The organism is Bradyrhizobium agreste, from assembly GCF_016031625.1.
Taxonomy (GTDB): domain Bacteria; phylum Pseudomonadota; class Alphaproteobacteria; order Rhizobiales; family Xanthobacteraceae; genus Bradyrhizobium; species Bradyrhizobium agreste.
The window spans coordinates 1-54,524 of the sequence record NZ_JACCHP010000028.1; the positions used below are offsets into that span (position 1 = coordinate 1).

Consider the following 54,524-nt stretch of genomic DNA (forward strand, 5'->3'; position numbering starts at 1 on the left):
CCGCCTCCCCGACCTCCTCCTTCCCAACCTCCGCCTCGTCTTCGTCGGCACCGCCGCCTCGACGCGTTCGGCCGAGCTTGGGCACTATTACGCCCATCCCGGCAACCGGTTCTGGCGCGCGCTCCATGAGGCCGGGATCACACCGCGACGCTATCAGCCGGGCGAGTTCGCTTCGCTGATCGCGCTCGGGATCGGCTTCACCGATCTCTGCAAGACCGGCGCCGGGATGGACCGCCAGATCGCGGCGGAGACGATCGACGTGCCGGGCTTTCGGGCGAAGATGGACAAGTATCGGCCGCGGACGATTGCGTTCACGAGCAAGAAGGCGGCGAGCCTGTTTTACGGCAGGCCGTCGGCTGCGATTGCGCTGGGGCGGCAGGTGCGCGATCAAAGCCTGCCGGAGATCTTCGTGCTGCCGTCGCCCTCAGGCGCGGCGTCGGGGAGTTGGGCGCTGGAGCCGTGGCGCGAGCTTGCGGCGTGGATTAGCCGCACACGCTGAACGGCCGCTCTCGGATCTGCTCTCGTGTCCCGGGCAAGCGTAGCGCAGACCCGGGACGCGAGAAGCTCCGGTACGCGTTCGTCATGGGCCCCGGCTCTGCAGCGCATCACGCCGCAAGCGGCGGCGCGCTGCACTGCGTCCGGGGCACGCCACTGCCGATATTTCGTGCGCAGCTGCGTAGGGTGGGTTACGCCTCGCGCTGCTCCGTGATGTTCGACCGCGCTCGTGAACGGCTAACCCACCCTACGCGATGACGCACGACGTCATTCCTCGAACAATTCCTCGAACAGCGTCTTCGCGCGTTCGAGTCCTTCTTCCGTGAACACCACCGACTTCACCTTGCCGACGGGATCGTGAATCATGCCCTTGTCGTGAAGGCGGCCGAGCACATCCCAGTCGAAACCTTTCCAGGCCCGATAGCCGTCGTGCAGGGTGAGATAGAGCAAGGCCAGCGCCGCGTCGTCAATCTTGTCTGTGTTGATGGCCATGGTGGGCTCCTGCAATGCAGTTTGCACCCATCCTATTGCGCGACCGGCAATCCGCAAGTTGCGGCCCGACGTCGCGCGGCCGCGGCTCGTCCGCCGTCGCTCGAACTTCGTAAGGTGGGCAAAGCGACTTGTCCGCCGTAGCTCGAAGAGCGAAGGCGGAAGCGTGCCCACCAACCAATTCGCTATTATGCTGATACTGATGGTGGGCACGGCGCCTGTGCGCCTTTGCCCGCCCTACGCGACCTGCCCCTACCGCATCGTGATCGCAAGCCCGCTCAAGTCCGCATTCGCCATCAACCCCACCTGCGTTCCCGTCAGCTCCAGCACCGCGCCCTTCTGGTTGGTCAGCACGATGGCGCGGGCGCCGGAGCCGACCGCGAGGCCCGCGCCGGCGGCACCGTAGACGCCAGCGACGTCCGAAGGACGGTTGATGTTGGAGACGCGGCCGCGCAGCACGGTCTTGGAGCCCCCGAACACGAGGCCGTAGTCGAGGCCGCCGGTGGAGAGGGCGTAAGTGCGGCCGCGGAAGTTGAGCACGCCCGAGCCGCCCGAGCCGCCAATGATCCAGCCGGCCTTGTAGATCGTCAGCGTCACGAAGCCGCTGTCGGCCTGCGCGGTCGTCGAGAGGCCAGCCAGGGCGGCAATGGCGAGGCACGCGGCGCGGAGGGTGGATGCGAGCTTCATGGGGGTCTCCGGGGGCTCAAGGGAGGGATCGAATCAGACGCAGCGAATCTATCCGATCGATCGCGGCGGCAACATGATGGGGCGCGAGACAACCGCACATGACCTGAGCGTTGGGGCGTTTTAAAGCCTCCACAACGTCATGGCCGGGCCTGTCCCGGCCATCCACGCCTTCCCCTCGGCATGAAGAACGTGGATGCCCGGGACAAGCCCGGGCATGACGACGGAATTTGGTGCAGCGAACGACCGACCATCGCCATCATGCCATACTTACCCCTGTTTTGCCCGACGAACCAAACGGATTATTTCGTAATTCCGAATTCGAAAAATCCCAACGATTTCCGCACCATCCCTACTGTGCATGGGGTTGTTTTCGCACTTTTTGTTTTGAGCAGCCTCAGCCAGCCGCTACGCTCACCCCTTCCGCGACCATACCTGAGGTGATCCCATGCCGATCCAGCATTTCGCGCCCCCGCCGCACGTCAAGGCGCCGCCGCTGTCCTTTGCGACGCGCATCAGTGACCTCCTGTTCGTCTCCGGCATTCCCGGCTTCGATGCGACCGGCGCGCTGCCCGATGGCTTCGAGGCGCAGTTCGCCAACGTCGTCGTCAACATCAAGCGCGTGCTGGGCGAGGTCGGCGCGGGCATGCACGATCTCGTCAAGGTCAACGTGCTGCTGACCCGCGCCTCGGACGTCGCCGCCATGAACGCACTCTATGCCGGCGCCTTCGGCCCGCCGCCCTACCCGGCGCGCACCACGTGCGTGGTGCAGGCGCTGCCCGATCCGAAGATGCTGATCGAGATCGAGGCGGTCGCCTCGCTCGCCAAGTAAGAGGCCGAGCAAGCTGCCTGTGGCCTGCCGGGCACGCGGTCCAACCAAATGCCTGGGGCACGGCTGACATGTCCGTGAATGGCGGCTCACCCGCTTGCAAAGGACCGGCTTTTACCGCACGAATTTTTCTGATCCCATGTCCACAAGGAGATACTTCATGCGTCGCCTTCTCGCGCTCTGTGCCGTTGCCGGCATCACCTCTTCCGTGTTCGCCGTGCCCGCCTCCGCGAAGGTCGGCTATTACGTGATCCGCTGGGACAACACCGGCATCTGCCAGGTCTGGAACGAGGACCTGCAGGTCAAACCGTTCCAGTTCGGTGTCTCGACCTACAAGGTCGTCAGCAAGCCGCTCCCGACCTTCCAGCAGGCCTCGGACCTGCAGATCAAGATGCGCGCCGAGCGGAAGTGCACGCTCTGAGCCGGACGCGAGAACAGCGTTTGAAGGGCGGGTCGCGCGGGCGATCCGCCCTTTTGCTTTGCGCTGCCCTGAAGCGTTTCCCCGCCGAAATCGCGCACGTCCCCGCGCACTTTCTTTGAACCTCGGCGGCGGGTGGAGCTACTCACATCTTGTCCGGGGCGCATGCCAAGCGCGTCCCGCACCACCCCTCCCCGTCATTGTCGGGAGGCGCATCACATCATTCATTTGAGGAGCTGATCATGCGTCGTATTTCCATGCTGTGCGCTGCCGCCGGTCTTGCCGTCACCGCGTTCGTCGCAGCGAGCCCTGCCGAAGCCAGCTATCATCTGATCCGCTGGCAGGACACCGGCTTCTGCCAGATCTGGGACGAGAGCATCCCGACCACGCCGTGGCCGGCCGGCTATCATCGCGCCAGCGCCACCGTGCCAACCTTCATCGACGCCCTCGCGATGAAGGATGCCGCGCTCAAGAGCGGTAGCTGCACTTGGTAACAGTTCGATCGGCGGACGAAGAGCCGGGCAAGGACGCCAGCGTCCTTGCCCGATTTGCTTTTCGAAGGCCTGAAACGCTCAAGCGTCCTTGTGCGCGCCGGGATGGATCAGGACGTCGCGCGCAGCGGCGAGGTCGATGAAGGCTTGCGCGCTGCCGCCCTGGTCGGGATGCATGCCCTTGGCCGCGCGGCGATAGGCCTGGTTGATGTCCTCGCAGGTGAGCTGCACCGCGAGCGGCAGGCCGAGCATCTTGCGGGCGCGATCCTCGCTGGAGAGCTGCTTCGGCGCGGCGTTGCGGCGGCCGAAGCGTGGCGCGGTCAGATCGTGCACGACCTCGAGCACCACGCCGAGACGGCGTTGGGCCGCCAGCGTCACGCTGTGATCGTCATTGTCGACGGCCTGGCGCAGCACCGGCAGCGCCTGCTCGGCGGCCTGGCGCAGCGTGACGTCGCCGCTCATCCGCGCGATCTCGGCGACCAGCCGGCCGGCCTCGGCCCAATCCGGCGCATGCGCCGACCGCAGCCGTTCCAGAGCGAGTTTCCAGGTTTCGAGCCGTTCCATCATGCGCGCAACGTTTAGCAATCAGGATCAGTATGCCAAGGCCGCCGTTTCCGACCCCTTAATTTCGCGTTAGCTTTTCGTGAAACTTCGAAACGAAAACGGGAGGATATGCCATGGCGTTGCTCGCAAACCACATCGCCGTCGTCACCGGCGCCGGCTCGGGGATCGGCCGGGCGATCGCCGCCGGCTATGCGCGGGAGGGCGCGCAGGTCGTGCTGCTCGACGTCAACGCCGAGACGGTTAAGGAGGCGGCGCAGGAGATCCGAGCATCGGGCGGCAGGGCCGAGAGCTTTGCGCTCGACGTCACCAGACGCGAGGATTGCTTTGCGCTCGCCAAGCAAATCGCGGACAAGATCGGGCAGGTCTCGATCCTGGTCAACAATGCCGGCATCACCCGCCGCAACGCCTTCACCGCGGAGACCGAGACGGTGGCGAAGGACTGGAACGACATCATCTCGCTCAACCTCAACGGCGTCTTCAACATGACGCAGGCGTTCCTGGCGCCCTTGCGTGCGAGCAAAGGCCGCATCGTCAATATCGGCTCGATCCAGTCCTTCGTGCATCTGCGCACGCCGAGCTCGGCGGCCTACACCACCTCGAAACACGGCGTGCTCGGCTTCACCAAGGCGCTCGCGGTCGAGCTCGGCAAGGAAGGCGTGCGCGTCAACGCGATCGGCCCCGGCTTCATCGAGACCAACATCAACGCCAATGTGCGCGCGACCAATCCGGCGCTGGTGCAGGCCTTCATCGATCACACCCCGCTGGCGCGCACCGGCAAGCCCGAGGACATCGTCGGCCCCGCGGTGTTCCTCGCCTCCGATCTGTCGGCCTATGTCACCGGAACCATCGTGATGGTGGACGGCGGCTATCGCACGGTGTGAGAGGGAGCCTCCCGCCAATCGCGGCGGCATCTGGGCATTCTCAAGATCAATCTGGTGCAGCACCCCCAATTAACCCTTCATTAACCAAACCCGACCACCGTAGACCTACGGCTTGGGGGTCGTTGGTTCTCGATCCGCTTCCGACGATGGAAGCGGGCGTTGATCGGGAGGTGTGTTGATGACCACTGTTCATGTCGCCGCGTCCGAGCCGGACGCACAATTGCTTGCCCCGAACCAGATCGTTCCGCTTCTGATCGGCGCCACCGTCGACGAGGTCGAGCGTGAGCTCGTGCTCCAGACGCTGGCGCGCTGCGACGGCAACCGCACGCGCGCATCGCGCGTGCTCGGCCTGTCGGTGCGCACCCTGCGCAACAAGATCAGGCTCTACGCCGCCTCCGGCATCGACGTGCCTGCCTATCAAGACTAGCGCGCGAGAACGCGCCGCTGGATCAGTCCGCCGACGATGACCGCAAGCGCGATCATCGCGACCGAGCCGGCAATCAGTTCGACGGCGCGGAGGAAGAAGGCCGTCATGACAGCCCATGACGGTTGCGGCTCCTCGGCGAATGCGACCGGGACGATGTCGGGCACCAGCAGGTGATCGAGGCCGAGCGAGGCCACGAGAATGACGGCGAACAGGCAGAAGGTCGTCCACGCTGCGCGCATCGCTCGCTCCTCGCAAGGACTATGGCTGCGCGATCGATGACACGGCCGCTCACGCCGCCGATTGATGTTGATCAAGCCTGGCACGATGCGCGGGCAGAATTGCTGCTGTCGTCAAACGCCGCTAAGTAGCTTGCTCCAGGTGAAAGGGAGCAATGGCGTGGCAGACGACCAGGGACGACGGCCGGGGCCTCAGGGGCCTCGCGGGCGGCAAGGCGAGCCGGGACGGCCGGGGCCACAGGGTCATCCGGGCCGGCGCGGCCCCGATGGCGCACGCGGCAAGCCCGGGCCGCAGGGCAAGCCGGGCCCGGTCGGAAAGGCCGGACCGCCCGGCAAGCCCGGTCCGCAAGGTAAGCAGGGCGAAGCCGGTCCGCGTGGGCCAGCTGGCGCGCCCGGACCTGCCGGACCGCAGGGGCCGCAAGGCCCGCGCGGCGAGCCGGGTCCGCCCGGCCAATTGCCGTCAATCGAGCAGGTGCTGCCGTGGCTCGACCAGCTCTTCGACGCCTGGGACGAACGCCGCCGCCAGCGCGAGCGCGAAGCCGCTGAGCGCGAAGCGCTCGAGGCCGCCGTCCAGGAGACCGACGCGGCAATCGCCGGTGACGAGAACGATGACGGCGATGATCCCAAGAAAAAGAAGAAGAAGAAGAAGCACGGCAAGGCTTAGCCGACGAGTCTAGTCGGGCCGATCCTCGCGCCGCGGCAGCATGCCCATGCGCTCGAATTGCCAGCGCATGGCGCGATACCAGAGATAGCCGACCGCCGCGCCGCACAGGGCGAGGATGACCACGTTCGCGCTCGAGAACGAGCCGCTCCACCACATCATCCACGCGGTCCATAGCAGCGTGAAGACGATGGCACCTGCTTTCAAGGGAAGAAGGGGGCGGCTCATGTCGTGCTCCGGGCGATCAAAACCCCGGCCGCCACCATCGCAAGCCGAGGCAGCAGATACCGTGAGCCAGATCACGGAGCACGCTGAGGCTCACGTACCGAAGCGCAGTCGCGAACGTTCTTTCGCCTTTTCCGCCTCAACCTCGCGGTCGCGCGCCGGCGCGTTTGTATGCAGCGAGATCAGGAGTTTTCGCGCCGCCTCGGAGACCTCGACCACCGCACGCTCGAACGCCGCCTCGTTGACCTGCGACGGCTTGTTGAAACCGGACAGCTTTCGCACGAATTGCAGCGCACTGGCGTGGATCTCATCCTCCGTCGCCGGCGGCTCGAAATTGAACAGCGTCTTGATGTTGCGGCACATGCGGTCTCTCCCGAATTTCCATAAAGACGATCGGCCGAGGCGAAATCCTACAACCTTCCCCATACTTCTGCTAAGTTCCGCCCCAACGTGGCCGCTAACGACGAGCCGCAATGGGGAGGAAAACATGAAGCTGTTTTGCACGGCGCTGTCGGCCGTCCTGCTGTCGTTTTCGATGTCGGCGATGGCTGCCGACTACCCCACCCCCAAGCAGGGCGACTGGATCGCCCGGGATTTCAAGTTCCACACCGGCGAGACCATGCCGGAACTGAAGCTGCACTACACCACGGTCGGCGAACCCTCGGGCCAGCCGGTGCTGGTGCTGCACGGGACGGGTGGGTCGGGCGCGAGCATGCTGTCGCCAGCCTTTGCCGGCGAGCTGTTCGGCCCGGGGCAGCCGCTCGACGCCGCCAAATATTACATCATCATTCCCGACAATATCGGCCACGGCAAATCGTCGAAGCCCTCCGACGGCATGAAGACGAGCTTTCCGAAATACAATTACGAGGACATGGTCGAGGCGCAATATCGCCTGGTGACGGAAGGCCTCGGCGTCAAGCATCTGCGGCTCGTGATCGGCAATTCGATGGGCGGCATGCACACCTGGCTGTGGGGCGAGAAATATCCGAAGGCGATGGACGTGCTGATCCCGATGGCCTCGCAGCCGACCGAGATGGCCTCGCGCAATTGGATGATGCGGCGGATCATGCTCGACACCATCCGCAACGATCCCGACTACAATGGCGGCAATTACACCAGCCAGCCGCGCATGATGAAATACGCCATCACGGCCTACGGCATCGCCAGCATCGGCGGGACGCTCGCCTATCAATCGCAGGCGCCGACCGCGGCGAAGGCCGACAAGATCGTCGACGACCGGCTGGCGACGCCGATCACGGCGGACGCCAACGACTTCGTCTATCAATGGGAAGCCTCGCACGACTACAATGCGAGCGAGAAGCTGGAGGCGATCGAGGCCTCGTTGCTGCTGATCAATTCCGCCGACGACGAGCGCAATCCGCCCGAGACCGGCCTCACGGACGCCGCGATGAAGCGGGTCAAGAACGGCCGCCTTTATTTGATCCCGGCGAGCACCGAGACGCGCGGCCACGGCACCACCGGCAATGCTAAGTTCTACAGCGAGCAGGTCAGGCAATTGCTACAGACCGCGCCGCAGCGGACGATGTAGTAGCAGCAGCAAGACGATATGTCGAAAGCCCGTTTTCGTAAGGCTGCACTCGCGCTTCCCGGTGTTATCGAGGGCGCGCATCACGGCCATGCCGACTTCCGCGTCGGCAAGCGCGTGTTCGCGACGATAGGCTATCCCGATGACACATGGGGTATGGTGAAGCTGACGCCGGACCAGCAGGCCATGATTATCGATGCGGAGCCGGCGATGTTTCGGCCCGTGCCCGGCGCCTGGGGCAAGAACGGCAGCACGAATGTGAAGCTGGCGAAAGTCGATCAGGTAACACTGCGAAGCGCGCTCGAGATGGCTTGGCGCAATGTCGCGCCAAAATCGCTGCTCGCGTCGATCGAGATGCCATAGTGAAGATCATGCCGCAACGCATCATGCGCCGCGCCTCTCGCGCGCATATTATTTGAGCATGCAATGCGCCGACAGCTCGGGCTTAATCGCATCAACGATACGAATCGGAATGCGGCGGAGGATCGCATGCGAAGGCTCGCACTGTGCGTTTGGCTGATTGCGACGACGGCGCTGACGAGCGCCGCGTTCGCATTCGACAACGGGCAATACGATCACGTCCCGCCCGACATCCGCGCCTGGTTCAAGAGCGTGATCGCGCCGAACGGCGTGCCCTGCTGCGACATCTCCGACGGCCGTCGCACCGAATACGACGTGCGCAATGGCGCCTATTGGGTGCCGATCGAGGGACAATGGATGGAGGTGCCCGAACGCGCCATCATCCGCGACCAGGGCAATCCGGTCGGCCAAGCCGTGGTGTGGTACGTCCACCACCGCGGCGCCATCATCATCAGCTGCTTCGTGCCCGCGGATGCAGTGTAGCGCGTCTTGATGAATTCCATTGGCTGGAGATGGCCCGATCGGGTAGCTTGGAGCCAAGCTTGAAGCGGAGGCACGCTTGACCGATCTTAGCGCCGAAGACCTCGCCACCATCTATGCCAAGCCGAGCCCGCGCGTGATCGCGAAGGCACGGCCCGCGATCGATGCGCATGCGAAGAAATTCATCGAGATGTCGCCGTTCTGCGTGCTCGCGACATCGGGAGCGGACGGCAGCGTCGACGCTTCGCCGCGCGGCGGCGGCATCGGCTTCGTCCGCGTCGGCGGCCCCAACCAGCTGCTGATGCCCGACCGCTCCGGCAACAACCGCATCGACAGTTTCCGCAACGTGGTCGAAGGCTCAGGCTTCGTGCATTTGCTGTTCTTCGTGCCGGGCATCGACGAGACGCTGCGCGTCGGCGGACGCGGCACGCTGTCGGCCGACCCGGATCTGCTCGCCTCGATGGTGGAATTCGGCAAGCCGCCGCGCGCGGTGCTGAATGTCGCGGTCAGCGAGGTCTATTTCCATTGCGGCAAGGCGCTGATGCGCTCGAAGCTGTGGTCGTCGGAGAAGGTGCCGCGCTCGGTGATGCCGAGCATCGTCACGGTCGTTCACGAGCAGACCGGCCTCGGCGAGCCGGCGAGCCAGGAGGCCGTGGAAGAGCTCTACAAGACGCAACTGTAGCTGGGGCGCTGTTCCGAAAACGAACCGTCATGCGGCCATACCGTCGATGGCCGGGCCTTCGCCTCGCAGAAGCGGCTTCGGCCGCGCAGGCGGGACAAGCCCGGGCATGACGAATGGAGAGAGCGGAACCTTAAAGCTTAGTGCCCGTCGCCCTCGAGCCCGCCGACATGCTTCTGGGTATAGAGCTCGAGGCCGATGCGGCCGATCAGATCGAGCTGGGTTTCGAGGAAGTCGATGTGGTGCTCCTCGTCGCTCATCAGCTTCTCGAACAGGTCGCGTGTGACATAGTCCTTGACGCTGTGGCAGTAGGTCGCCGCTTCCTGATAGAGCGCCCGCGCGCTCATCTCGGCGGCGAGATCGCACTCGATGATCTCCTTGACGTTCTGGCCGATGCGCAGGGGGTCGAGCACCTGCATGTTCGGGAAGCCGTCGAGGAACAAGATGCGCGCCGTGAGCTTGTCGGCATGCTCCATCTCCTCGATGGACTCCTTGCGCCAGACCTTGGCCATGTCCAGCAGACCCCAATTGTCGAGAAAGCGGTAGTGCAGCCAATACTGGTTGATCGCAGTCAGCTCGTGACGCAGCGCCTTGTTGAGATAGTCGATGACTTTTGGGTCGGCCTGCATGGTTCACTCCAGCTCTTGCAGTCCAAATCGGTCCTAACCGAACTTAGAACGCTTCTAAGTCAGTTTGCAGGCGAGGGCAACCGGCCACTCAGACGCAGCCGGGGAAAAGCTCAGCCGACCTTGCGGAAGTTTTTAGCAGGCAGCGAGGGCGAACTGGGCTGGTTCGGCCGTCTCGTCATTGGCCGCCACGGTGTGGCTGTGGGGACAGCCGGCGCAGCAGGACTTGGCACAGGGGCCGAGCGCTTCGTCGATGATGGACTTGATGGTCCGGGCACAGCGACCGCATTCAGCACTACAGCCAAGACATCCATAGACCTGCTTGGCGTGACGCACGGCATCGTCGGACTCGGCGACGGCAGCGCGGATGTCGTCATCGCTCAGCACGTTACAGGAACAAACGATCATGGAAGCGGCAGGCCCTTTCGGTGATGCGCCATCATCGATATTTAACAGGCCCGCCGGATGCAAAAGGAAAAACCGATATTTGAAGCTATTCCAAACTGGCCTGATCAAAGCCTAGAACGGCTCTAAAACAAGCCGTTGCGCTGGATCAAGGTTGTGGCCGGACTAGTCGCCGCCCCCTCCGCCGTCGCCACCGCCTCCGCAATCGCCCCCGCTACTGCTGCCGCTATCGTTGCTCGAACAGCTGCCGTCCTCGCTAGAGCTCCCCGAACTACCGCCGGAGAACCAGCTTCCCAGCGAGAAGCCGTCACTCGTCCCGGAATAGCTGTCCCCGCCGCTTCCGTCGCTGCCAGCAGTAGCGCGGGAACGCCGCGCGCGGTTCTGGAGATGTGCGATCCAGCCGTAGCCGATCGCAAAAACGATTCCGGCCGCAATCAAAGCATTGACCATCGCGTTGCCCATCATCGTCTCCGGGTGAGGCTGGGACCCATACCAATGGGTCGTCTCTGGCAAAGGTGCCGTTCATTGATCATTCTAGCGAAATGTGGAACCTTGCGACCCAAAGGGTTCCCGCGTGTTCGTCTGAAAGGTCAACAATGAAGAAGTCGCTCCTGGCGGTCGCCGCCGTTTCCACCCTGGTCCTGACGGCCGGAACGCCGGCCCATGCCCAGCGCGGTGTCGCCGCAGGCGTGGCGGCCGGGATCATCGGCGGCGCCATTGTCGGCGGCGCGCTGGCATCTCCGTATTATTACGGACCCGGCTATGGCTACTATGAGCCGGGCTACTACCCGCCGCGCTACTACGCCCCCGGTCCAGGTTACGTTGCCGACGACTATTACGGCGGCTGTGTCTGGCAGAAGCAGCGATTCTGGGATGGTTATGCCTGGCGCGTCCGTCGCGTCCGAGTCTGCGGCTGAGGCGCGCCAAACCGGTTGACTACGGATGCGCCGTTCATCTCAGGGCCTGAAAAAGACCGCTTTTTCTCGTCACAGCTCCGTGTGCGTTTACCGTGGATTGACCATTTGCGCGCTTCCTAGCTGCAAGGCCGATTCCATCAGAGTGTGCGTGAACCTTTGAAACCCGGGCGCCTCTTATAGGAGGACCCATCTCCCAGGAGAGCCAAGAGCATGAACAAGACTTTAGTTGCCGCCCTGACGGTTGCAACGGTCGCCGGTTCGCTGGTGACCGCAACCCCGCCTGCCAAGGCTGATAACGGCGTCGGCGCCGGCATCGCGGCCGGCCTGATCGGCGGCGCCATCGTCGGCGGCGCCATCGCCTCGAGCCGTCCCGCCTATGGCGGCCCCGTCTACGTTGCGGAGCCCCCGCCGCCTGCGCCCTGCTACTGGCGCCGCGAGCGCTATTGGGACGGCTACGGCTGGGTCATCCGCCCGGTTCGCGTCTGCTACTGATCTGATCGCCTTGGCGCATGTGCGCCGCAATCAAGTGCCCGGTCGAGACCATCGGCCGGGCTTTTTCTTTGGCGACATACTAAAGCGCGATGAGATTTGGACGAATCGTCATCGCGCTTTAGGTCTTTGTTTGAGCATGATCTTTTCGGAAAACCGCTTCACACTTTTCCGGATCATGCTCTAGCGCGCAGCCTGGATCGAGCGCAGCACCTCTTCACTCGGCCAGCAATCGACCTTGATGCCCGCCGACTTCTGATAGGCGCCCAGCGCGGCGCGCGTCTGCATGCCGGCCTTGCCGTCGATCTTGTCCTTGTAAAGTCCGATGCGCGTCAGCGCTCGCTGCATGGTCTCGACGTCCTTGGTGCGCAACTGCTTCGAGGCCGACCAGGGGGTTGCGAACGGCAGCGGGCTCGTCATGCGGTCGCTGAGATGGCCGACGAACAGCACATAGAGATCGGAGAAATTGTATTCCTTGATGACGAAGTAGTTCTTCGTGGTCAGGAACGATGGGCCGTAGATGCCTTCGGGCTGTAGCAGCGAGGCCGGCTGTGCCTGCTCGGCGGCGCTGAGCTTTTGGCCGCGCACCGGGACAAAACCCTCGCGCAGCCATTGCCCGATCGGCTTCGTCACCTCCGGCACGCCCGTCGTGCAATCGACCTTCGCCGGCGCCTGCACCTCGTAGGCCCAGCGCAGCCCGCCCTGCCAGCCTTTGTTGACGAGCTGCTGGGCAGCCGAGGCCAGCGCATCCGGCACGGAGTGCCAGATATCGATGCGGCCATCACCGTCGAAATCGACGCCATGCTTGTAATATTCGGACGGCAGGAATTGCGTCAGCCCGGTGGCACCCGCCCAGGACGAGCGCATGTCCTTGCGCGTCACGACGCCTTCGCCGAGGATCTTCAGCGCGAGGATGAACTCGTTGCGGTACTGATCCTTGCGCCGCCCGACATAGGCCTGCGTCGCGAGCACGCGGACGAGATCGTAGGGCAGCGCGTAGCGACCATAGTCGGTCTCACGGCCCCAGATCGCGAGCATGACGGTGGCAGGCACGCCGGAGCTCTTCTCGATCTCGGTCAGCGCCGTGCGGTATTTCTGCAGCAGCCGCTGCCCCTCGCCCGCCAGCCGCGCGATCGAGGCTTCCTTGACGTAGTCCGCCGGCACTTGCACGAACTCGGCCTGCGACGGCGCGCCAGTCGCAGGCCGTCCCGGCAGGATCAGGTCGGGCAGCTTGTAATCGGGTTCGAGCCCGCGCGTCTCCCGCTCGAACGTCTCACGCGAGACGCCCGCCTGTTGAGCTTCCGGCCACAGCGAGGCGATGAACTGCGTGAAGGCAGCGTCGGCGGCGTGGGCGGACGTCCAACCGCAGGCGATGACAATTACCGCAGCGATAAGCGTCCGCCGCGTCATGCAGGCATCACCGCGTCAGCTTCTTGTACTTCACGCGGTGCGGGATGATGCTGTCCTGGCCGAGCCGGCGCATCTTGTCCTTCTCGTAGTCCTGGAAGTTGCCTTCGAACCATTCGACGTGGCTCTCGCCCTCGAAGGCGAGGATGTGGGTCGCGATGCGGTCGAGGAACCAGCGATCATGGCTGATGATGACGGCGCAACCGGCAAAGTCCTCCAGCGCCTCCTCGAGCGCGCGCAGCGTGTCGACGTCGAGGTCGTTGGTCGGTTCGTCAAGCAGCAGGACGTTGGCGCCGGACTTCAGCATTTTCGCCAGATGCACGCGGTTGCGTTCACCGCCCGAGAGCGCGCCGACCTTCTTCTGCTGGTCGGCGCCCTTGAAGTTGAACGCCGAGCAATAGCCGCGCGAGTTCACTTCCTTCTTGCCGAGCAGGATCAATTCGTTACCGCCGGAGATCTCCTCCCACACCGTCTTCTTGCCGTCGAGCGCGTCGCGCGACTGGTCGACATAGCCGAGATGCACGGTCTCGCCGACCGTGATCGTGCCGGAGTCCGGCTTCTCCTGGCCGGTGATCATCCTGAACAGCGTGGTTTTGCCGGCACCGTTGGGACCGATCACGCCGACGATGCCGCCGGGCGGCAGCTTGAAGGTGAGATTGTCGATCAGGAGACGATCGCCAAAGCCTTTGCTGAGCCCCTCGAAATCGACCACGTTGGCGCCGAGCCGCTCGGCCACCGGGATGATGATCTGCGCGGTCTGGGTCTGCTTCTCGCTCGCCTTCTTGAGCAGCTCCTCATAGCGCTGATAGCGCGCCTTCGACTTGGCTTGGCGAGCCTTGGGCGAGGACGCGACCCATTCCTGCTCGCGCGCGAGCGTCTTCTGGTGCGCGGCATCCTCGCGCCCCTCCTGCTCCAGACGCTTCTGCTTCTGCACCAGCCAGGACGAGTAATTGCCCTCGTAGGGAATGCCGCGGCCGCGATCGAGCTCGAGGATCCAGCCCGTGACGTTGTCGAGGAAGTAGCGGTCGTGGGTGACGATCAGGATCGCGCCGGGATAGTTACGCAGGTGACCTTCCAGCCACGACACGGATTCAGCGTCGAGATGGTTGGTCGGTTCGTCCAGCAGCAAGAGTTCGGGCTGGTCAAGCAGCAGGCGGCACAGCGCGACGCGGCGGCGCTCGCCGCCCGAGAGTTTTGTCACGTCGGCATCGTCGGGGGGGCAGCGCAGCGCGTCCATGGCCTGGTCGACCTTGCTGTCGAGATCCCACAGGCCCTGGGCCTCGATCTCGTCCTGCAGCTTGGTCATCTCGTCGGCGGTCTCGTCCGAATAGTTGACCGCGAGCTCGTTGTAACGGTCGAGGATCGCCTTCTGCTTGGCGACACCCTGCATCACGTTCTCGCGCACGGTCAGCTTGGGATCGAGCTGCGGCTCCTGCTCGAGATAGCCGACGCGGGCACCCTCGGCGACCCAGGCCTCGCCGGTATATTCCTTGTCGAGGCCGGCCATGATCCTGAGCAGGGTCGACTTGCCCGAGCCGTTGACGCCGAGCACGCCGATCTTGGCATCCGGGTAGAAGCTCAGATGGATATTATCGAGCACCTTCCGGGTCGGGTAGCTCTTGGTCAGGCCCTGCATGAAATAGATGAACTGGCGCGCCATCGGTCCCGTGAAACCTTCGATTTGAGGAAATTTGCTTCGCCGCCGATGTAGCGATCCCGCCCCCAAAGGGCAACGTTTTCCGTCCGTTCACCACGGTTGAATACGGAGCCGACACCATCTGGCCACCGATCCAGACAATTGAAACCATTTTTTAATAAAGCAGGCCAAAGCTCGGTTTCGCGCGGAAACAGCGCCACCCGCTCAGAACGAACGGGGAGCACAGCGAGGCCGCATCATGGCTCTGATCGAGACCAATTCTCTGCCCGTTCCGGCGGGAGCCGGGCGCGTCTCCGGCTTCGCCTCGGAGATCAAGGCCTTCTGGAAGCGCTTCTTCGCCACCGCCTTCAATCCCTACCGGCCCGAGCTGCACTACATGCGCGGCCCCGGCCCCGCCTGGCGCGCCAAGCACGGCATGGATGCGCCGTTCCGCTTGAAGCCCCGCGACCTCTGAGCGACCTTCTATCGGATTTTTGAAGACGCAGGCTGCTTGCGCGCTGGCGCGATTGCGCGCAACCATGGCCAGGTTCCCGACGACGGCGCCCGCCCGGCGCCCCTCACCTCTCGCCATGGATGAACGCTGATGAGCCGGCTGCGCTGCGCAATCCTCGACGACTATTTCAATCTCGCCCTCGACGTCGCCGACTGGCCGAAACTGTCAGACCGCATCGACGTCACCGTGTTCAGCCATCCCTTCGCCTCCGAGCAGGCGGCAGCCAGTGCGCTCGCCGACTTCGAGATCATCTGCGCGATGCGCGAGCGCACGGCGTTTCCCAACAGCCTGTTCGATCGTCTGCCGAAGCTGAAGCTGCTGCTGACGTCGGGCATGCGCAACGCCGCCATCGACATCGAGGCCGCGAAAGCGCGCGGCATCGCCATCGGCGGCACGCAATATTCCCGCGATCCGACGGCGCCGCTCGCCATGGGCCTGATCCTGGAATTGACCCGCGGCATCGGCCGCGAGAATGCACGCATGCATGCCGGCGAGCCCTGGCAGACATTTGCCGGCGTCGAGATCGACGGCCTGACGCTCGGCATCGTCGGGCTCGGCAAGCTCGGCAGCAAGATGGCTGGGATCGCGAAAGCGTTCGGCATGAACGTGATCGCCTGGAGCCCGAACCTGACGCCCGAGAAGTGCGCTTCTGTTGGCGTCGGCTGCGCCACCAAGGAGGAGCTGTTCGCCAAAGCCGACATCGTCACCATCCACGTGGTCTTGAGCGAGCGCTCGCGTGGCCTGGTGAGCCGCGCGGATCTTGCGCGGATGAAGCCGACGGCCTTCCTGATCAACACCGCGCGCGGGCCGATCGTGGACGAGCAGGCGCTGCTGGAAGCCTTGCAGCAGCGCAAGATCGCGGGTGCAGGCCTAGACGTGTTCTCGGTCGAGCCGCTGCCGGTCGACCATCCCTTCCGCAAGCTCGACAATGTCGTGCTGACGCCGCATCTGGGCTACGCGACCACGGATGGCTTGCGCATCCATTACGGCCAGATGGTCGAGGCGATCGACGCCTTCACCAGAGGCGGCGAGCTGCCGCGGAAGCTGGCCTGAAACGAAAAGGGCGTGCCAACGGCACGCCCTTCGCAAACTCATTGATGTTGAGGCGCTCAGCGCACGGTGACCGGCGCGGGCAGCGGCGGCACAACGGTGGGCTGCGTCCCCGGGACCGGGCCCGCCTGGGCGGACATCGGAGCCGGCGCGGCGGCGCTCTGCGTCGGCGCGGCGGAGGCCGTCGCCGTTCCCGGCGGCGGGCCGCCCGGCAGCACTACGACGCGGGTGCCAACCTTGACGCGATCGAACAGGTCGGAGACGTCCTCGTTCAGCATGCCGATGCAGCCGGAGGAGACGAACTTGCCGATGGTCGAGGGCTGGTTGGTGCCGTGGATGCGATAGACAGTCGAACCGAGATACATCGCGCGGGCGCCGAGCGGATTGCCCGGGCCGCCGGCCATGAAGCGCGGCAGATAGGGCTGGCGCTCGATCATCTCGGTCGGCGGATGCCAATCCGGCCACTCCGCCTTGCGGGTGATCTTCTGCACGCCGGTCCAGGTGAAGCCGTCGCGGCCGACGCGGACGCCGTAGCGGATCGCACGGCCGCCTCCGAGCACGTAATAGAGGTAGGTGTTGGGCGTATCGACCACGAGCGTGCCGGCCGGCTCCTTGGTCTGGAACGCGACCTCCTGACGGCGCAGGTTCGGCGGCAGCTGCACCGGCGCAGCATCGGGCTGCTCCTCGGGCGGCAGCGCGGCCAAGGTCACTGGGCGGCCATCCGTTCCCACGGGCGGCTGCCCGGCCTGGACCGTCCCGGTCGCGGCGGGACCGCCGACAGCTTCCGGCGGACGCAGGCCATCATTGGCAGGAGCCTGCTGGGGCGGACGATCGGCGTAGATCACAGCCGGCGGACCGGCGGGCCGGCCGTAGCGGGGATCGTCGGGCGACATCACGGGGCCCTGGGGCGGCGCTGCCGAATAGGCCGGCGGGGCGCCAGCCGGGCGCCCATAACGCGGATCATCCGGCGACATCACTGGGCCTTGCGGCGGGGCGGCCGAATAGACCGGAGGCGCGCCCATCGGACGGCCGTAGCGCGGATCGTCGGCCGGACCGGGCGGCGGCAGCGACGCATGCGGCATCGCGTCGTCGTCTTCGTCGAGCGCATCGAAATTCGGCACACGGTCACCGGGCCGATATTCGGCGGGTGCGCCATAGCCCGGCACCTGCTGAATCGGATAGCTCTGAGCCTGAGCGAGCGAGGTTCCCGCCGCAGCGACTGTTGCGGCAGCGCATATCGTCAGAAAGTGTTTGATCATCATCGCTCTTGTATAGTCCCCAAGCCCGATCGGACCGTTAACGGCCAGATGACGGAAGATAGCGGCACATTCAAGACATATCAGGCCTATTTGCGCCGGATTTGCCGTTTTGTGATCCGGCAAGATTACCGTTGCCCCGTTGCATCACGGGGCTGAAATCGTATCGCGACATCAATTGCCGCCATGTTGGGCCGCGAATTTAACGGAACGATGCCGAGGCGTTGCGATATGGTCGAATCAGCCTGATTCGCCACCTTTTTGAGCTCCGATCCCGCGTGGCGAACGCGGCAAGCAGTACCGTCACCGCGTTCAGATGGCTCTTGGGCCCCGGCCATTCCGGCTGCTGGGGCGGAAATTCGCAATCGCTCGATGCTTCCCGGCTTTCGCTTCCTGTTTGCCGCGATCCTGCTGTCAACCTCCGTCCTGGTGTTCGGCCTAGGGGCCGCCGCGCTGCTCCGGGCGACCCATCAGCAATATGTCAGCAACCCCGGCTGGCGGACCGGGCCGCAGGAGCAGGTGTTTGCGCAAGCGCCCGAGCCGGTGCTCGCGGTGCTGCGGGCCGAACCGGAGCCGCCCCCCGAGACCACGCCATCGCTGCGCGACCAGGTGCCGACCATCGCTCTGCCCATGAGCGAGCCCGAACAGGTTGCCGCACTCACGACCGAGACCGACGTCCAGCCTGAGGCCGCCGCGCCCCTGGCTGAAGTGCCGGCCGTCGAACCAGCGAAGCCCGAACCAGCCCAGCCCGAACCGACCGTGGCGGCCGCAGCGCCGGCTGCCACCGATACGCTGACCCCCGCCGACACCACGGCCGCGATTCCCAATCCCGAGCCTGCCGCAACCGCCGGCGAGCCGGGACCGGCTGACCCCTCCCTCGCCGCCGCGCCGCTCGATGTCGCTTCCGCAAGGCTCGCTGCACTGAGCGCCGCCACGGCGGCGACGGACGCGCCGGCGAAGGCCAGAACCGAGAACAGCAAGGCCGAGAGCACCAAGTCGGACAGCAAGGCGACCAAGCGCAAGGCGAAGGCCAAGAAGCGCCACCGCGTGGTGCGGCGCCCGCCGCCTCAGCCGCTGCAGCAGCAGCTCGATCCGTTCGGTCAGCAGCAGCCGGCTTTCGCGACAACAACGACCGCACGCACGCGCTGACTCTTCACTCCGACAACCTCACGCCGGGCCGGTCGCGATGGCCGGGCCGCCGGCCTGACCCCATTCCGACCACGACCCGTCATAGAGCGCGGTGTCGGTGATGCCGAGGCGGTAGAGCGCGAGCGTCAGCACGCCGGCCGACACGCCCGAGCCGCAGCTCGTCACGATCGGTGCATCGAGCTTGACGCCAGCGTTCGTGAAGGCGGCGCGGAGCTCGTCGAGCGGCTTCATCTCGCCGGTCGCGGCATCGAACAAGAGGTTGTACGGCACGTTGCGGGCGCCAGGGATGTGGCCAGAGCGGATGCCCGGCCGCGGCTCGGGCGCGCGGCCTTCGAACCGATCGGCAGCGCGCGCGTCGATCACCTGCTCCTTGCGGCTTTCGAGGTTGGCGATCAGCTGCTGCATGCTGCGCACGCGATTTGAATCGTAGTTCGCCGTGAAGGTCGCAGGCTTCGGCTTGACCTCGCCGCTCTCGGTCGCGCGTCCCTCGGCGCGCCATTTCTTCAAACCGCCATTGAGGATACGCACATTGCTGTGGCCGTAGGAGAGGAACATCCACCACGCACGCGGCGCTGCGACCCAGCCGCCGGCATCGTAGAGCACGACGGTGTCGCTGTTTCCGATGCCGAGATTGCCGACGTCGCGGCCGAACTGCTCGGCGCTCGGAAACATGTGCGGCAACGGGTTGGAATGGTCCGACACCGCATCGACGTCGAAGAACACGGCGCCCGGCAGATGCGCGGCGAGATAATCGTCCTTCGGCAGCGGCAGCACGCCCGGCAGCTTGAAGCTGGCGTCGAGGATCTTGACGTTGGCATCGTCCATGTGCGCGGCGAGCCATTCGGTGGAGACGAGGGGGTCGGTGGCGGTCATACGTCTGTACTCTCCAGTCGTCATGGCCGGGCTTGACCCGGCCATCCATTTTTCTTGAGATGATGGACACGCGGGTCAAGCCCGCGTGTGACAAGTTCACCCCTTCTTCTTCGGCTCCCACTTCTCCGTGGGCCCGCCGGCGTCGCGCCAGGCGGCGTAGCCGCCGGCGATGTGGGCGACGGGCTTGAGGCCCATGTCCTGCGCGGTCTTGGCCGCGAGCGCGGAGCGCAGGCCCCCCGCGCAATGGAACACGAACTTCTTGTCCTCTTGAAAGATCGGCTTGGCGTAGGGGCTCTGCGGATCGATCCAGAATTCGAGCATGCCGCGGGTGCAGGCGAAGGCGCCGGGGATGCGGCCGTCGCGTTCGATCTCGCGGGGGTCGCGGATGTCGACGATGACGACGTCGCCGTTCTTGGAGATCTCGATCGCGTCCTTGGCGGAGAGCGTCTCGATCTCGGCATTGGCCTCGTCGATCAGCGCCTTGATGCCGCGGGTGATGGTCTGGGGCATATGGTTCTCCCTCTTTGTCATTCCGGGGCGCGCGCAGCGCGAACCCGGAATCCATTTCTCTACACGCGCTGCGGCCTGATGGATTCCGGGCTCGATGCTTCGCATCGCCCCGGAATGACGGCGGGAGCTAGTGCGTCAATTCCTTCATCGCAGCTTCCAGCCCTTCGATCGTGATCGGGTACATGCGGTTCGCGAAGATGCGTCTGATGATGGTGGTGGATTCCGAATAGTCCCAGTGCTTCTGCTGCACCGGGTTCAGCCACACCGTGTGCGGATAGGTGCGGATGATGCGGTCGAGCCAGACCGAGCCGGGCTCCTCGTTGACGTGCTCGACCGAGCCGCCGGGCACCATGATCTCGTAAGGCGACATCGAGGCGTCGCCGACGAACACGACCTTGTAGTCGTGCGGGTATTTGTGCAGCACGTCCCAGGTCGGCGTTCGGTCGGTGAAGCGGCGCTTGTTCTGCTTCCACACGCCTTCATAGAGGCAGTTGTGGAAGTAGAAATACTCCATGTGCTTGAACTCGCTCTTCGCCGCCGAGAACAGCTCCTCGACCTGCTCGATATGCGCATCCATCGAGCCGCCGATGTCGAAGAACACCAGGAGCTTCACCGCATTGCGCCGCTCGGGGCGCATGTGTACGTCGAGATAGCCGTGATTGGCGGTCTCGCGGATGGTGGTCTCGAGATCGAGCTCGTCGGGCGCGCCGGTGCGCGCGAATTTGCGCAGGCGGCGCAGGGCCACCTTGATGTTGCGAATGCCGAGCTCGACATTGCCGTCCAAATCCTTGAACTCGCGCTTGTCCCACACCTTCACGGCGCGGTTGTTGCGGTTCTTCTCCTGGCCGATACGCACGCCTTCGGGGTTATAGCCGTGCGCGCCGAACGGCGAGGTGCCGGCGGTGCCAATCCACTTGCTGCCGCCCTGGTGGCGGCCCTTCTGCTCCTCGAGCCGCTTCTTCAAGGTCTCCATGAGCTTGTCCCAGCCCATGGCCTCGATCTGCTTCTTCTCTTCTTCCGTCAGATACTTCTCGGCGAGCTTCTTCAGCCACTCCTCGGGGATCTCCGCCTTCTCCATGGCGTCGAGCAGGCTTTCCAGCCCCTTGAAGACGGTGCCGAAGACACGGTCGAACTTGTCGAGGTTGCGCTCGTCCTTCACCAGTGAGGCGCGCGACAGGTAATAGAAATTCTCGACCGTGTAGTCCGCAAGGTCGGCGTCGAGCGCCTCCATCAGCGTGAGGTATTCGCGCAGCGTCACGGGGACCTGCGCATCGCGCAGAGAGGTGAAGAATTGCAGGAACATGGGTGACAGATTGCCCGTCGGGTGGCTGACGTCAAGGGGCGGCCCTTCACCTCTCCCATCGGGAGAGGTCGCACCCACCGGGTCGTGCCGAAGGCGCGCCCGATGACAGGCTCCGGGCGCGGGTGAGGGGTTTCGGTCTCTCGTGGGACCGGCGCCCCCTCACCCGATTTGCTGCGCAAATCGACCTCTCCCCGCCGGGGAGAGGTGAAGCGCGAGCGCGGCGATTCAGCGTGGACCCACGGACATTTTGCACTAGAATTGCCGGCCTTACGGGGTTGTTTGGGGGACGTTTGCAATGGGAATTGTCGCAGCGCTCATCATCGGCGCGATCGCCGGCTGGCTGGCCGGCAAGATTGTCCATGGGGCGGGATTTGGGCTGATCGGCAACATCGTCGTCGGCATCATCGGCGCGCTGGTCGCGAGCTGGGTGCTGCCGCAGCTGCACATCCAGCTCGCTACCGGCACAATCGGCTCCATCGTGGACGCCACGATCGGCGCGGTGATTGTGCTCGTCATCCTTTCGCTGATAAGACGGGTCTGACAGCCTGACCGAACCTGGAACGGCCGCCCTGCGCGGCCGTTCCCATGTCGCGACCGGGGCGATGCAATTGGCAATCCCCGTGACGACGACCAACAAGGACGCGCGATGAAATTTACCGGCACCAAGGACTATGTTGCGACCGATGACCTCAAGGTCGCCGTCAACGCTTCGATCGTACTCGAGCGCCCGCTGCTGGTGAAGGGGGAGCCCGGCACCGGCAAGACGGTGCTGGCGGAGGAAGTCGCAAAGGCGCTGAACGCGCCGCTTCTGACCTGGCACATCAAGTCCACCACCAAGGCGCAGCAGGGCCTCTACGAATACGACGCGGTGTCGCGCCTGCGCGACAGCCAGCTCGGCGATGCGCGCGTGTCCGACATCAGAAACTACATCAAGCGCGGCAAGCTGTGGGAGGCCTTCACCAGCGAGCAGCGCCCGGTGCTGCTGATCGACGAGATCGACAAGGCCGACATCGAATTCCCCAACGATCTGCTGCTCGAGCTCGACCGCATGGAATTCCATGTCTACGAGACCGGCGAGACGATCAAGGCCAAGCAGCGCCCGATCATGATGATCACCTCCAACAACGAGAAGGAGCTGCCGGACGCGTTCCTGCGTCGCTGCTTCTTCCACTACATCAAGTTCCCTGACGCCGACACGATGGGCCGCATCGTCGACGTCCACTTCCCCGGCATCAAGAAGCGCCTGGTCGAGGAAGCCTTGCGCATCTTCTTCGAGGTGCGCGAGGTGCCGGGCCTGAAGAAGAAGCCGTCCACCTCGGAGCTGCTCGACTGGCTCAAGCTGCTGCTCAACGAAGACATGAGCGCCGAGCAGCTGCGCGAGCGCGATCCGCGAAAACTGATCCCGCCGCTGCACGGCGCGCTCTTGAAGAACGAGCAGGACGTGCATCTGTTCGAGCGGCTGGCGTTTCTGAGCCGACGGGAAGTCTGAGGGCTCTCGTGTCCCGGATGCGCTGCAGCGTGAAACGCTGCTGCGCAGAGCGGGACCCAGAAGGCGACACGGATTGCTCCGAGACATGGGCCCCGGCTCTGCAGCGCACCGTCGAAGTGACGCTGCGCTGCGTCCGGGGCACGAGAGCGGAGTTTGGCGCGAGCCTGCCTCCAGGTCGTCATTGCGAGGAGCCCTTGCGACGAAGCAATCCAGGATCTTTCCGCGGAAAGACTCTGGATTGCTTCGCTACGCTCGCAATGACGGAGCATGAGGCACGGGCTTCGCTCTTTCAGCTTGCACTTTGAATCGCACACGCACGCCTGCATTCTCGCGGCGCATATCGCCCGAGCTTTGCGTCATTCCATCGCCCAAAGGAAGGAGGGCGCAGGGAAGGCCGGGTGCTGACCTCGCACCCGCGGTCTGCTGCGCAAAAGGCACACGCAGAAAACCGCACAGCAGCATACAGGTGGTGCCGAACACACGGCCTTCCCTGCGCGATGGTCGGACGGCTTATGCCGTGCTCTCCCGGGAGCCGAACTTTCCCTCTGGCCTCCCTCGCCGTTCGAATTGACGATGCCGTCCGCCCGGTTGGGCTCGCGCGCATCTTCGAAGGGCTTGGCCGTAGCAACGACGGCCAGGACCACACGGTTTTGCCGTACGCGTTCAGCGCCGTCCGTCTACACGCGGTCGCGGACTCACAGGGACTACCCGCCCTGCCCGCTACCATCTCGTGCCGACGCTGCCGCGTCCACCGCAACCCGGCCCGCGTTTCGAACGACTCGCGAACCGCCCCTCTTCGTCGGGCCGGGCTGCGTCGATGTATGCCGCAATTCCGAATTTCGGTAAAGTGAAATATTTTCGCGGAGAGGGGTTGACGCGGATGCGGGGTGTTTTGCCCGACGGGACAGTCGGAGCTTCGTAGGATGGGTAGAGCGCAGCGAAACCCATCATCTTGCTGCGCTTGCCGAAGGACGATGGGTTTCGCTTCGCTCTACCCATCCTACAGCTGGTTCAACTGCGCTCTCCGAACTTTGCACCATCATCGCACTGCGACAGATCACCGGCCCAGTCCGCCGGATAGATGCCGAGTTCCACGTGGCGGTGGAATGACGATGGCGCCCAATCGCAGACTCGATTGACCAGTCCGTGCTTGACCGGATTGATGTGCACGTAGTCGATATGCCGGGCGTAATCCTCCTCGTCGCGGATGGTGTGCTCCCAATAGCGACGCTGCCAGATGCCTCGCTCTCCTCTGGCGGCGCGACCAGCCGAGACCGGTTCGTCAGGCGCAAGCTTGCGTGAGAAGGCTGACTTGATCTGCCGCCAGCGCATTGCGAAATCGGCATCTCCGTCCGGCATCGTCCACACGGTGTGAAGATGCTCAGGCAGGATCACGATTGCGTCGATCCTGAATGGGTGCCGTTGACGGATCTCGCGAAAGGCCGCACGCAAAGGCTCGATGTTTGCCGTCAGAAGCGACTGCCCGCGATCGAGCAGGTTGACGGTGAAGAAGAAGCTTCCACCTGGGACGAAGTTACGCCGATAGGAGGTCATACTTCATCATAACACAACCTTAGATCGAGTCCACGAGTCTTGCAGGATGGGTAGAGCGCAGCGAAACCCATCCTGCTTCGGCACGCGCTGCACGATGATGGGTTTCGCTGCGCTCTACCCATCCTACGAAGAAATCACGCCACCGCCGTATCCGGAATCCTTGCGGCTTCCAGCGGCTGTTTGCCGCGGATCAGGTCCGAGGCGCGGTCGGCGATCATCATGGTGGAGGCGTTGAGGTTCGCCGAGATCATGCGCGGCATGACCGAGGCGTCGATCACGCGGAGGCCTTCGAGTCCGTGGACGCGGAGGTGGTCGTCGACCACAGCCCACGTCGAGTCCGCCGGGCCCATGCGGCAGGTGCAGCCGGGGTGGAAGGTGGTGGTGCCGCGCTGGGTGGCGGCTGCCAAAAATTCGTCGTCGGTGTTGACGTTGGGGCCGGGGAAATCCTCGTAGGCGTAATAGGGCGACAGCGGCGCGCTCTTCAAAAGCTTGCGCGCGAGCTTCATGCCGCCGACGATGACGCGACGGTCGAGCTCGGCGTCGAGATAATTGGTCTGGATGATCGGCGGCGCGAACGGATCGCTCGAGCGGATCCGGACATAGCCGCGGCTCTCGGGGCGCTGCTGCCAGGACGCCACGGTCATGCCGGGCTCGTCCTCGAGCTGGCCCTGCACGCCTTCCTTGTAGCTCGCCGGCGTGAAGGTGAGCTGCAGGTCGGAGCTCTCGGCGCTCTCGCCGGAATGCCAGAAGCAATAGACCATGGTCGGCGACAGCGACAGCAGGCCGCGGCGCGCGGTCGCCCATTTCGCCGCTTCGACCCAGAGACGCCAGCCGCGGCGGAGCTCGTTGATGGTCTTGATGTCCTTGACCCGCGCCACCGTACGCGGGGCGTAATGGTCCTGCAGGCCCTCGCCGACGGGCAGCGCGTGACGCACGGCGATGCCGTGCTGCTGCAGCAGATCGGGCGAGCCGATGCCGGAGAGCTGCAGCAGCTGCGGCGAATTATAGCTGCCGCCGGAGAGGATGACTTCCTTGTTGGCGCGCACTTCGACCGGCTGGCCGCCGCGGCCGCCCTTGGTGTAGCGTACGCCGACGGCGCGTTTGCCCTCGAAGATGATCTCGGTCGCGTGCGCATGGGTGCGCACATGCACGTTGGGCCGCTTCATCGCGGGCTTGAGGAACGCGGTGGCGCCGGAGACGCGCAGGCCGTTGTTGATGGTGCGCTGGCAGTAGGAGACGCCTTCCTGGGTCTTGCCGTTGTAATCGGGGTTGCGGGGAATGCCGAGCGAGACCGCGCCTTCCATGAAGGCCTCGCAGAGCGGATCGCGCCAGTTCATGGTGGTGACGATGAGATTGCCGTCGCGGCCGCGATAGATGTCCTCGCCCTCGCCGATTCGCTTCTCCAGCCGGCGGAAATAGGGCAGCACGTCGGCATAGCCCCAGCCGCGATTGCCCATCTGCGCCCAGGTGTCGAAATCCATGCGCTGGCCGCGATTATAGATGTGGCCGTTGATCGAGGACGAGCCGCCCAGCGTCTTTCCGCGCGGCGCGTAGATGCTGCGCCCGCCGGTCCACGGCCCCGGCTCCTGCTGATAGGCCCAGTTGATGCTCTTCATGTGGAAGGTCTTGATGAAGCCGGCCGGCAGATGGATGTAGGGATGCCAGTCGGAAGGGCCCGCCTCGAGCACGCAGACGCTGGTGTTGGGGTCTTCGCTGAGCCGGCTTGTGAGCACGCAACCGGCGGAGCCCGCGCCGACGATCACATAATCAAATCTATCCATGGTGCCTCGGCCGCCTTTAGCGTGTCGTGAGATTGAATGAATTACAGCCGCGCGTGATGACACCTCTCCCAGAGGGAAAGGTCGATTTGCTCCCGGCGATGCGCAGCATCGTCCGGCGCAAATCGGGTGAGGGACTCAGGTCCCACGAGAGAGCGGTCCCCTCACCCGGCGCTACGCGCCGACCTCTCCCTATGGGAGAGGTAATCGAGCCCGCGGCGACATCGTTACGAAAACCACACATGATTCCTAGCGCGGCTTGTCGTTGAGTTGAAATTCCAGATGCGCCTGCACCGTCGGCCATTCGGCGGCGGTGATGCTGTAGACGACAGTGTCGCGCAACGTGCCGTTCGGCGCGACCTGGTGGCTGCGCAAAATGCCGTCCTGCTTGGCGCCCAGGCGTTCGATGGCGCGGCGGCTCTGGTGGTTGAAGAAATGCGTTCGGAACTCGACCGCGATGCAATTCAGGGTCTCGAAGGCGTGGCGCAGCAGCATCAGCTTGCACTGCGTGTTGAGCGGGCCGCGCTGCGCGCTCTTGCCATACCAGGTCGAGCCGATCTCGACGCGGCGGTTGGCGGCGTCGATGTTCATGTAGGTGGTCATGCCGACGATCCGGCCGCCGGCGTCGAACACCGTGAACGGCAGCATCGAGCCTGCGGCCTGCAGGCCCAAGCGGCGGTCGATCTCCTTGCCCATATTCTCCGGCAGCGGGATTGCGGTGTACCAGAGTTTTGACAGCTCGCCGTCCTTGACGGCCTCGACCAGCCCCTCGCGGTGATCATGCGACAGCGGCTCCAGACGGGCGTGCTGTCCGCGCAGGGTGATGGGGTCGGGCCAGGGCATATCTCACTCCATAATGACTGCCGTCATTCCGGGGCGCGACGAAGTCGCGAGCCCGGAATCCATAACCACCGCCTGGGGTTATGGATTCCGGGCCTGCGTGCTGGCGCACGCATCCCGGAATGACGACGGATGTATTGGCACGGCTTGTCCAGATACATTCACTTGTTCAAAAAATTCAACGCCAATCCGCCGCGCGGCCAGTCCATCGCGATCAGCTCGCCCTTGCCCGAGAGCGTGACGTAGGCCGTCTTCAGCTCGGGGCCGCCGAAGGCGATGTTGGTGGTGACGCGGTCGCCGGTCGGGACCTGTTCCACCAGGGTGCCGTCGGGCGCGATCACCGAGATGCAGCCGGAGACGAGCGTGGCGACGCAGACACTGCCGTTCGCTTCCACCGCGAGCGAGTCGAACATCTGGTAGCCGCCGAGGCCGCAGATCGGCTTGCCGCGCTCGCCACGATAGATCGGATCGCGCGGCTTGAGCGTGCCCGGCGCCGAGAGCTCATAGGCCCAGAGCCGCCCGGTCGGCGTTTCCGCGATGTAGACCGTATTCTCGTCCGGCGACAGGCCGATGCCGTTCGCCGGCAAGATGCCATGCACGACCTCGACGATCTCGCTCATGCCGGGCTTGAGGTAATACATGCCGCCGACGTCCATATCGCGCGCGCGGCGCTTGCCGAGATCGGAGAACCAGAGCCCGCCCTGTTTGTCGAAGACGAGGTCATTCGGCCCGCGCAGATCGTGCGCGCCGCATTTGGTCACGACGGTCTCGACCTTGCCGGACTGCAGGTCGACGCGCTGGATCGCGCCGCCGAGATAATCGTCCGGTTGGGGGCCCGGCATGATCATCTTGCCGGCCGGGATCCAGGAGAAGCCGCCATTGTTGCAGATGTAGATCTTGCCGTCGGGCCCGAGCGCGGCGCCATTCGGGCCGCCTGGCACCTTCGCGACGATCTCCTTGCGGCCGTCGGGATAAACGCGCGTCAGGCGCTGGCCGCGGATCTCCACCAGCACGACCGAGCCATCCGGCATCACGACCGGCCCTTCAGGAAATTCGAGGTCGGTGGCAAGAACGCGGACGTTGGACATGTGGGACCCTCCCGGCTGCTTGTTATGGCTTGCACGGGATGTCCGGCACGGGCCCCACACGCAAGATTTGCCTGTGGTTATGACAAAGTCACCCGGGCTTGCCAAGCAAGCGGGATGGTATGCCAGCCTTGCAGCTTACTCCCGCACTGGCACCCAGATCTCGAAACCGCCATGGCCGGTCGCGGGATCGAATTTCTCGTCATAGCGCTCGAAGTTCGGCGCGTCCGCGGCTTTCAGGCCGGACGCCGGCAGCCATTGATTCCAGATCGTGTTGACGGTGCGCCGGATCGAGGCGACGTGGTCCTTGTGGGTGAACACCGCATAACGCTGCTCCGGAATGCGGATGCGGCCGAAGCGGCGCGGCAGGTCGGAGAAATCGGCGACCTCGACGCCGGCGATGTAATCGAAATTGCCGGCATCATCGCCGTTGCAGCAGACGCCGTAGGCGACGCTGCCGACGCGCGCGGGGATGTCGGCAACCTCCTGATGGAAGCGGTGCCACAGACCGGGGATCATGGCACCGTTGTCGCAGGAGATGCGCTCGGCGGGACCGGCGACGAGGAAGGCCTTGGCGGTCTCAAAACGCGGCGGGGCAAGATGGTCGAGCATGGTGGAGTCCATGAGGATCGGCTCCTGTAGCCTGAGTTGGTTGACGCACGCTGCCGCCCTCACCGCTTCGGGCGTGGTGCCGAATTGGTCGCGGAACGCGCGGGTGAAAGCTTCGTGCGAGCCGTAATCCGCCTCCAGCGCCAGTGACAGGATGTCGGGTGCGCCCTTTGCCAGACTGCGCGCCGCCTCCGTCAGCCGCCGCGCGCGCACGTAGCGCATCACCGGCAGACCGACGGCTGCGGCAAACGCACGCACGATGTGGAACCGCGACACGCCCGAGATCGCAGCGATCTCGTCGAGCGTCATCGGCTCGGCCAGATGGCTCTCGATGTACCAGAGCGCACGCTGGGCTGGATTCATGGTGGTTCAGACCCTCGTTCGAAGCGCGACGATGGTGCGCCTGTTACCATCGCTCTGCTTGATCGGCATTGCTGTCCTTCGCATGAGGATAGCCGGCCAATGCAAGCTGGCAACGCCCCGGCGTTCGTGGCTACACTCGTCCGAACCGCTCACGAGAAAGAGGAACCGGGTCATGGAAATCACCGATGTGCGGGCGCACCATATCCGCATCCCCTATGATTCCGGTGTCGCGAGCTTCCGCCAGGGCGCTTCCGCCATCACTGCCCTCGACATGGTCCTCGTCGAGGTCACGACCGATGCCGGGCTGACCGGCTGGGGCGATGCTTTCGCCTATGTCTGTCCGCGCACGACGCGCAGCGCGGTCGAGGAGATGATCGCGCCGCAGGCCCGCGGGCTGAAGGTGCCCGATGCGACCGGCATTGCCGCGGTGATGGAGCAGATCCAGCGCAACCTGCATCTGTTCGGCCGCTACGGCATCACCATGTTCGCGATCTCCGGGCTCGATATCGCATTGTGGGACCTCGCCGCGAAGGTCGCGCGCGTGCCGCTGCATCGGCTACTGGGCGAGATCAGGCGCACCGCCATTCCGGCTTACGCGAGCCTCCTTCGGATCGGCGCGCCCGACGACATCGCCGCCGAATGCAGGAAGGCGCTGGCGCTCGGCTATGGCGCGATCAAGCTGCACGAGACCACGACACCCGCGGTGCTCGCCGCGCGCGCGGCGATCGGCCCGAGCATTCCACTGATGGTCGACATGAACTGCCCGCTGACCGGAGAGCAGGCGATCGCGTTCGCGACGACATGCCGCGACGCACAGCCGATGTTCCTGGAAGAGCCGGTCTGGCCGCCGGAAGACTTCGCCGCGCTGGCCGAGGTGCGCAGCAAGAGCGGGCTCGGCATTGCGGCCGGCGAGAATGCCTGCACCGAGTACCAATTCCGCCAGATGATGGAGGCGGGCGCGGTCAGCCACGCCCAGCCGTCAGTGATCAAGGTCGGCGGCATCACGGAATTCCTGAAGGTCGCAGGCTTGGCCGATCGGCTCGGCATCAAGATCGTCCCGCACTCTCCTTACTTTGGTCCGGGCCTGCTGGCGACGCTGCATCTGCTCGCAACGCGCGACGACGGGCTGGTCGAGATGTTCTATCTGAAACGCGAAGCCTGCCTCTGGGGCGGCCGCGCCGATGTCGATGCAAGCGGCCATGTCGCGGTGCCCTCGGGCCCCGGGCTCGGCTACGAGCCCGATCGTGGCGTGATGGAGCGTTATCGCGTGGCGTGACCGGCGCACTTATTTCGTTGCGTCCTTCGCCGGCGGCGCGTCCTGCTTCTTCTTTGGATCCTCGGCGGTCTTCGCCTGCGCGGCCTGAAGATCGAGAAGCGTCTTCTGCAGGCCGGCGATGCTTGTCTTCAACGCGTCGATCTGGCGATTGGCTGCATCCAGCTTCTGCTGATGATCGAGGGTGAGCTTGGTGATCGTCTTCTGCAGGAAGTCGACATTGCTCTGGAGGCAGCTGGTGCGGCGCTCCATGGTCTTCTCGACCGTGCAGATCTCGATGCCGGGCACGTCCTGCGCGTGCACCGGCAGAGGCGCCAGCGTGGCGAGCAGCAACATTGCGAAACAAATGCCGGCGTTTCGAAGCAGCATGAAAGTTCCTCGCCAGTCGATCACATCAATGTGCGCTGTTTGCGCGCTGCAGCGTGAGGCTACCACACTCGTACCGCATTCTCGCGTTGAGCTTGCGTCCGTTCCTTCTGACGGGGAACGATGATCCGCGCGCGGAAGAGGTGGGCGCTCTAGCCGCGGCTTTGTTTAGGGGAGAATTTTGGAATGGCAACGCGCGATAGACGTTTGGCGGAATTCGACGGCGCCGGAGAACCACCGCCGGGCCTGCCACTCGAAGTGCTGTGCGAGGATCACAGCGGGACATATCAACTGCCGTTCGCCTGCCGCTATGTCGAGGGACGCTGGCAGAACCACGAGGCCGGCATTGCGGTGGAAGCAACCGTGATCGGCTGGCGCCTGCCGCGCGTGAAGCAGCGCGGGGCCGCCTGAAGGCGGTCTCTGTTTCAAAATGCGACGGGGCCGCACTCCGCTTTAACCTTCGGAACGCGGCCCGAACGAATCACGTCCGAATCAGCCGAATCGCCTTGTACGCACCTGTTCACGGCTAGATCTCGCTGCGGTTCGGCAGGCGCGCACAATATCTGCGCAGCTCGCCGGATCGCAGGCGCCTGTCACCGGGCCCAAAGGTTAATTCTTGCAAAGGCATAGCGCTGCAGTCCGCAGCGGGAGGGCCGCCGCCCCCGAAACAGGCAGGGCCCTGCGACGCGTGCCTAATATTCGACCTCGAGCTCCTCGATCTCGGCCGGCTCCTCCTTCGCCGCCGCAATCCATTCCTGCATCTCGGGCATGGCCATGATGGTGTCGGCATAGGCCTTCAATGGCGGCGCGAGCTTGACGTCGTAGGTCACGAAGCGAGTCACGACGGGAGCGTACATCGCGTCCGCCATGGTGCGCTTCTCGCCAAACAGGAAGGGGCCGCCCGATTTCTCCAGGCAGTCGCGCCAGATGAACCAGACCCGGTCGATATCGGCCTGCGCCCGCGACCAGATCTTGAACCCGGGAAAGTGTCCCTTCAGGTTGACGGGCAGCGAGGCGCGCAGCGTGGTGAAGCCGGAATGGATTTCGCCTGAGATCGAGCGGCAGTGGGCGCGCTGGATGCGGTCGGCCGGCAACAGGCCGGCGTCCGGCATGACCTCGTTGAGATATTCGGCAATGGCCAGCGTATCCCAGACCACGGCGCCCTCGTGCCGCAGGCACGGCACCAGGATCGACGAGGACAGCAGCAGGATCTCGGCGCGCGCCGACGGATCGTCCGGCGCGGTGACGATCTCCTCGAAGTCGAGCCCGGAGAATTTCGTCAGCAGCCAGCCACGCAGCGACCAGGACGAGTAGTTCTTGCTGCTGATGGTCAGTGTCGCCTTCGCCATATGACCCTTTCCCTGGTCCCCGACATCGGCCCGGCCTGCCCGTGGCCTCGTGCTTCCACCGCATAAACAGCAAGCGACGTGCCAGTTTTACGCGGAGCCTGATCGCCGTCTGGCGTCCTTATTGCATAGCAGCACGGGAGGGATGGGCATTTCAGTATGATGTCGATGTACTATCAGGCTTTTCAGAACCACATGGACCTGACGGCGCCATGGCGCGCGGGGGCTTCGTCCGCGCTCAAATTCCTCAACCTGGTTCCTCAGGGCCTCTCGGACCACGTGGTCGGCCGGCTGTCGGCCGCGCTGGAGCTGATCTCGCGCTCCACACTTACCTACGACCGTCCCGCCTACGGCATCGACAGCGTCATGGTGGGCAACCGCGAGGTCGCGGTCAGCGAGGAGATCGCCTACGCCACGCCGTTCGGCTCGCTGCTGCACTTCAAGAAAGACGGCGTGGCCGAGCAGCCGCGCATGCTGCTGGTGGCGCCGATGTCCGGACACTTCGCGACGCTCCTGCGCGGCACCGTGAAGACGCTGCTGCAGGACCACGACGTCTACATCACCGACTGGCACAATCCGCGCGACATCCCGCGCAGCGAGGGCCGCTTCGGGCTCGACGACTACACCGAGCACCTGATCGACTTCCTCGGACAACTCGGGCCGCGCCCGCACATGGTGGCGATCTGCCAGCCGTCCGTCTCCGCGCTCGCGGCCGCCGCGATCATGTGCGAGGACAACCATCCCTCGCGCCCGGCGACGCTGACGCTGATGGCAGGTCCCATCGACACGCGGATCCAGCCGACCAGGGTCAACGAGTTCGCCAAGAGCAAGCCGATCGAATGGTTCGAGCGCAATCTGATCAACTACGTGCCGGTGCAGTGCCGCGGCGCCTTGCGCAAGGTCTATCCCGGTTTCGTGCAGCTCACGGCCTTCGTCTCGATGAATCTCGAGCGCCACATCAAGCAGCATCTCGATCTCGCCAGCCACATCGCCAAGGGCGAGAAAGAGAAGGCCGCGACCATCAAGACCTTCTACGACGAATATTTCGCCGTGATGGATCTGCCGGCCGAGTTCTACATCGAGACCGTGCGCGACGTGTTCCAGGAGCATCTCCTGCCGCAAGGCAAGCTGATGCATCGCGGCCGTCCCGTGAACACCAGGGCCGTCAGCCGCATGGGGCTGATGACGGTCGAGGGCGAGAAGGACGACATCTGCTCGATCGGCCAGACGCTGGCCGCCCAGGACCTCTGCACCGGCGTGCGCGCCTATCGCCGCGTCCACCACATGCAGGCCGGCGTCGGCCATTACGGCGTGTTCTCCGGCAAGCGCTGGAACAACGAGATCTATCCGTTGCTGCGCGATTTCGTGCACGTCAATTCGTGAGACGGCCCGAAGGCGACGATGAAATCGCGATCGCCGGACGCCTGTTCATGAGCTCTGCCTCCGGTCAGACCGTTGCGCGTACCGCCGGCGAGGCCAGTTCGGCCCCGCGCTCGCGGATGAATTGCTCGAAAGTCTTCGGCTTGGCGCCACCGATCGTCTCGATCGTGTCGCTTGCGCTGAAGCGCGCTGCCTCCACCGTAGCACTCGCAGCACGCAGCGACTTCCAGAGCGAGGAGAGATGTTCGACCGCGTGCGCGTTCCAGCCCCGCGCGAGCGCTTCGTCTCGCCACTGCTCGTCGGTGATCTCCTCGTAGTGCGTGTCTCTCTTGAGGACGCGCGCAAACGTCTCGACAACATCGCGGACGGAGATCACGCTTCCGATCACGGGATAGGCGGCTCCGGCCTCCAGCGCAGGCGCCGTCAGCAGGCCGACGGCGATCCGCGAGACGTCCTCGGCCGCGATCAGTGGGAGAAGCGTATTCTCGTCGCCGAGCGGCAGCCGGATGGCTCCCTTCGCAGGCAGGTTCGCCCCCACGAGACGCGCGACGTTTTCATAGAAGACGGTGGCGCGGATATGGACCGGTCCGACGCCGGCCCATTCGAACACCTGCTCGGACAGGTAGTTCTGCCGCATGCGCGGCGTGGGCGCATCGAGCGAGGATTGATACATGACGAGGTTGACGAGGCGGGACACGCCATGCCTGCGCGCTGCGAGCGCCATCGCCGCCGTCGCATCCGCCAGCCCATCCTGAACCGGATAGGCGAAATAGATCGATGACACACCCTGTGCGGCCGCGTCCACCGATCTCGCATCGAGGAAGTCGCCGACGACGATGTCGGCACCGAGCGACTTCAAGCGATCGGACCGCTCGTCGCGCTGGCGTACGAACGCGCGGACACCGACGCCGCGTTCGAGCAGCATTTCCGCAACATGCCTGCCTGTCCTCCCCTGCGTGCCGCCGGCCGCAGAGGTCACGAGAACTGTCTTCGACATCACAATGGTCCTTTACCGTTGCCACGCCCCTTGGTACTGATCGGTACCCACCGATCGCAATATGGTACTGGCTGGTACCAAGTCAAGCGGAAAGTTTGTCGATGAGCGCGAAGAGCAAGCCGCCGGTTAAGGAGGCGGAGGGCCCCGAGATCCGAAAACGAATCCTTGGTGCGGCCCTGTCGGCCTTCATGGAGGGGGGTTATGCGCAGACCAGCACGCTCGAGATCGCGACGCGTGCCCGCGTTTCGAAGCGGGATCTCTACACCCTGTTCGGCAACAAGGAAGCGATGCTCGTCGCATGCATCTCGGAGCGCGCCCAACGGCTCCAGGCGCCGATCGATCTGCCCGCACTGCGCGACAGGAAAACGCTCGCCGGCGTGCTCACCGCGTTTGGAACGAAGCTCCTGACGGAAACGACCGACCCGGTGGTCGTTGCCGTGTTCCGGCTGGCGATATCCGAAACCGTCAATGCGCCGAAAGTCGCGCAAACCCTGGAGACGATGGCACGCAAGCCGATCCGCGAAGCATTGCGGACCATCATGGCGAACGCGGTGTCGGCAGGGCTGCTGACCGGAGAGCCGGAGGCGATGACTGATACTTTCCTGGGCGTGCTATGGGGAGACCTGATGACGGGGCTTCTGCTCCAGACCATCGATCGACCGAGTACCGCCGACATCGCACGGCGGGCAGGCGAGGCGTCGACGGTCCTGATCGAACGTCATGCGGCTTGAGGTACTGTCGAGACAGGACACCCGATAAACTTGTGAGGCAGCCCGACTTCTGAAATTATGCGCCTCATGCACGATAGATCACCACCACGACGGCAAAAGACTTCGCAAGTCCCTGCAAGCGAGGCCGCCATCACCCGCAAAGCTCCGGCAAGATCGAAGGGCCAGGCGCGCACGACCCGTGCAGGCGACGATGCCCTTATCGTCGAGCTCGGCAGCCGCGTCAAGCGCCTGAGGACACAGGCCGGCCTCACCCTTGAAGAGTTTGCGGCCCAGTCGGGCGTCAGCCGTGCCATGCTGTCCAAGGTCGAGCGCGGCGAGAAGAGCCCGACACTGGCGATCATCGTGAGGATCGCCAAGGGGCTCAACGTCTCGATGTCCGCTCTGATGGGCGCAGAGCCGGATGCAGCCCAGGTCGCGGTGATCCGGAAGGCGAATCGCCTCGCCTTCAAGGATCCTGAGACCGGCTTCGAACGTCACAACCTGTCGCCCTCGCACCTCGACAACGATCTCGAGTTTCTGCTGCACCGGATTCCACCGGGCGAATCCTCGGGCGAGCTACCGCCCTACAAGGTCCCGACCGAGAAATACCTCGTGGTGCACGAGGGCGAGTTGACGGTGCAGACCGGTGACGCCAACTACGTCCTCGGCACCGGCGACTCCTTCTACTTCGACGTGCGCGAGCCCTACCGCTTCATCAATGCCGGCAGGATTCCGTGCGCCTACTACCTCGTGATCCGCCGCCGCCGGGTCTGAGCCGTTTCCCGCCTATTGCAATGTGAACGGGTTGGTGATCGCGGGCCTCGGATTGATGAAGACGCTCTTGGCTTCCATGTACTCGTAGATCGCTTCGAGCCCGTTCTCCCGGCCGAGGCCGGACTCCTTGAAGCCTCCGAAGGGCGACAGGTAGCTCACCACGCGGTAGGCGTTGACCCAGACCGTTCCCGCCCGCAGCCGCTTCGGCAGCGACAGCGAACGGGCGAGGTCGGTGGTCCACAGGCCTGCAGCGAGGCCAAACGGCGTGTCGTTGGCGAGCGCGACCGCCTCGTCGTCGGAGTCGAACTTGATCACGCTGAGCACCGGCCCGAACACCTCCTCGCGCGCGATGCGCATGTCGTTGGTGACGTCGGCGAAGATGGTCGGCTCCACGAACCAGCCCTCGCCGCATTCGGGGCGAGTCGCCCGCCGCCCGCCGAGGATGCAGCGGGCGCCCTCCTCCTTGGCAAGCTCGATATAGTCCAGCACCTTTTGCAATTGCTGTTCGGTCGCGACCGGCCCAACGTCGGTGTCCGGGCTGTTGGGATCGCCGAGGCGCGCTGCCTTCATCACCTCGACGAGGCGCGCGAGAAAGGCGTCGTGGATCGAGGAATGCAGCAGCAGCCGCGATCCCGCCATACAGGTCTGGCCGCTCGCGGCGAAGATGCCCGAGATGACACCCTTGACCGCGTCTTCGATGCCGGCATCGCCGAAGACGATGTTCGGTGACTTGCCGCCGAGCTCGAGCGAGACCCGCTTGAACTGCCGTGCCGCGGCTTCATAGATGTTGCGGCCGGCAAGGTTGCCCCCGGTGAAGGCAATGCGATCGACGCAAGGATGCTCGACCAGAGGCTCGCCCGTCTCGGCGCCGAGTCCGGTCACGACGTTGACCACGCCCTTGGGAAAACCCGCCTGCTCGAACAGCTCCACCAAGGCAAGCAGCGAGGTCGAGGCGTATTCGGACGGCTTGATCACGACGGTATTGCCGGCAGCCAGCGCCGGCGCGAGCTTCCAGACCGTGAGCAGCAAGGGTGAATTCCAGGGCGTGATCGCGCCGACGACGCCGACCGGCTCATAGGACACGTAGTGCAGCATGCCCTTCTTGTCGGTCGGCGGCATTCGACCCTCGATCTTGTCGGCGAGCCCGCCATAATACTGGAACCAGCGCGGCAGATATTTCATCTGCCCGAGCATCTCAACCCTGAGCTTGCCGTTGTCGCGCACCTCCAGTTCGGCCAGCCGCTCCGCATTTGCCGCGATCAAGTCGCCAAGCCGATGCAACAACAGGCCGCGATCGCTCGGATGCATGCTGGCCCACGGGCCGCTCACGAAGGCACGATTGGCTGCCTGCACGGCGCGATCGACGTCTTGCGCATTGCCGCGCGGGATCACGGCCCAGGCCTTTCCCGTGTACGGGTTCTTGGTCTCCAGCCACCGTCCCGAAGCCGACTCGCACCATTCACCGTCGATATACAGCTTGAATGCCTCGAGCCGCGGCGAGCCATCTGCTCGCACCTGCCCAGACGACACCGACGAACCTTCCGCATTCATGGGGCACCTCGACTTCCAGACACTGGTCCTACCTCACGGCGAGGTAAGGACATCCACTCTTCTCTGCCGGCACGAACAGACCATCACCCGGCAGCGTTGCCACGAGCTTGTAGAGGTCCGCCGGACTCTTGGAGTCCTGCGGTCCCTTCACCTCGAAGATGTGCATGTCGGACACGACGCGCCCATTGGCCTGAATGTGCGCATGCTGAATTAGATTGCCCTCGATCGGCTGCTGCAGCATCTTGGCCTGGACTTGCGCGGGCTCGTCCGTGCCGATCGCCGCGACCGCCTTCAGGTAGTGAGTGGCGGCAAGGTAAGCGAGCACATGGCCCATGGTGGGAACGGCATTGCCGCTGCGGGCCATGAAGCGCTTCGACCAGGCGCGGGTCTCCTCGTTCATGTCCCAGTAGAAGGATGCGGCGAGCCGCAGGCCCTGCGCGGTCGAAAGGCCGAGCGCCGTCACGTTGTTCTCGAACACCAGCATGGTCGCAAGCTTGGCGCTGACGCCGAACTCCTTTGCCTGCTTGATGGCCAGCACGAGGTCGGGACCGGCATTGGCAAGCCCGATGACGTCGGCGCCGGACCCTTGCGCAGCGAGAAGCTGCGATGCCAGATCGGTGACGTTGAGGGGATGCAACACCTGACCCACGACCTGGCCGCCGGAGGCCTTCACGGTCTCGCCCGCATCGGCAGCGAGATTCTTGCCGAACACGTAGTCGGCGACGATGAAGAACCATTTCTTACCGCCGCTATCGACAATGCCCTTGGCGATGGTCTTGGACAGCTCGCTGGTCGACGGCGCCCATTGCGTGCCATACGGCGAGCAGCCGTCGCCACTGAAATTCGAGGCGTAACCGCCGCTGACCAGCGTGGTCTTCTTCAGCGTGCGGGCGATCGCCTGCACCGCCAGCCCTACCGAACTCGCCCCACCGGGAATGATGGCGCTGACGCCCTGCTGCTCGATGAACTGACGGGCCAACGCGGCGCCAATATCCGGCTTGCTCTGATGGTCGGCCGAGACCACTTCGATCTGGCGGCCCAGCACTTTGCCGCCAAAATCTTCGACCGCCATCCTGGTCGCCAGCACGGTACCCGGCCCGCCGTTGCCGGAATAGACGCCCGACATGTCGTCGATCACGCCGATTCGGAACGGTGCGTCCTGCGCGCGCGCGGCGGCGGGAACAACGCCGAGCAGCACCGCGACAGAGGCCGCGCGAAGCAGTGAAACGATCATGGTCTCCTCCCTTGTGAATGGCGGATAGTTCATTTTCCACGGATCAGAACGCGACTTTCACCGCGCCCTGCAGGGCGAATTGCGGATTGCTGTTTCCGAAGGTGCCCGCTGCGGTCAGCAAGCCGCTGACATTGCCTGTCAATACGGTCGAAACGCCGCCCACCAGCTTGCCATAGGTTCGGTCCGGATTGCCCGGCACAATCGTGTAGATCGGCAGCGCCAGCGCGGCCGTCTCGGCGGCGAGCAGCGTGCGCGCGCCGCCCAGGAAGTCGTGCTCGGCCGTCAGATTGACGAAGGAGTTGAAGGCGCGGGCGCCAACCAGAAAGGGGACGCGGAGCTGCACGCCCGCACTTCCGGTCAGGCCCTCGAGCTTCTGCCGCGCCACGAACTGGGTGATGATGGGATCGCCGGTCTCGGTATAAGGATCGACGTTGGTGTAGTCATAGAGCAGGCCGACCAGCGGGCCGACGCGCACGCGGCCAATGTCGAACAGATAGGCCGATCTGAAGCCGGCCGTGACGGTGTCGCCTCTCGTGCTGCCGCGGATCGTATCGACGACGCCAGGCCGATCGATGCGATAGTTGTTGTAGCCGTAGGTCGCGACGAGATCGGTCAGAAGATGCGAATAGGTCAAGGACGCATAGCCGCCGACCTGATAGCTGTCGAGATCGAGGTGACCGGTGCCGCCATGCAGATTGGCGACCGGATTGGTGTAGTTGAGCGCGCCGCCGATGCGGATGTTGGGACCGAGCTTGACGTCGGCACCGAGTGTGCCACCCGCCAGCGTGTAGTCGAAACCGATGGCGTTTCCGTCGGCGCCGAAGCGGTCGCCGCGGCTGCCGCTGCCATAGGCGGCGGCGAGATAGACCGACAGAGGCAGCTCGGGCGCAAGACGTCGCGGCGCCTTCGTGGTCATGCCAGGCCGGTCCATGGATGCGAAGGCCTCAGACGGTCCACCCGTGACACGCGGATCGTCGGCACGAAAAGCGTCGAGCCGCGAGAAGATCGAGCTGGAGAAGTTCTGTGCGGTCAGCTGCGCGATATCGGCCTGCGCCGCGAGCCCATCCTGCGCCGCGAGCAGGTTGGCCTCGTAGCGCGCGATCACGGCATAACCGGCTTCGGTCGGGTGCAGGTCGAACATGAAATGCTGGTTCTGCACGTCCTTGGACGCGGTGAGGCAATTGCCGTCGAAAACGCAGGCCGTACCGGTGGTAAAGCCGAGGCTCTTCGGGTCGGTATAGGCCTTGGTGTAAATTGCAGCGAGATCAACGACGTGAATGCGTACGCCTGGCCGCGCCAGCGGCGCAAGCGTGGCCGCGAGGTTGTCGTTGACCAAGCCGAAGAAGGTCGTCGCTCCCGGAATGTTCGGGAAATTGTAGGGCGGGCCCAGCGGATAGAAGCCGCCGATCGTATAGAAGTTGTGTGTCGACGAGGAAAAGTTGTTCTCGACCACGAAGTTGTGGCCGCCCGCTTTGATCAATTGCGAGACGTTGCTGAACTGCTGAGCCAGCGTTGCCGCTGCCAGCGTTTGCGGCGTGTAGGGGACACCGTTCGGATCGAGAATTCCGAGCAAGGGCGCAGCCGAGTTGTTGGGCATGCCGCCGACGACGATCAGGTCGCTCGGCTGAAAGCTCCGGCCAGCGGCCGTGAACTCGACGATCTGTTGCGCGACGGTCGGCCCGCCGTTGAACGCGGGAAAGACGCCATTGCCGACACCGTTGTACGCGTAGTCGTTGGTCTTGATGAAGCTGTAGCTCGTGAGCTGCGAGAGCCATTGCAGCGTCCCGCGGCCATTGCCGCAGGCGCCATAGGGCGCCGATTGCGGGAATACGATCGGACAATTGCGCGACACGTCGAGCAGACTGTCGCCAAACCCAAAGATCGTTCCGAGCTGCTGCGCCTGGGCGCTGGCAACAGGCATTCCTGCGGCCAGCAGCCAAGCTGCGGCCGACACCGCTGACTTTAGTCTCACGGCTGCGTCCCCCGATGTCGTGTTCGTCCCTTGGATGGCGTCTTGCGTGCGCCTCGTTGTGAGGAAGCCTAGCAGAAATTTTCTATTATGAAAGAGAAATCTTCTATAGGAGATTTTGCGGCACCAGCGGAGGAGAGGTTCGAGATGGAAGGTCCACTTGCCGGCATTCGCGTGCTCGAGCTCGGCACGTTGATCGCCGCGCCTTTTGCAGCACGGCTGTTCGCCGAGTTCGGCGCCGAGGTGATCAAGATCGAGCAGCCGGGCCAAGGCGATCCCTTGCGCAAGTGGCGCAAGCTGCATCAAGGCACCTCGCTGTGGTGGTACCTGCAATCGCGTAACAAGAAATCGATCGCGCTCGATCTCAAATCGACGGATGGCGTTGCAATTGCGAAGGCACTCGCGGCCAGAGCGGACGTCGTCATCGAGAACTTCAGGCCGGGCGCGCTCGAGAAGATGGGCCTCGGCTGGAACGTGCTTTCGGAGCTCAACCCGAAGCTGACGCTGGTGCGCATCTCAGGCTATGGACAGACGGGCCCCTACCACGATCGGCCCGGCTTTGGTGCGATCGGCGAGGCGATGGGCGGACTGCGCTATACGACGGGAGACCCCCAATCTCCACCTGCGCGCACCGGCATCAGCATCGGCGACAGCCTCGCCTCACTGCATGCGGTGATCGGCGCCTTGATGTCGCTGCTGCACGTCAGGACCGGCGGCGAGGGGCAGATCGTCGACGTCTCGCTGTTCGAAAGCGTGTTCAATCTGATGGAGAGCCTCGTCCCGGAATACGACCTCATGGGCCATGTGCGCGCGCGCAGCGGCGGCTCGCTTCCGGGCATCAGCCCATCCAACACCTATCCGACGAGCGACGGCAGTTACGTCGTCATCGCCGGTAACAGCGATGCGATCTTCAAGCGGCTGATGACCACGATCGGCAGATCCGATCTTGCCGCGGATGGGACGCTTGCGACCAACGACGGACGTGTGGCGCGCAACGCCGAACTTGATGCAGCGATCGCCGATTGGACCCGTCGGCATACGGTTGCGGAAGCGCTCGAGGCTCTCGAAGCGGCCGGCGTGCCCGCGGGACGCATCTATTCGGTCGCCGACATCGTCGACGACCCACACTATGCCGCGCGCGAGATGATCGTTCCGACCATCCTACCCGGCGAGGTGTCCGTGAAGATGCCTGGCATTGTGCCGAAGCTCTCGGGCACCCCCGGCACGATTCGCTGGAGCGGCCCTGAGCTCGGCGAGCACACCGAAGTTGTCCTTGCCGAACTCGGCAAGACCGAACAGGACATTCGGGAGCTGCGGCAGCGTGGTGTCGTCCAATGAACGCCACACCTGATATCATCATTCAGGAGGTCTGTCCGCGCGACGGCCTCCAGATCGAACCGGTCATCGTGTCAACGCAGCGCAAGGTCGCGCTGATCGACCGCTTGTCGGCGTTCGGCTTTCGCCGGATCGAGGCGGGCTCGTTCGTCTCGCCCAAGGCGGTCCCTGCCCTCGCCGATGGAGAGGCCGTGTTCCGTTCGATCGTCCGACGTAAGACCGTGGTCTTCGTTGCCCTTGTCCCCAATCTCAGGGGCGCCGAACGCGCGCTGGCGGCCGGTGCCGACGAGCTGAATTTCGTGATGTCGGCGAGCGTGACCCACAACCGCGCCAATATGGGCATGGACCACGAGGGCTCACTATCGGCCCTGGCCGAGGCCGCCGCAGCGACCGCGGGGCGCATTCCTGTCAATGCGACCCTCGCGACCGCCTTCGGTTGTCCATTCGAAGGCGAGCAGGACGAGGGCAAGGTGCTGCGCCTGATCGAGGCATATCTTTGCTTTGGCGCACGAAGCATCACGCTTGCAGATACCACGGGCATGGCGAATCCGAAGCTCGTGAGGCAGCGCGTCAAGTCCGTGCTCGGTCTCGTCCCACGCGAGGCGTTGACCTTGCATTTCCACAATACGAGGGGACTCGGACTCGTCAATGTGATGGCCGCTTTCGACGCAGGCGCGCTCCGTTTCGATGCGTCTCTGGGCGGTCTCGGCGGCTGCCCGTTTGCGCCGGGCGCGTCGGGCAATGTCTGCACCGAAGACCTCGTCAATCTCTGCGAGGAGATCGGCCTGAACACCGGCCTCGATCTCGCAGGCCTGATTGCACTGTCCCGTGAATTGCCGTCGATCGTCGGACATCCTGGGCCGGGACAGGTCGTCAAGGCGGGCCGCTCCTGCGAGCTCCATCCGGCTCCGCTCAGGATCACGCTGACGGACTAGGCCGCCGTCGTCCATCGCGCCGTGTTCTCCGGCAAGCGCTGGAACAACGAGGTCTATCCGCTCCTGCGCGATTTCGTGCACGTGAATTCGTGACCGACATCCCCTAGATCGCAGGCCGTCCCGCTAGGCACGCGGCGTCGTCAACGCTCTTGCCTGAGCAGCTCTGTCGCCTGCTCGACTTCGGGAAAACTTCGTTCGGCATCGAATTGGGCGAGCACGGGAGCGAGCACTTCGAATGCCGCGCCCGCGCGACCACGCCTCTTGTGCAGGCGCGCAAGTCCCAGGGCGCTGCGCAGCTCGAAAATCACATTCAGGCCGGCGTCGGCCATTACGGCGTGTTCTCCGGCAAGCGCTGGAACAACGAGATCTATCCGTTGCTGCACGATTTCGTGCACCTGAATTCGTGAGGGTCACGCCGCGGCGCACGAGAGCTGCTCTTCAAGCCCGTATCGCGCTGGACCACGCGATGACTTGCCCTGACATCACAAGGCGGTTGCGTCCGCTCTCCTTGGCGGCGTAGAGCGCCTTATCCGCAGCCGCTATCAACGACGTGCAATCTGCCTTGTCGCCGAACGACGTATGTGTCGCGCCACCAATACTGAGGGTGACCTGCTTGGATGGCGAGTTGAGCGCGTGCAGGATGCCGAGGTCCTGAATCGCTTGCCGGATTCGCTCGCCGACCTGCTCGCACCCTCCCGCGTCGGTATTTGGTAGCAGCAAGGCGAATTCCTCACCACCATACCGAGCGGCCAAGTCTGCCGGCCGCCTGGCCTGCTCCGCCAGGACCCCAGCGACCGAGCGGAGACATGCATCGCCCGCCTGATGCCCGTACTGATCATTGAAGCTCTTGAAATGATCGACGTCCATCAGCAACAGTGACAGAGGCCTTCCTTCGCGCCTGGCCCGGTCCCATTCCGCCTCTAGCCGCTCGTCGAAGTGTCTGCGGTTCGCCAACGCCGTCAGGCCATCCGAAATGGCGAGAGCCCCCAGCTTTTTCTCGAGATCCTTGTGCTCGGTCACGTCGCGCGAGATCGCCACCACGCCGTTGATGTCGCCACTCTGCGGACTCCTGGTGATGCGCAGCGCGGCTTCGATCCAGATTTCTCCTTTCTCTCGATGACGAGTGCGATACGCGATTCTCGCCTCCTCGGCTTCGCCGTTCTTCAACGCGGCGATCGTGTGCTCAACCCGTGCTAGATCCGCGGGATTTATGCCGGCGAGGGCTGACGTATCCACCAATTGGTTCGGAGCCCAGCCAAGAATACGAGCGCTGGACGGTGACGCATAGAGGATCTGTCCATCAACCCCTATGCGCATGACCATGTCTCCCGACGCCTCCGCGAGGAGGCGAAAGTCGGCCTCCTTGGCAACCAGAGCAGCGGCCATCTTTTGCCGTTGGTGCAACTGATGCACCAGCAAGAGCCCCGCGACGGCGAGCCCACATGTCAGCCCCAGTACCGCTGCGACGCGTGTTAGCGCGGCGCCGCGCCAGGGGGCCAAGACGTCATCTTCCGATTCTGTGGCAACCACGAGAACAGGGTAGCGACTGCTGAGTTGATAAAAGCTCAGACGCCGGACGCCGTCGAGAGGCGACGTGAAGTAGTAGGCGTCGGCAGCCGGCCGCTCGCGGATTTTCTTGAAGAGCGGAGCACTCGATAGATCGCGGCCCGTATATCCGTGGTCCGGGCTACGTGCCAGGACAACGCCGTCAGTGGCCGCCAGCGCAATTGAGCCGTTCTGGCCAACGTCGAATCCGCGATAAAACTGCAGAAAATAGTCGACATCGATCGTTGTAAGGGCAACTCCGGCAAAACGGCCGTCAGGATGATTGAAGCGCCTCGACGCGGTGATGATCCATTGTCCGCCCGACTTGCTCTTCACCGGATGTCCAATGAAGGTTCCCCGTTCGGGCACGGCACGATGATGCTGGAAATAGTCTCGGTCGCTGTTGTTGAGACCGGCGAAATCCAAGGGCTCGCTGGTTGCAAGCCAGCGGCCGGTCTCGTCATAGACGAACACGGCACGGATCCGGTTCGCGGCTTTGCGTCGGGTCAGCAAGGTCTGAATCTTGCCGATTGCCGCTGGGCTGATTCCTTCGAGCTCGAGTTGACCGACCAACATGTTTAGAACGGTGTCCGCGAGCTCGAACGTGTCGTCCGCGTGCTGCGTCACCGATCGAGCCAGATTCGCCATGTCCGTTTCGGCGTTCCTCAGCACCGCCAGTCGCGAGGACCACTCGCGCCAGCCGCTGAGCGCGACAATCGCCATGCAGGCGACCGCCACAAATACCGAGGCCCAGAACGTCAAACGCGCTTGGCGGGGATCGCTGCCGTGATCGGTCAAGAGATGTTCCCTCCACCCCTGGAACCCCAGAGCCTTGGGTAAGACAGGCTTGCTTATTTCGATCCAGGTTTGTGGCAGAACCTAGAAGGAGACTGACGACATTCACAGTGGGCTTGCGCGCAATCGACCAGCTGCGGACCGGTCGACGGACCCAACAGCAATCAGCTCAGCTTGATGGCCTAAGGCATGATCCGGAAAAGTGAGCAGCTGTTTTCCGAAAAGATCATGCTCAAACAGAGCGCTAAAGCGCGCTGGCGATTCGACCTGAAGCCATCGCGCATTAGCTTAGAGCACCGTGCCGGCTACCGGGCCAAAGCCAGATTCAGTGAAACTTGCCGGATGCCCGCTTCGAACTCCCGCAAGATGTGCCAAATCGTCGATCCGCGGTTGAGGTCGAATGAGCAGGCTCTCTGCCGGCAGACGCTCAGCCGGCAAAAGCGATGCGGGCTTGGCGCCGTTTGTAACAATTTGAGGCAACGGCGCGGCCATTGACCAGATGTTCTTGAGCATCGTCCTGTTCACCGAGCACGCGACGGCACCGTTCCCCTTCAGGCGGGCGACGGTAAAGAGCTTGCGGATCAGCAGGTCTCGTTCAAGCGATTGCGGCAATTTGAACTGCACCCCGACGAGCTGGCCTCTTTGTTGCACAATCATCGCGTCGATCCAGCCCACCTGCATGATGTGCATGCGCAGCGGTTCTCCGGGAGGAGGACCGTCAATGCTGGAACCGAGCAGGACGCCGGCGCCGGAAAGGGAGATGTTGCTCACGCGCCCGGAAAACCGCTCGCCGGTCTCAGTCTCGATCAAGACTGATTCGTCGACATCGAAACGCTCCTCGGAACGCCCCATCCGCGCCTGCAGCGAGGTCATGCAGACGAAGAAAAGCACGACGATGTTCACGACCGACCAGAAGGCGACCATCGGCAATGCGGCCGGATGATCGATGATGCGCCATTCCGGGATGGTGTTCAGAACCAGACCGATAACAGTCAGCGCTATGAGAGCCGCCGACGGCCAGAATATGTCCGCGGCGTAGCTTGAGCACCGTGCTGCAGCACCCTTGGGCGTCACCCTGAACGCATGTCCCTTCGGCTTGACGAGAGTCCCGAGCACCGTCGGCAGGAGCTTGAAGCTTTGGATAGTCGCCGATACTTGAGCGGCGAGCGGAAAATGTTCGTGCGGCGCGAACCAGGAGATGCCGCCGTTGAGCACCAGGATCGCGGGGAACAAGTAGTAGAAGACCGACTCAGGGGTGACGTCGACGACAGGCGCTAGCCCAGTCCACATGAACACGATCGGAACCACCACGACCGCGAGCGCGCGCAGGCCCATTGAGAGCCAATGCGTAGGGAAGAAGAGGAGCCGTTGCATCAAACCCAGTCCGGGGCCGAGCGGGCCGGCGGCGAGATACAGCGTCTGGATCGCGCCACGCGCCCAGCGTTGCCGCTGCACGAAAAAGGCGTCAAGGCTTTCTGGCGCCAAGCCGATCGCCAGCGGCTCGCGAAGATATCGGGTTATGTATCCTTTGCGTAGCAGGACCAGCGTCAGCAGAATGTCTTCCGTAATGGACTGGGTCGGCAGGGCATCTCCGATTGCGTGGAGTGCTCCACGCCGTGTGACGGAGTTGGAACCACAACAGAAGGCTCCATCCCAGCCGTCGCGCGCGGGCATGATGGAATCGAAGAAGAACCGTTGTTCGTCCGGCAGTCCCCTATGCAGGCCGAGATTCGCCTGCATCGGGTCCTCATTGTAGAAGGTGTGCGGGATCTGAACGATCCCTATCTTTGGATCGGCGAAGAAGCCCATTGTGCGCATCAGGAAATTGCGCTGCGGCACGAAATCCGCATCAAAGATCGCGAAGAACTCGCCACTAGTCTTCGTCAGGGCATGATTGATATTGCCGGCCTTGGCATTTACGTTGTCGGCGCGCGTGAGATACCCGGCGCCCTTTTGCTCGCAGAGTTCCTTGAGCCAAGGCCTGCGACCATCATCCAGGACCCAGACCTGGAAGTTTGGATAGTCCAGGCACAGCGCGCCGGTGATCGTCTTTTCCAGCACCTCGAATGGCTCGTCATAGGTCGGAATAAGGACGTCGACCGAGGGCAGCACGTCATCCGGCAGGCTGCGAAGCCGACGTTCGTGCTGATCAGCTTCACTGCGGCGATCAGTCCTGCGAAGAAAAGTCAGATAGAGAATGAACTGATCCGTGAAGGTCAGAAGCTCGACGAGGAGACAGAACCAGATCCAGCCGACCTGATACCAGGTCCCGCTTGCCGGCAGCACGGTGGAGAAAATACGCCATTCGAGATAGCGGGCAACCACGAGCCAAACCGCGACAAAAACCGCGACACGTGCCCAAAGGCGCGCGACTGGAAAGGTCGGCGCCAACAGGTACATCGCGGCAAAGCTGATCAGCATCGGCGCGAACAGCTGAGAGAAAGGCAGAGTCATGGCCTGCATGGAACATCTCCCTCACAGGGGCGACTGGTCGAGCTCCAGGCGAGCGGTCAACCACTTCAACTTCGAGCTGACCAATCGCAGCAGGCCGTCGGCTCTGCGCTCGAAGCGCACTTCAGCCAACCGTCCGATATCGCAGGAGCCGTTGCTGTCGGCCGGCGTCACATTCGGCGGAAGCGATATCTCAACGGTAATGTTGCCCGGATCAGGCCGCGGCACCCGAGCCGCAAGCAGCCGATCATCGCCGTACGCGGCCGATCCGCGGACCTGCCGGATCTGGCCGCTCTTCCATTCGCGACTCCCAATCAGGCGGACGGTAGCCGCATCTCCGGCCTTGATCTTCTCGAAATCGCGCTCGGGCAGTTCAACAACGATGAATCGGCGTTCGCAATCTGCAAAATCGAAGACCGATTGCCCCTCCGTCACCATCGAGCCCGGGCTGGCCGCGACCGACCAGACCACATGGGCGGCGGGCAAGGACAGATCGTAGTGATCGAGACGATCAAGCCGAGCGCGCTCCTCTGCGATTTCCGCGGCCAGCTGCGCGGAACGTGAGCTGTTTTGCAATTGGTCTGTCTCGAGCTCCTGGCGGCGGAGAACAAGTCGCTCGCGTTGCTGCTGGGAATAGGGCACGTCATTGGCATCGCCGCGAAGATAGATGCCCTTCTCGGCCGCCCCCAACTCGGTCCTGAGGCGCCGCAGGCGTTCGTCGGCCATCTGGCAGCGCGCTGCGGTTGCCTCCTGCGAGGCTTGGGCCTCACCGGAGCGGATCTGCGAACTGACGCCGAGCTTCACGAGCCTCTCCATCCGGCCCGCGACATCGTTCCGCTGCCGCGCCTCGGCGAGACAGCCGCCTTTTTCAGCTTCCGTTTCTCCGATCTCGTGGCTCAGGCGCGCTACCATCCCCAAACGATGGTCCTCGCTGCGCTCGCGGAGCTTGCGATCGAGCTCGGCGATTTCCTCCAGTTGCCGGCGTGCCAGCTCGGCGCGCTTGGTGGACACGGCAAGCTGCTGATCGAGGTCCATGAGGTGCCGGCGATCCGGCGAACGCGCCTCGATCAGCGGCACCACCCGGGTGCGCTGGAAATATTCGCCCTTGCGTGGAAGATCAGGCGAGAGCTGACCCGCGATCGGTGCAGTCACCCGCATGAGCTCGGCATTGACAAATGCGGAAGGAGCGATTCGGTAGGTCACATACGGTAACAGCGCCCATCCGCCCAGAGCGATGATTCCGAGCGCCAGGGATCGGCGAACAATCCGGCTGCGGATGATACGTTCGACATGCAAGCGAACCACGACTGGATCTCCAAATGGGCTTTGGTCGCTCCGCCTGCCCCTTCGAAGGCAAGCCAATCGCCGCATGGCCCGGGCGTTGGCTTGAAGCCTGCGCCTTGAGGCAATGAGCAATCCGACAACATTGCTGCTGATCGAAAATCAGGATTCGCCGCCGCAGCAGATTCGTCTCTCGCAACCACGAGAAGCATATCCAGCTTTCACCACAACAGGTTAAGACGTGTCAAAACCGGAGAACTACGGCTCCGGAATCGAGAACAAGATGCCGACCTATTCTGGCTTGAAGTCGGCGCGGCGCTCGTACCGATCGAATGGCGGCGCGGCTAACGCCCATTCCTGAGCAGCTCTTTCGCTTCCGCGAATTCGTGAAGACCATGCTCCGCCTCGAATTGAGCGACCACGGGAGCGAGCACTTCGGATGCCGCACCCGCGCGACCACGCCTCTTGTGCAGGCGCGCAAGTCCAAGGGCGCTGCGCAGCTCGAAAGTCTTCGTCTGCTGGCCTCGTGCAATTTCCAGCGCTCGCGTGAGAGCGTTCTCGGCACCGGAATCGTCCGCGGGGTCTTGCCGCAACAAAAGCTCGCCGTGGACGCGGTGCAGCTCGGCGTCAAGCCAACGCTGACCGGTCTGTCGCGCCCATGCAATCAGCTCACTCAAGATTTCGAGCCCGGTTTCGACCTGGCCCACCTCGGCGTCCGCCATGGCGACATGCATTCCCCAAAACGGTTCGCAGAGGTAGCAATCGTTCTCGTGCAGCAAGGTCCAGCCGTGACGCATGTCTGCCAAACCAGCCATTCGGTCTCCAGCACGCCACTTGGCGAGGCCGTTGAGGTAGGTGCCGGCGGCGACGTACAGCGGCATCGTATGGTCGCGTGCGAGACCGAGCGCCAGGATCGTCTCTGTCTGCTGCAACATGCCCCCGCATACCCCATCGAACACGGCGCGATGAACCAGTGCATTGGCCTGGGACAGCGCCCGTTTCTCGCCCGGAGTACCCACCGCGTCCGCGGCGAGCTCGCGCGCACGAGCGGTGCTACCGAGCGGCCAGAGCACCAGGGCGAGAAATCGCATGATCACGAACGGGAGATCCAGCGCCGAAGCCCTGAAGGTCGCGGGCTCTGGTTCGGCCCGATAGATCGCCAGCGCCCGCTCAAGATGCGTACGCGCGTTCAAATACTCGCCGGCGAACCAGCAGGTCACGCCGCCGGTCCAATGGGCCACGACGGCGGCCACCGGCGAATCTGGCCGCCGCTCAGCGGCGCTCCTGATGGCATCCGCCAGCTCCCGCATCGGAGCAAGTTCGCCATGCGTCAGGCAGGCATTGAAGAGCCCGGAATGGACCGGCGCAAGTTCAACGGGATCATCGATACCGGCCGCGAATTGTCGCGCGCGCGTCCATGCCGCGACGGTTTCCGGAGCGCTGTGGCCGAGGCTGCCCCGCAAGGCACGGCCATATGCGATCTGAAGATGCAGCCTGCTCATCATCCGGCGGGACTCGTCAGGCAATTGATCGGCGATCGCAATGGCCTTGCCGAGATGCGCGATCGCCTCGGAATAGGCCGAGCGTTTCAACGCCTGCTGGCCCGCCTTGCGCCACCATTCGAGGGCGACTTCGCTCAGCCCCGCCTCGGTGAAGTGGTGCGCCAGGACTTCCGGCTCGGTCTCGGCGACGACTGGAAACTTCTCGCGCAGGACATCGCCAATTCGTGTGTGAAGCACCTGCCGTCTGCTCTTGAGCAGACTCTCGTAGGCCGCTTCCTGAACAAGGGCGTGCTTGAAACTATAATTTGCCTCGGGCGGCGTTCCATGACGCAACAGCAGTTCGGCCTCTTCAAGCTGAAGAAGCGCAGCGCTCAGCGTCAAATCATCACGTCCCGCCACGGTTTTCAGCAGCGCGTATGAGAAGTCACGGCCAATGGCGGCGCCTATCTGGGCCACCTCCTTGACCGGAGCGAGCCGGTCAAGCCGCGCCATCAGCGAATCCTGCAGCGTCGCCGGAATGGCAAGCGGCGGCAACGGGCTATTCAGGCGGTAGCGCCCGGCATCTTCGACAAGTAGACCGGACTCCAGCACCATCTTGGTCAACTCCTCGACGAATAGCGGGATGCCATCGGTCTTGTCGATGATCTGCTTCATCATCTCGCGGGGCAGCTGGCGGCCGACGACGACCTGCTCGACCAGCGCGCGCGTGTCCTGCCGATCGAGCCGGTCGAGCCGCAACAGACTGACGTTGGCAAGGCCCAACCAGGAGGGCTCGAACTCCGGCCGGGACGTCAAGAGCACGAGTATCGGCAGTCCTCTGATCCGATCAACCGCGAGATCGAACAGCTCAAGTGTCGTGGCATCGGCCCAATGCATATCCTCGCAGATGATCAGCAGCGGCTGGTCTCGCGCCAGTCCCTCAAGCTGATCGAGAAGGGCGGCAAATGTCTGTCGCCGCTGCTGCGCCGGGCTCAAGCCGAGGGGCGGGCAATGGTTGCCGGTGGGAATCGAAAGCAGAGCCGCAATGAGCGGTGTCGCCCGGGCGACCTGCTGGGTTCCTATTGCGAGCATTGCCTCGAGCTTGTCGAGCTTTTGATCCGGCGTGTCGTGCGAGCGAATTCCGGCGGCGCGCTCGAGCTGCGCGACAAAGGGATGAAGCGCACTGTTGGTGTGGTAAGGCGAACACTGATACCGCACGCGACGGTGCGTCCCCAATGAGGGGCTTTCGGACAGCGTTGCCACAATACGCGACTTGCCAATGCCCGCTTCGCCGGAAATCAATACGATCTGGCCCCGGCCCTGCCATGCCTCCCGCTGGCGCGAGAGGATGAACTCGATCTCGTTCTTGCGGCCGACAAAACCGATCGAGCGCGCGGCACGGACTGCCTCGAAGCGACTCTCGGATGCGGCCGCTCCTTCCACCGCCCAGACTGCGATGAGGTCTGCCATTCCCTTGACCTCACGGCGGCCGAGATTGCGAAAGGTGAAGAGATCGCCAAGCAGCCGGCGCGTCGATGACGCAACGACGACGACCCCCGGCTCCGCCAGGCTCTGGAGCCGGGCGGCGAGGTTTGGCGTGTCGCCGATGGTTGCGTGCTCCTCCGACGCATCTCCGCTGACGAGGTCGCCGACCACCACAAGTCCGGTCGCAATTGCGATCCGCAGTTCAGCTCGTTCGTCAGTCCCTGTTTTGAGCTGGCCTATCGCGGAGATCATGTCGAGGCCGGCGCGCACCGCACGCTCGGCATCGTCTTCGTGAGCGCGCGGATAGCCGAAATAGACGAGTATTCCGTCACCGACGAATCTGGCTATCCTGCCATCATAAGCAGCAACCACGCTCGCGCAGGCTGCCCGATAGGCCCGGATCACCTCCCACATATCCTCGGGATCGAGACGCGCGGAGAGCGCAGTCGAGCCGACCAGATCGCAAAACATCACGGTAAGGTGACGCCGCTCGGCGTCCTGAGGAGGAACGGGCGATGCGATCAACGCGGCCGGATCGAGGTCAGCGATAGAACGCAGCATTTTGCGGCGATGGCCGAGCAAGACTCCGAGCTTATCGAAGTCCTCGTCCATCAGTTCGGGAAGGACGCCTATGTCGATCCCATTTTGGGCAAAACGCTCTGCGTATTGCCCAAGCCCCAGCTTCCCGAGCCACTCCGCAATCTGCATTGGCTCCACCGATCGTGTGGTTGGCGGTTAGCAGAATTTTGGACCACGGCGCGCGGACAATATACCAACACCGCCATGATGGCACGCCTTGTTTGTTGCGCGATAACCTAGGTTTCTCAATGCCGATATCGCAAGCTGTGACGCTGCTCGAGGCGAACGACTCTGCTACCAAACATCGCTGGCACGCAGCATTGGAGGCAGAGGTTGCGATCAGTTCGTCGCGGTCCTTTCCGAACCAAAACCGACACTGCGGCTTGCGCCAAGCGGATGTTTTCCGCGACTGTCCTTCATTGCTCGCTGATCGGCGCTTCATAACTGCGAGCCATCGTGCCCGCCGCAACCTGGAGCGAAGAGCCAACCACCCAGCAGCCGGCAACAAAGCCGATCAGGCCGTTAGGCAGGTTTTGATCAAGGACAAGGATGCTGACGGACAGCGTTGCGGCAATCGCGGCGCTGAACGTTCCGGCCGCACTCATGATCTCAGCCGGCTCGGAACCATTCCATTCTTCCGAGATGTTCGACGTCCGCCTCCGCGCGATATTGCCGGACAAATCAATACCGAGATAATAGCTGAGAGCTCCATAGAGCACTGTTACCAGCACGATCCAGCCGCTTTCAAACAGTCCGGCTTTCTGACGTAACAGAGTCGCACCAACATAGAGGCCGCCGGAGGCCCCAACAGCGGCCAGCCCGATTCTTTCGAGAAGATGGGCCGATTTGATCAGACTGGAACGGGCAATCCGAAGATTGGTGACGCGCCTTGTTGCAGAGAAGGCGCTGGAAATTGCGCTGCTTATCTTCATAGGAGCTCCTTCTGAGTAAGTAGCAGCCTACCGGCCGACCCCGAACAGAAGCTGCGTGAGTTGCGCGATGCCCTTTCATTCCAATTTCTGAAGGATCTTTGCTGAGTGATGGGACTGGCTTTGCTCATGAGCGAGACGGAGCCAATCCAAAGCTGCGAGCATGTGGCTGCGCAGGCATTGCATCTCACCCGTGTTTGAAATGATCCGGGTGCGGCAATTTTCGTTGCAAGAGTGGTAATCCGGAAAGAGAGCGATTGAGTATGAAGCGGTTCACACAGTGCTCGCCCTGTCGCTCTATTCGGATCATAATTTCCGGAGGATGCGTCTCCATTGTCGCGATAACGCACGGCGAACACGCTGGATCTGCAACGCGTGGTTGGTGCGCCCGGCATCTACGCGCGGTGACATGGACCTAGCTCAACCTTCGCCGCAGCGTGGCCGATGGCGTCTCGCCGAACTTCTCGCGATAGGCGCCGGCCATACGGCCGAGATGGGTGAAGCCGAGATCGAACGCGATCTCGGTGATGGAGGCATCGGGGGCGGCATGCGCGAGGCGCGCGTTAAGGCCGGCGAGACGCATGTCGAGCAGCATCTGCGAGATCGACACGCCGAAGTGACGGCGGAAGCCGAGCTGCAGCGCGCGAATGCCGATGCCGGAGGCGCAGGCAAGCTGCGCGAGGTCGAGTGGCTCGCCGGCATTGTCGGCAAGGTGATCGCGCGCGGCGCGGAGCGCGCGCGGCAGGCGCTCGGCCTGGCCTGAGAACGTTTCAATCGCATCCGAGTGGCT

General features: G+C 63.9%; 57 protein-coding genes and 2 pseudogenes (1 of these 59 running past the window's edge). 27 read left to right on the forward strand and 32 right to left on the reverse strand.

What is annotated here, in order from left to right:
* Positions 1-499, forward strand: a 499-nt coding sequence (locus tag HZZ13_RS32060) for a mismatch-specific DNA-glycosylase (protein WP_197963446.1), incomplete at its 5' end; no start/stop codon positions are given.
* Positions 500-762: 263 nt separating this feature from the next.
* Here HZZ13_RS32060 and HZZ13_RS32065 read toward each other — a convergent pair.
* Together HZZ13_RS32065 and HZZ13_RS32070 are read right to left on the reverse strand one after the other, a co-directional pair.
* The gene (locus tag HZZ13_RS32065) at positions 763-987 is read right to left on the reverse strand and encodes a DUF6429 family protein (RefSeq protein ID WP_197963447.1); all 225 of its coding nucleotides are present in this window, start codon (positions 985-987) and stop codon (positions 763-765) included.
* Positions 988-1,236: 249 nt separating this feature from the next.
* Positions 1,237-1,671 carry a hypothetical protein gene (locus HZZ13_RS32070; RefSeq protein ID WP_197963448.1) on the reverse strand — a complete coding sequence of 145 codons (435 nt, stop codon included), beginning with the start codon at positions 1,669-1,671 and terminating at the stop codon, positions 1,237-1,239.
* 445 nt (positions 1,672-2,116) lie between these two features.
* On the opposite strand from HZZ13_RS32070, the gene HZZ13_RS32075 reads away from it, so the two are divergent.
* From HZZ13_RS32075 to HZZ13_RS32085, 3 genes are all read left to right on the forward strand, one after another.
* Positions 2,117-2,500, forward strand: a complete 384-nt coding sequence (locus HZZ13_RS32075) for a RidA family protein (protein WP_197963449.1) — start codon at positions 2,117-2,119, stop codon at positions 2,498-2,500.
* A 157-nt stretch (positions 2,501-2,657) separates the two neighbouring features.
* Positions 2,658-2,918, forward strand: coding sequence for a hypothetical protein (locus HZZ13_RS32080; RefSeq protein ID WP_197963450.1), 261 nt, complete (start codon positions 2,658-2,660; stop codon positions 2,916-2,918).
* A gap of 239 nt (positions 2,919-3,157) precedes the next feature.
* Positions 3,158-3,409 (forward strand): hypothetical protein, encoded by a 252-nt coding sequence (locus tag HZZ13_RS32085; RefSeq protein WP_197963451.1) that lies wholly within the window; start codon positions 3,158-3,160, stop codon positions 3,407-3,409.
* Between the two features lie 78 nt (positions 3,410-3,487).
* On the opposite strand, the gene HZZ13_RS32090 is transcribed toward HZZ13_RS32085, so the two are convergent.
* The gene (locus HZZ13_RS32090; RefSeq protein ID WP_197963452.1) at positions 3,488-3,973 is read right to left on the reverse strand and encodes a J domain-containing protein; all 486 of its coding nucleotides are present in this window, start codon (positions 3,971-3,973) and stop codon (positions 3,488-3,490) included.
* A gap of 110 nt (positions 3,974-4,083) precedes the next feature.
* Here HZZ13_RS32090 and HZZ13_RS32095 point away from each other — a divergent pair, with 110 nt between their 5' ends.
* Positions 4,084-4,851, forward strand: a complete 768-nt coding sequence (locus tag HZZ13_RS32095; RefSeq protein WP_197963453.1) for an SDR family NAD(P)-dependent oxidoreductase — start codon at positions 4,084-4,086, stop codon at positions 4,849-4,851.
* A gap of 178 nt (positions 4,852-5,029) precedes the next feature.
* Positions 5,030-5,278 carry a helix-turn-helix domain-containing protein gene (locus HZZ13_RS32100; RefSeq protein WP_197963454.1) on the forward strand — a complete coding sequence of 83 codons (249 nt, stop codon included), beginning with the start codon at positions 5,030-5,032 and terminating at the stop codon, positions 5,276-5,278.
* Here the strand turns inward: HZZ13_RS32100 and HZZ13_RS32105 are convergent.
* Complete coding sequence (locus HZZ13_RS32105; protein ID WP_197963455.1) at positions 5,275-5,517, reverse strand: hypothetical protein; 243 nt, start codon at positions 5,515-5,517, stop codon at positions 5,275-5,277. The genes HZZ13_RS32100 and HZZ13_RS32105 overlap by 4 nt on opposite strands.
* A 157-nt stretch (positions 5,518-5,674) precedes the next feature.
* On the opposite strand from HZZ13_RS32105, the gene HZZ13_RS32110 reads away from it, so the two are divergent.
* Positions 5,675-6,178: a collagen-like triple helix repeat-containing protein gene (locus tag HZZ13_RS32110; protein ID WP_197963456.1), complete on the forward strand. Its 504-nt coding sequence runs from the start codon at positions 5,675-5,677 to the stop codon at positions 6,176-6,178.
* 9 nt (positions 6,179-6,187) lie between these two features.
* On the opposite strand, the gene HZZ13_RS32115 is transcribed toward HZZ13_RS32110, so the two are convergent.
* The gene (locus HZZ13_RS32115; RefSeq protein WP_197963457.1) at positions 6,188-6,403 is read right to left on the reverse strand and encodes a hypothetical protein; all 216 of its coding nucleotides are present in this window, start codon (positions 6,401-6,403) and stop codon (positions 6,188-6,190) included.
* A gap of 90 nt (positions 6,404-6,493) precedes the next feature.
* The gene (locus HZZ13_RS32120; RefSeq protein ID WP_197963458.1) at positions 6,494-6,763 is read right to left on the reverse strand and encodes a DUF2277 domain-containing protein; all 270 of its coding nucleotides are present in this window, start codon (positions 6,761-6,763) and stop codon (positions 6,494-6,496) included.
* A gap of 124 nt (positions 6,764-6,887) precedes the next feature.
* Here HZZ13_RS32120 and HZZ13_RS32125 point away from each other — a divergent pair, with 124 nt between their 5' ends.
* The 4 genes from HZZ13_RS32125 (at position 6,888) to HZZ13_RS32140 (ending at position 9,468) form a co-directional block, all read left to right on the forward strand.
* Entirely contained in the window at positions 6,888-7,949 is a 1,062-nt protein-coding gene (locus HZZ13_RS32125) for an alpha/beta fold hydrolase (protein WP_197963459.1), read from the forward strand.
* 18 nt (positions 7,950-7,967) lie between these two features.
* On the forward strand, positions 7,968-8,309 hold the full coding sequence (locus HZZ13_RS32130) for an MmcQ/YjbR family DNA-binding protein (RefSeq protein WP_197963460.1): 342 nt from the start codon (positions 7,968-7,970) through the stop codon (positions 8,307-8,309).
* Positions 8,310-8,435: 126 nt separating this feature from the next.
* Positions 8,436-8,789 (forward strand): hypothetical protein, encoded by a 354-nt coding sequence (locus HZZ13_RS32135; protein ID WP_197963461.1) that lies wholly within the window; start codon positions 8,436-8,438, stop codon positions 8,787-8,789.
* Positions 8,790-8,865: 76 nt separating this feature from the next.
* On the forward strand, positions 8,866-9,468 hold the full coding sequence (locus HZZ13_RS32140; protein ID WP_197963462.1) for an MSMEG_1061 family FMN-dependent PPOX-type flavoprotein: 603 nt from the start codon (positions 8,866-8,868) through the stop codon (positions 9,466-9,468).
* A 137-nt stretch (positions 9,469-9,605) separates the two neighbouring features.
* On the opposite strand, the gene bfr is transcribed toward HZZ13_RS32140, so the two are convergent.
* From bfr to HZZ13_RS37030, 3 genes are all read right to left on the reverse strand, one after another.
* Positions 9,606-10,094: a bacterioferritin gene (gene bfr, locus HZZ13_RS32145; RefSeq protein WP_197963463.1), complete on the reverse strand. Its 489-nt coding sequence runs from the start codon at positions 10,092-10,094 to the stop codon at positions 9,606-9,608.
* 132 nt (positions 10,095-10,226) lie between these two features.
* Positions 10,227-10,499 (reverse strand): (2Fe-2S)-binding protein, encoded by a 273-nt coding sequence (locus HZZ13_RS32150; protein ID WP_197963509.1) that lies wholly within the window; start codon positions 10,497-10,499, stop codon positions 10,227-10,229.
* Between the two features lie 162 nt (positions 10,500-10,661).
* Complete coding sequence (locus tag HZZ13_RS37030; RefSeq protein ID WP_246504645.1) at positions 10,662-10,958, reverse strand: hypothetical protein; 297 nt, start codon at positions 10,956-10,958, stop codon at positions 10,662-10,664.
* A 134-nt stretch (positions 10,959-11,092) separates the two neighbouring features.
* Here HZZ13_RS37030 and HZZ13_RS32155 point away from each other — a divergent pair, with 134 nt between their 5' ends.
* On the forward strand, positions 11,093-11,413 hold the full coding sequence (locus tag HZZ13_RS32155) for a hypothetical protein (protein ID WP_197963464.1): 321 nt from the start codon (positions 11,093-11,095) through the stop codon (positions 11,411-11,413).
* A 210-nt stretch (positions 11,414-11,623) separates the two neighbouring features.
* Complete coding sequence (locus tag HZZ13_RS32160) at positions 11,624-11,905, forward strand: hypothetical protein (RefSeq protein ID WP_197963465.1); 282 nt, start codon at positions 11,624-11,626, stop codon at positions 11,903-11,905.
* Positions 11,906-12,085: 180 nt separating this feature from the next.
* On the opposite strand, the gene HZZ13_RS32165 is transcribed toward HZZ13_RS32160, so the two are convergent.
* Together HZZ13_RS32165 and ettA are read right to left on the reverse strand one after the other, a co-directional pair.
* Entirely contained in the window at positions 12,086-13,312 is a 1,227-nt protein-coding gene (locus HZZ13_RS32165; RefSeq protein WP_197963466.1) for a lytic murein transglycosylase, read from the reverse strand.
* A 7-nt stretch (positions 13,313-13,319) separates the two neighbouring features.
* Positions 13,320-14,969, reverse strand: coding sequence for an energy-dependent translational throttle protein EttA (ettA, locus tag HZZ13_RS32170; RefSeq protein ID WP_197963467.1), 1,650 nt, complete (start codon positions 14,967-14,969; stop codon positions 13,320-13,322).
* Positions 14,970-15,204: 235 nt separating this feature from the next.
* Between ettA and HZZ13_RS32175 the strand changes: the two genes are divergently transcribed.
* Both HZZ13_RS32175 and HZZ13_RS32180 read left to right on the forward strand, forming a co-directional pair.
* Positions 15,205-15,420 (forward strand): hypothetical protein, encoded by a 216-nt coding sequence (locus tag HZZ13_RS32175; RefSeq protein WP_197963468.1) that lies wholly within the window; start codon positions 15,205-15,207, stop codon positions 15,418-15,420.
* 129 nt (positions 15,421-15,549) lie between these two features.
* Positions 15,550-16,512, forward strand: coding sequence for a D-2-hydroxyacid dehydrogenase family protein (locus tag HZZ13_RS32180; RefSeq protein WP_197963469.1), 963 nt, complete (start codon positions 15,550-15,552; stop codon positions 16,510-16,512).
* 56 nt (positions 16,513-16,568) lie between these two features.
* On the opposite strand, the gene HZZ13_RS32185 is transcribed toward HZZ13_RS32180, so the two are convergent.
* The gene (locus HZZ13_RS32185; protein ID WP_197963510.1) at positions 16,569-17,768 is read right to left on the reverse strand and encodes a L,D-transpeptidase; all 1,200 of its coding nucleotides are present in this window, start codon (positions 17,766-17,768) and stop codon (positions 16,569-16,571) included.
* 369 nt (positions 17,769-18,137) lie between these two features.
* Here HZZ13_RS32185 and HZZ13_RS32190 point away from each other — a divergent pair, with 369 nt between their 5' ends.
* Complete coding sequence (locus HZZ13_RS32190; RefSeq protein ID WP_197963470.1) at positions 18,138-18,914, forward strand: hypothetical protein; 777 nt, start codon at positions 18,138-18,140, stop codon at positions 18,912-18,914.
* Positions 18,915-18,932: 18 nt separating this feature from the next.
* On the opposite strand, the gene sseA is transcribed toward HZZ13_RS32190, so the two are convergent.
* From sseA to HZZ13_RS32205, 3 genes are all read right to left on the reverse strand, one after another.
* Complete coding sequence (gene sseA, locus HZZ13_RS32195) at positions 18,933-19,787, reverse strand: 3-mercaptopyruvate sulfurtransferase (protein ID WP_197963471.1); 855 nt, start codon at positions 19,785-19,787, stop codon at positions 18,933-18,935.
* A gap of 96 nt (positions 19,788-19,883) precedes the next feature.
* Positions 19,884-20,297 (reverse strand): rhodanese-like domain-containing protein, encoded by a 414-nt coding sequence (locus tag HZZ13_RS32200; protein WP_024339461.1) that lies wholly within the window; start codon positions 20,295-20,297, stop codon positions 19,884-19,886.
* A gap of 127 nt (positions 20,298-20,424) precedes the next feature.
* A complete protein-coding gene (locus HZZ13_RS32205) occupies positions 20,425-21,600 on the reverse strand; it encodes a vWA domain-containing protein (protein ID WP_197963472.1) in 1,176 nt (391 codons plus the stop codon).
* A 295-nt stretch (positions 21,601-21,895) separates the two neighbouring features.
* Here HZZ13_RS32205 and HZZ13_RS32210 point away from each other — a divergent pair, with 295 nt between their 5' ends.
* Both HZZ13_RS32210 and HZZ13_RS32215 read left to right on the forward strand, forming a co-directional pair.
* A complete protein-coding gene (locus HZZ13_RS32210) occupies positions 21,896-22,141 on the forward strand; it encodes a GlsB/YeaQ/YmgE family stress response membrane protein (RefSeq protein WP_197963473.1) in 246 nt (81 codons plus the stop codon).
* Between the two features lie 105 nt (positions 22,142-22,246).
* Complete coding sequence (locus HZZ13_RS32215; RefSeq protein WP_197963474.1) at positions 22,247-23,089, forward strand: AAA family ATPase; 843 nt, start codon at positions 22,247-22,249, stop codon at positions 23,087-23,089.
* 1,011 nt (positions 23,090-24,100) lie between these two features.
* On the opposite strand, the gene HZZ13_RS32220 is transcribed toward HZZ13_RS32215, so the two are convergent.
* From HZZ13_RS32220 to HZZ13_RS32240, 5 genes are all read right to left on the reverse strand, one after another.
* Positions 24,101-24,643 (reverse strand): REP-associated tyrosine transposase, encoded by a 543-nt coding sequence (locus tag HZZ13_RS32220; protein ID WP_197963475.1) that lies wholly within the window; start codon positions 24,641-24,643, stop codon positions 24,101-24,103.
* Positions 24,644-24,777: 134 nt separating this feature from the next.
* A complete protein-coding gene (locus HZZ13_RS32225) occupies positions 24,778-26,424 on the reverse strand; it encodes a GMC family oxidoreductase (RefSeq protein WP_197963476.1) in 1,647 nt (548 codons plus the stop codon).
* Between the two features lie 246 nt (positions 26,425-26,670).
* Entirely contained in the window at positions 26,671-27,264 is a 594-nt protein-coding gene (locus HZZ13_RS32230) for a GNAT family N-acetyltransferase (RefSeq protein WP_197963477.1), read from the reverse strand.
* Positions 27,265-27,422: 158 nt separating this feature from the next.
* Complete coding sequence (locus HZZ13_RS32235; protein WP_197963478.1) at positions 27,423-28,349, reverse strand: SMP-30/gluconolactonase/LRE family protein; 927 nt, start codon at positions 28,347-28,349, stop codon at positions 27,423-27,425.
* Between the two features lie 135 nt (positions 28,350-28,484).
* Positions 28,485-29,318, reverse strand: a complete 834-nt coding sequence (locus tag HZZ13_RS32240) for an AraC family transcriptional regulator (protein ID WP_197963479.1) — start codon at positions 29,316-29,318, stop codon at positions 28,485-28,487.
* A 172-nt stretch (positions 29,319-29,490) separates the two neighbouring features.
* Between HZZ13_RS32240 and HZZ13_RS32245 the strand changes: the two genes are divergently transcribed.
* The gene (locus HZZ13_RS32245) at positions 29,491-30,594 is read left to right on the forward strand and encodes a mandelate racemase/muconate lactonizing enzyme family protein (RefSeq protein ID WP_197963480.1); all 1,104 of its coding nucleotides are present in this window, start codon (positions 29,491-29,493) and stop codon (positions 30,592-30,594) included.
* Between the two features lie 9 nt (positions 30,595-30,603).
* Here the strand turns inward: HZZ13_RS32245 and HZZ13_RS32250 are convergent, their stop codons facing one another.
* Positions 30,604-30,960, reverse strand: coding sequence for a hypothetical protein (locus HZZ13_RS32250; RefSeq protein ID WP_197963481.1), 357 nt, complete (start codon positions 30,958-30,960; stop codon positions 30,604-30,606).
* Between the two features lie 183 nt (positions 30,961-31,143).
* Here HZZ13_RS32250 and HZZ13_RS32255 point away from each other — a divergent pair, with 183 nt between their 5' ends.
* Complete coding sequence (locus HZZ13_RS32255; RefSeq protein ID WP_024339451.1) at positions 31,144-31,368, forward strand: hypothetical protein; 225 nt, start codon at positions 31,144-31,146, stop codon at positions 31,366-31,368.
* A 281-nt stretch (positions 31,369-31,649) separates the two neighbouring features.
* Here HZZ13_RS32255 and HZZ13_RS32260 read toward each other — a convergent pair whose 3' ends face one another.
* Positions 31,650-32,306, reverse strand: coding sequence for a glutathione S-transferase family protein (locus HZZ13_RS32260; RefSeq protein WP_197948484.1), 657 nt, complete (start codon positions 32,304-32,306; stop codon positions 31,650-31,652).
* 156 nt (positions 32,307-32,462) lie between these two features.
* On the opposite strand from HZZ13_RS32260, the gene HZZ13_RS32265 reads away from it, so the two are divergent.
* On the forward strand, positions 32,463-33,686 hold the full coding sequence (locus HZZ13_RS32265) for a polyhydroxyalkanoate depolymerase (protein WP_197963482.1): 1,224 nt from the start codon (positions 32,463-32,465) through the stop codon (positions 33,684-33,686).
* Between the two features lie 64 nt (positions 33,687-33,750).
* Here HZZ13_RS32265 and HZZ13_RS32270 read toward each other — a convergent pair whose 3' ends face one another.
* Positions 33,751-34,680, reverse strand: coding sequence for an NmrA family NAD(P)-binding protein (locus HZZ13_RS32270; RefSeq protein ID WP_197963483.1), 930 nt, complete (start codon positions 34,678-34,680; stop codon positions 33,751-33,753).
* Positions 34,681-34,781: 101 nt separating this feature from the next.
* On the opposite strand from HZZ13_RS32270, the gene HZZ13_RS32275 reads away from it, so the two are divergent.
* Together HZZ13_RS32275 and HZZ13_RS32280 are read left to right on the forward strand one after the other, a co-directional pair.
* Complete coding sequence (locus HZZ13_RS32275) at positions 34,782-35,411, forward strand: TetR/AcrR family transcriptional regulator (protein ID WP_197963484.1); 630 nt, start codon at positions 34,782-34,784, stop codon at positions 35,409-35,411.
* A 66-nt stretch (positions 35,412-35,477) separates the two neighbouring features.
* Complete coding sequence (locus HZZ13_RS32280) at positions 35,478-36,164, forward strand: helix-turn-helix domain-containing protein (RefSeq protein WP_197963485.1); 687 nt, start codon at positions 35,478-35,480, stop codon at positions 36,162-36,164.
* A gap of 12 nt (positions 36,165-36,176) precedes the next feature.
* On the opposite strand, the gene HZZ13_RS32285 is transcribed toward HZZ13_RS32280, so the two are convergent.
* The 3 genes from HZZ13_RS32285 to HZZ13_RS37455 are packed head-to-tail and all read right to left on the reverse strand — an operon-like array spanning position 36,177 to position 40,921.
* Entirely contained in the window at positions 36,177-37,715 is a 1,539-nt protein-coding gene (locus HZZ13_RS32285; RefSeq protein ID WP_197963486.1) for an aldehyde dehydrogenase, read from the reverse strand.
* Positions 37,716-37,743: 28 nt separating this feature from the next.
* Positions 37,744-38,949, reverse strand: a complete 1,206-nt coding sequence (locus HZZ13_RS32290) for an ABC transporter substrate-binding protein (protein WP_197963487.1) — start codon at positions 38,947-38,949, stop codon at positions 37,744-37,746.
* A gap of 43 nt (positions 38,950-38,992) precedes the next feature.
* Positions 38,993-40,921 carry an autotransporter domain-containing protein gene (locus tag HZZ13_RS37455; protein ID WP_197963488.1) on the reverse strand — a complete coding sequence of 643 codons (1,929 nt, stop codon included), beginning with the start codon at positions 40,919-40,921 and terminating at the stop codon, positions 38,993-38,995.
* 144 nt (positions 40,922-41,065) lie between these two features.
* On the opposite strand from HZZ13_RS37455, the gene HZZ13_RS32300 reads away from it, so the two are divergent.
* The 4 genes and pseudogenes from HZZ13_RS32300 to HZZ13_RS37705 all read left to right on the forward strand — a co-directional run.
* Positions 41,066-42,256 (forward strand): CaiB/BaiF CoA transferase family protein, encoded by a 1,191-nt coding sequence (locus HZZ13_RS32300; RefSeq protein WP_197963489.1) that lies wholly within the window; start codon positions 41,066-41,068, stop codon positions 42,254-42,256.
* The gene (locus HZZ13_RS32305) at positions 42,253-43,188 is read left to right on the forward strand and encodes a hydroxymethylglutaryl-CoA lyase (protein ID WP_197963490.1); all 936 of its coding nucleotides are present in this window, start codon (positions 42,253-42,255) and stop codon (positions 43,186-43,188) included. Before HZZ13_RS32300 ends, HZZ13_RS32305 begins: the two co-directional genes overlap by 4 nt.
* Positions 43,189-43,281 (forward strand): annotated as a pseudogene (locus tag HZZ13_RS37700) (hypothetical protein); the annotation flags it as partial. It abuts the gene before it with no gap.
* Positions 43,282-43,490: 209 nt separating this feature from the next.
* Positions 43,491-43,595 (forward strand): annotated as a pseudogene (locus HZZ13_RS37705) (hypothetical protein); the annotation flags it as partial.
* A 31-nt stretch (positions 43,596-43,626) separates the two neighbouring features.
* Here HZZ13_RS37705 and HZZ13_RS32320 read toward each other — a convergent pair.
* From HZZ13_RS32320 to HZZ13_RS32345, 6 genes are all read right to left on the reverse strand, one after another.
* Positions 43,627-45,456, reverse strand: a complete 1,830-nt coding sequence (locus HZZ13_RS32320) for a diguanylate cyclase domain-containing protein (RefSeq protein WP_197963513.1) — start codon at positions 45,454-45,456, stop codon at positions 43,627-43,629.
* A gap of 360 nt (positions 45,457-45,816) precedes the next feature.
* Positions 45,817-47,991, reverse strand: a complete 2,175-nt coding sequence (locus HZZ13_RS32325; protein WP_197963491.1) for a glycosyltransferase — start codon at positions 47,989-47,991, stop codon at positions 45,817-45,819.
* A gap of 12 nt (positions 47,992-48,003) precedes the next feature.
* Complete coding sequence (locus HZZ13_RS32330) at positions 48,004-49,284, reverse strand: HlyD family secretion protein (RefSeq protein ID WP_311972798.1); 1,281 nt, start codon at positions 49,282-49,284, stop codon at positions 48,004-48,006.
* A gap of 320 nt (positions 49,285-49,604) precedes the next feature.
* Positions 49,605-52,934: an adenylate/guanylate cyclase domain-containing protein gene (locus HZZ13_RS32335; RefSeq protein WP_197963492.1), complete on the reverse strand. Its 3,330-nt coding sequence runs from the start codon at positions 52,932-52,934 to the stop codon at positions 49,605-49,607.
* Between the two features lie 287 nt (positions 52,935-53,221).
* Positions 53,222-53,737 carry a hypothetical protein gene (locus tag HZZ13_RS32340; protein WP_197963493.1) on the reverse strand — a complete coding sequence of 172 codons (516 nt, stop codon included), beginning with the start codon at positions 53,735-53,737 and terminating at the stop codon, positions 53,222-53,224.
* Positions 53,738-54,149: 412 nt separating this feature from the next.
* Positions 54,150-54,524, reverse strand: partial view of an AraC family transcriptional regulator gene (locus HZZ13_RS32345; protein WP_197963494.1) — the 3' end only. Its footprint extends 651 nt past the window's final position; the window shows 375 of its 1,026 coding nt (coding positions 652-1,026); its start codon lies beyond the right edge, outside the window; its stop codon occupies positions 54,150-54,152.

Excerpts from the sequence above, each read along its gene's own strand:
- HZZ13_RS32065 (WP_197963447.1), bottom strand. The coding sequence starts at position 987 with ATGGCCATCAACACAGACAAGATTGACGACGCGGCGCTGGCCTTGCTC.
- HZZ13_RS32070 (WP_197963448.1), bottom strand. The coding sequence starts at position 1,671 with ATGAAGCTCGCATCCACCCTCCGCGCCGCGTGCCTCGCCATTGCCGCC.
- HZZ13_RS32075 (WP_197963449.1), top strand. The coding sequence starts at position 2,117 with ATGCCGATCCAGCATTTCGCGCCCCCGCCGCACGTCAAGGCGCCGCCG.
- HZZ13_RS32080 (WP_197963450.1), top strand. The coding sequence starts at position 2,658 with ATGCGTCGCCTTCTCGCGCTCTGTGCCGTTGCCGGCATCACCTCTTCC.
- HZZ13_RS32085 (WP_197963451.1), top strand. The coding sequence starts at position 3,158 with ATGCGTCGTATTTCCATGCTGTGCGCTGCCGCCGGTCTTGCCGTCACC.
- HZZ13_RS32090 (WP_197963452.1), bottom strand. The coding sequence starts at position 3,973 with ATGATGGAACGGCTCGAAACCTGGAAACTCGCTCTGGAACGGCTGCGG.
- HZZ13_RS32095 (WP_197963453.1), top strand. The coding sequence starts at position 4,084 with ATGGCGTTGCTCGCAAACCACATCGCCGTCGTCACCGGCGCCGGCTCG.
- HZZ13_RS32100 (WP_197963454.1), top strand. The coding sequence starts at position 5,030 with ATGACCACTGTTCATGTCGCCGCGTCCGAGCCGGACGCACAATTGCTT.
- HZZ13_RS32105 (WP_197963455.1), bottom strand. The coding sequence starts at position 5,517 with ATGCGCGCAGCGTGGACGACCTTCTGCCTGTTCGCCGTCATTCTCGTG.
- HZZ13_RS32115 (WP_197963457.1), bottom strand. The coding sequence starts at position 6,403 with ATGAGCCGCCCCCTTCTTCCCTTGAAAGCAGGTGCCATCGTCTTCACG.
- HZZ13_RS32120 (WP_197963458.1), bottom strand. The coding sequence starts at position 6,763 with ATGTGCCGCAACATCAAGACGCTGTTCAATTTCGAGCCGCCGGCGACG.
- HZZ13_RS32125 (WP_197963459.1), top strand. The coding sequence starts at position 6,888 with ATGAAGCTGTTTTGCACGGCGCTGTCGGCCGTCCTGCTGTCGTTTTCG.
- HZZ13_RS32130 (WP_197963460.1), top strand. The coding sequence starts at position 7,968 with ATGTCGAAAGCCCGTTTTCGTAAGGCTGCACTCGCGCTTCCCGGTGTT.
- HZZ13_RS32135 (WP_197963461.1), top strand. The coding sequence starts at position 8,436 with ATGCGAAGGCTCGCACTGTGCGTTTGGCTGATTGCGACGACGGCGCTG.
- bfr (WP_197963463.1), bottom strand. The coding sequence starts at position 10,094 with ATGCAGGCCGACCCAAAAGTCATCGACTATCTCAACAAGGCGCTGCGT.
- HZZ13_RS32150 (WP_197963509.1), bottom strand. The coding sequence starts at position 10,499 with ATGATCGTTTGTTCCTGTAACGTGCTGAGCGATGACGACATCCGCGCT.
- HZZ13_RS37030 (WP_246504645.1), bottom strand. The coding sequence starts at position 10,958 with ATGGGCAACGCGATGGTCAATGCTTTGATTGCGGCCGGAATCGTTTTT.
- HZZ13_RS32155 (WP_197963464.1), top strand. The coding sequence starts at position 11,093 with ATGAAGAAGTCGCTCCTGGCGGTCGCCGCCGTTTCCACCCTGGTCCTG.
- HZZ13_RS32160 (WP_197963465.1), top strand. The coding sequence starts at position 11,624 with ATGAACAAGACTTTAGTTGCCGCCCTGACGGTTGCAACGGTCGCCGGT.
- HZZ13_RS32165 (WP_197963466.1), bottom strand. The coding sequence starts at position 13,312 with ATGACGCGGCGGACGCTTATCGCTGCGGTAATTGTCATCGCCTGCGGT.
- ettA (WP_197963467.1), bottom strand. The coding sequence starts at position 14,969 with ATGGCGCGCCAGTTCATCTATTTCATGCAGGGCCTGACCAAGAGCTAC.
- HZZ13_RS32175 (WP_197963468.1), top strand. The coding sequence starts at position 15,205 with ATGGCTCTGATCGAGACCAATTCTCTGCCCGTTCCGGCGGGAGCCGGG.
- HZZ13_RS32180 (WP_197963469.1), top strand. The coding sequence starts at position 15,550 with ATGAGCCGGCTGCGCTGCGCAATCCTCGACGACTATTTCAATCTCGCC.
- HZZ13_RS32185 (WP_197963510.1), bottom strand. The coding sequence starts at position 17,768 with ATGATCAAACACTTTCTGACGATATGCGCTGCCGCAACAGTCGCTGCG.
- HZZ13_RS32190 (WP_197963470.1), top strand. The coding sequence starts at position 18,138 with ATGCTTCCCGGCTTTCGCTTCCTGTTTGCCGCGATCCTGCTGTCAACC.
- sseA (WP_197963471.1), bottom strand. The coding sequence starts at position 19,787 with ATGACCGCCACCGACCCCCTCGTCTCCACCGAATGGCTCGCCGCGCAC.
- HZZ13_RS32200 (WP_024339461.1), bottom strand. The coding sequence starts at position 20,297 with ATGCCCCAGACCATCACCCGCGGCATCAAGGCGCTGATCGACGAGGCC.
- HZZ13_RS32205 (WP_197963472.1), bottom strand. The coding sequence starts at position 21,600 with ATGTTCCTGCAATTCTTCACCTCTCTGCGCGATGCGCAGGTCCCCGTG.
- HZZ13_RS32210 (WP_197963473.1), top strand. The coding sequence starts at position 21,896 with ATGGGAATTGTCGCAGCGCTCATCATCGGCGCGATCGCCGGCTGGCTG.
- HZZ13_RS32215 (WP_197963474.1), top strand. The coding sequence starts at position 22,247 with ATGAAATTTACCGGCACCAAGGACTATGTTGCGACCGATGACCTCAAG.
- HZZ13_RS32220 (WP_197963475.1), bottom strand. The coding sequence starts at position 24,643 with ATGACCTCCTATCGGCGTAACTTCGTCCCAGGTGGAAGCTTCTTCTTC.
- HZZ13_RS32225 (WP_197963476.1), bottom strand. The coding sequence starts at position 26,424 with ATGGATAGATTTGATTATGTGATCGTCGGCGCGGGCTCCGCCGGTTGC.
- HZZ13_RS32230 (WP_197963477.1), bottom strand. The coding sequence starts at position 27,264 with ATGCCCTGGCCCGACCCCATCACCCTGCGCGGACAGCACGCCCGTCTG.
- HZZ13_RS32235 (WP_197963478.1), bottom strand. The coding sequence starts at position 28,349 with ATGTCCAACGTCCGCGTTCTTGCCACCGACCTCGAATTTCCTGAAGGG.
- HZZ13_RS32240 (WP_197963479.1), bottom strand. The coding sequence starts at position 29,318 with ATGAATCCAGCCCAGCGTGCGCTCTGGTACATCGAGAGCCATCTGGCC.
- HZZ13_RS32245 (WP_197963480.1), top strand. The coding sequence starts at position 29,491 with ATGGAAATCACCGATGTGCGGGCGCACCATATCCGCATCCCCTATGAT.
- HZZ13_RS32250 (WP_197963481.1), bottom strand. The coding sequence starts at position 30,960 with ATGCTGCTTCGAAACGCCGGCATTTGTTTCGCAATGTTGCTGCTCGCC.
- HZZ13_RS32255 (WP_024339451.1), top strand. The coding sequence starts at position 31,144 with ATGGCAACGCGCGATAGACGTTTGGCGGAATTCGACGGCGCCGGAGAA.
- HZZ13_RS32260 (WP_197948484.1), bottom strand. The coding sequence starts at position 32,306 with ATGGCGAAGGCGACACTGACCATCAGCAGCAAGAACTACTCGTCCTGG.
- HZZ13_RS32265 (WP_197963482.1), top strand. The coding sequence starts at position 32,463 with ATGATGTCGATGTACTATCAGGCTTTTCAGAACCACATGGACCTGACG.
- HZZ13_RS32270 (WP_197963483.1), bottom strand. The coding sequence starts at position 34,680 with ATGTCGAAGACAGTTCTCGTGACCTCTGCGGCCGGCGGCACGCAGGGG.
- HZZ13_RS32275 (WP_197963484.1), top strand. The coding sequence starts at position 34,782 with ATGAGCGCGAAGAGCAAGCCGCCGGTTAAGGAGGCGGAGGGCCCCGAG.
- HZZ13_RS32280 (WP_197963485.1), top strand. The coding sequence starts at position 35,478 with ATGCACGATAGATCACCACCACGACGGCAAAAGACTTCGCAAGTCCCT.
- HZZ13_RS32285 (WP_197963486.1), bottom strand. The coding sequence starts at position 37,715 with ATGAATGCGGAAGGTTCGTCGGTGTCGTCTGGGCAGGTGCGAGCAGAT.
- HZZ13_RS32290 (WP_197963487.1), bottom strand. The coding sequence starts at position 38,949 with ATGATCGTTTCACTGCTTCGCGCGGCCTCTGTCGCGGTGCTGCTCGGC.
- HZZ13_RS32300 (WP_197963489.1), top strand. The coding sequence starts at position 41,066 with ATGGAAGGTCCACTTGCCGGCATTCGCGTGCTCGAGCTCGGCACGTTG.
- HZZ13_RS32305 (WP_197963490.1), top strand. The coding sequence starts at position 42,253 with ATGAACGCCACACCTGATATCATCATTCAGGAGGTCTGTCCGCGCGAC.
- HZZ13_RS32320 (WP_197963513.1), bottom strand. The coding sequence starts at position 45,456 with ATGGCGATTGTCGCGCTCAGCGGCTGGCGCGAGTGGTCCTCGCGACTG.
- HZZ13_RS32325 (WP_197963491.1), bottom strand. The coding sequence starts at position 47,991 with ATGCAGGCCATGACTCTGCCTTTCTCTCAGCTGTTCGCGCCGATGCTG.
- HZZ13_RS32335 (WP_197963492.1), bottom strand. The coding sequence starts at position 52,934 with ATGCAGATTGCGGAGTGGCTCGGGAAGCTGGGGCTTGGGCAATACGCA.
- HZZ13_RS32340 (WP_197963493.1), bottom strand. The coding sequence starts at position 53,737 with ATGAAGATAAGCAGCGCAATTTCCAGCGCCTTCTCTGCAACAAGGCGC.